54 protein-coding genes (2 of these 54 cut by a window edge) are annotated in these 56,404 nt (G+C 72.8%); 16 read left to right on the plus strand and 38 right to left on the minus strand.

Annotation, left to right across the window (positions count from 1 at the left end):
- The 5 genes from RB608_RS13870 to RB608_RS13890 form a co-directional block, all read left to right on the plus strand.
- Window positions 1-598, plus strand: the 3' end of a protein-coding gene (locus tag RB608_RS13870; RefSeq protein WP_308088552.1) for an MFS transporter. 836 nt of this gene lie to the left of the window's left edge; only the last 598 of its 1,434 coding nucleotides appear in the window; its start codon lies off the left edge, out of view; its stop codon occupies window positions 596-598.
- Window positions 598-1,086, plus strand: a complete 489-nt coding sequence (locus RB608_RS13875) for a hypothetical protein (protein WP_308088553.1) — start codon at window positions 598-600, stop codon at window positions 1,084-1,086. Before RB608_RS13870 ends, RB608_RS13875 begins: the two co-directional genes overlap by 1 nt.
- Window positions 1,083-1,694 carry a TetR/AcrR family transcriptional regulator gene (locus RB608_RS13880; protein WP_308088554.1) on the plus strand — a complete coding sequence of 204 codons (612 nt, stop codon included), beginning with the start codon at window positions 1,083-1,085 and terminating at the stop codon, window positions 1,692-1,694. The genes RB608_RS13875 and RB608_RS13880 overlap by 4 nt, the downstream gene beginning before the upstream one ends.
- Before the next feature lie 162 nt (window positions 1,695-1,856).
- Complete coding sequence (gene trpS, locus RB608_RS13885; RefSeq protein WP_308088555.1) at window positions 1,857-2,813, plus strand: tryptophan--tRNA ligase; 957 nt, start codon at window positions 1,857-1,859, stop codon at window positions 2,811-2,813.
- A 33-nt stretch (window positions 2,814-2,846) separates the two neighbouring features.
- Window positions 2,847-3,539 (plus strand): HAD family hydrolase, encoded by a 693-nt coding sequence (locus RB608_RS13890; protein WP_308088556.1) that lies wholly within the window; start codon window positions 2,847-2,849, stop codon window positions 3,537-3,539.
- Between the two features lie 111 nt (window positions 3,540-3,650).
- Here the strand turns inward: RB608_RS13890 and proC are convergent, their stop codons facing one another.
- From proC to RB608_RS13920, 6 genes are all read right to left on the minus strand, one after another.
- Window positions 3,651-4,469: a pyrroline-5-carboxylate reductase gene (proC, locus tag RB608_RS13895; RefSeq protein WP_308088557.1), complete on the minus strand. Its 819-nt coding sequence runs from the start codon at window positions 4,467-4,469 to the stop codon at window positions 3,651-3,653.
- Between the two features lie 141 nt (window positions 4,470-4,610).
- Window positions 4,611-5,345: an ABC transporter permease gene (locus RB608_RS13900; protein WP_308088558.1), complete on the minus strand. Its 735-nt coding sequence runs from the start codon at window positions 5,343-5,345 to the stop codon at window positions 4,611-4,613.
- Complete coding sequence (locus tag RB608_RS13905) at window positions 5,342-6,067, minus strand: ABC transporter ATP-binding protein (RefSeq protein WP_308088559.1); 726 nt, start codon at window positions 6,065-6,067, stop codon at window positions 5,342-5,344. Before RB608_RS13905 ends, RB608_RS13900 begins: the two co-directional genes overlap by 4 nt.
- Before the next feature lie 136 nt (window positions 6,068-6,203).
- Complete coding sequence (locus tag RB608_RS13910; protein WP_308088560.1) at window positions 6,204-6,791, minus strand: TetR family transcriptional regulator; 588 nt, start codon at window positions 6,789-6,791, stop codon at window positions 6,204-6,206.
- A complete protein-coding gene (locus tag RB608_RS13915) occupies window positions 6,788-7,615 on the minus strand; it encodes a sugar phosphate isomerase/epimerase family protein (protein WP_308088561.1) in 828 nt (275 codons plus the stop codon). The genes RB608_RS13910 and RB608_RS13915 overlap by 4 nt, the downstream gene beginning before the upstream one ends.
- Window positions 7,612-8,550: a Ppx/GppA phosphatase family protein gene (locus RB608_RS13920; protein ID WP_308088563.1), complete on the minus strand. Its 939-nt coding sequence runs from the start codon at window positions 8,548-8,550 to the stop codon at window positions 7,612-7,614. Before RB608_RS13920 ends, RB608_RS13915 begins: the two co-directional genes overlap by 4 nt.
- 57 nt (window positions 8,551-8,607) lie before the next feature.
- Here RB608_RS13920 and RB608_RS13925 point away from each other — a divergent pair, with 57 nt between their 5' ends.
- The 3 genes from RB608_RS13925 (at window position 8,608) to RB608_RS13935 (ending at window position 10,900) form a co-directional block, all read left to right on the plus strand.
- Window positions 8,608-9,369, plus strand: coding sequence for a hypothetical protein (locus RB608_RS13925; RefSeq protein WP_308088564.1), 762 nt, complete (start codon window positions 8,608-8,610; stop codon window positions 9,367-9,369).
- A gap of 182 nt (window positions 9,370-9,551) precedes the next feature.
- Window positions 9,552-10,190: a VOC family protein gene (locus tag RB608_RS13930; RefSeq protein WP_308088565.1), complete on the plus strand. Its 639-nt coding sequence runs from the start codon at window positions 9,552-9,554 to the stop codon at window positions 10,188-10,190.
- Between the two features lie 8 nt (window positions 10,191-10,198).
- Window positions 10,199-10,900, plus strand: a complete 702-nt coding sequence (locus RB608_RS13935) for a class I SAM-dependent methyltransferase (protein ID WP_308088566.1) — start codon at window positions 10,199-10,201, stop codon at window positions 10,898-10,900.
- A 110-nt stretch (window positions 10,901-11,010) separates the two neighbouring features.
- On the opposite strand, the gene RB608_RS13940 is transcribed toward RB608_RS13935, so the two are convergent.
- Window positions 11,011-12,045 carry a LacI family DNA-binding transcriptional regulator gene (locus RB608_RS13940; RefSeq protein ID WP_308088567.1) on the minus strand — a complete coding sequence of 345 codons (1,035 nt, stop codon included), beginning with the start codon at window positions 12,043-12,045 and terminating at the stop codon, window positions 11,011-11,013.
- Window positions 12,046-12,137: 92 nt separating this feature from the next.
- Here RB608_RS13940 and radA point away from each other — a divergent pair, with 92 nt between their 5' ends.
- The gene (radA, locus tag RB608_RS13945) at window positions 12,138-13,568 is read left to right on the plus strand and encodes a DNA repair protein RadA (protein WP_308088568.1); all 1,431 of its coding nucleotides are present in this window, start codon (window positions 12,138-12,140) and stop codon (window positions 13,566-13,568) included.
- 155 nt (window positions 13,569-13,723) lie between these two features.
- Window positions 13,724-14,797 carry a DNA integrity scanning diadenylate cyclase DisA gene (disA, locus tag RB608_RS13950; RefSeq protein ID WP_257426213.1) on the plus strand — a complete coding sequence of 358 codons (1,074 nt, stop codon included), beginning with the start codon at window positions 13,724-13,726 and terminating at the stop codon, window positions 14,795-14,797.
- A 30-nt stretch (window positions 14,798-14,827) separates the two neighbouring features.
- Here the strand turns inward: disA and RB608_RS13955 are convergent, their stop codons facing one another.
- From RB608_RS13955 to RB608_RS13965, 3 genes are read right to left on the minus strand one after another with little or no spacing between them, the layout of a single operon-like run.
- Window positions 14,828-15,262: a hypothetical protein gene (locus RB608_RS13955; RefSeq protein WP_308088569.1), complete on the minus strand. Its 435-nt coding sequence runs from the start codon at window positions 15,260-15,262 to the stop codon at window positions 14,828-14,830.
- A gap of 10 nt (window positions 15,263-15,272) precedes the next feature.
- The gene (locus RB608_RS13960) at window positions 15,273-15,665 is read right to left on the minus strand and encodes a hypothetical protein (RefSeq protein WP_308088570.1); all 393 of its coding nucleotides are present in this window, start codon (window positions 15,663-15,665) and stop codon (window positions 15,273-15,275) included.
- Between the two features lie 55 nt (window positions 15,666-15,720).
- Window positions 15,721-16,449 carry a hypothetical protein gene (locus RB608_RS13965; protein ID WP_308088573.1) on the minus strand — a complete coding sequence of 243 codons (729 nt, stop codon included), beginning with the start codon at window positions 16,447-16,449 and terminating at the stop codon, window positions 15,721-15,723.
- 168 nt (window positions 16,450-16,617) lie between these two features.
- On the opposite strand from RB608_RS13965, the gene RB608_RS13970 reads away from it, so the two are divergent.
- Entirely contained in the window at window positions 16,618-17,490 is an 873-nt protein-coding gene (locus tag RB608_RS13970) for an A/G-specific adenine glycosylase (protein WP_308088574.1), read from the plus strand.
- A gap of 129 nt (window positions 17,491-17,619) precedes the next feature.
- Here RB608_RS13970 and RB608_RS13975 read toward each other — a convergent pair whose 3' ends face one another.
- Window positions 17,620-20,199 (minus strand): ATP-dependent Clp protease ATP-binding subunit, encoded by a 2,580-nt coding sequence (locus tag RB608_RS13975; RefSeq protein WP_308088575.1) that lies wholly within the window; start codon window positions 20,197-20,199, stop codon window positions 17,620-17,622.
- Window positions 20,200-20,437: 238 nt separating this feature from the next.
- Here RB608_RS13975 and RB608_RS13980 point away from each other — a divergent pair, with 238 nt between their 5' ends.
- On the plus strand, window positions 20,438-21,979 hold the full coding sequence (locus RB608_RS13980) for a hypothetical protein (RefSeq protein ID WP_308088576.1): 1,542 nt from the start codon (window positions 20,438-20,440) through the stop codon (window positions 21,977-21,979).
- A gap of 25 nt (window positions 21,980-22,004) precedes the next feature.
- On the opposite strand, the gene RB608_RS13985 is transcribed toward RB608_RS13980, so the two are convergent.
- The 9 genes from RB608_RS13985 to RB608_RS14025 form a co-directional block, all read right to left on the minus strand.
- A complete protein-coding gene (locus RB608_RS13985; protein ID WP_308088577.1) occupies window positions 22,005-22,673 on the minus strand; it encodes a response regulator transcription factor in 669 nt (222 codons plus the stop codon).
- Entirely contained in the window at window positions 22,670-23,908 is a 1,239-nt protein-coding gene (locus RB608_RS13990) for a histidine kinase (protein WP_308088578.1), read from the minus strand. Before RB608_RS13990 ends, RB608_RS13985 begins: the two co-directional genes overlap by 4 nt.
- Window positions 23,909-24,053: 145 nt before the next feature.
- Window positions 24,054-24,389, minus strand: a complete 336-nt coding sequence (locus tag RB608_RS13995; RefSeq protein ID WP_308088579.1) for an Lsr2 family protein — start codon at window positions 24,387-24,389, stop codon at window positions 24,054-24,056.
- Window positions 24,390-24,480: 91 nt separating this feature from the next.
- Window positions 24,481-25,257 carry a type III pantothenate kinase gene (locus RB608_RS14000; protein WP_308088796.1) on the minus strand — a complete coding sequence of 259 codons (777 nt, stop codon included), beginning with the start codon at window positions 25,255-25,257 and terminating at the stop codon, window positions 24,481-24,483.
- A gap of 2 nt (window positions 25,258-25,259) precedes the next feature.
- Window positions 25,260-26,174 carry a carboxylating nicotinate-nucleotide diphosphorylase gene (nadC, locus tag RB608_RS14005; RefSeq protein WP_308088580.1) on the minus strand — a complete coding sequence of 305 codons (915 nt, stop codon included), beginning with the start codon at window positions 26,172-26,174 and terminating at the stop codon, window positions 25,260-25,262.
- Window positions 26,171-27,859 carry an L-aspartate oxidase gene (locus RB608_RS14010; protein WP_308088581.1) on the minus strand — a complete coding sequence of 563 codons (1,689 nt, stop codon included), beginning with the start codon at window positions 27,857-27,859 and terminating at the stop codon, window positions 26,171-26,173. Before RB608_RS14010 ends, nadC begins: the two co-directional genes overlap by 4 nt.
- A 26-nt stretch (window positions 27,860-27,885) precedes the next feature.
- Window positions 27,886-28,293, minus strand: a complete 408-nt coding sequence (panD, locus tag RB608_RS14015) for an aspartate 1-decarboxylase (RefSeq protein ID WP_392391004.1) — start codon at window positions 28,291-28,293, stop codon at window positions 27,886-27,888.
- A 29-nt stretch (window positions 28,294-28,322) separates the two neighbouring features.
- Window positions 28,323-29,219 carry a pantoate--beta-alanine ligase gene (gene panC / locus RB608_RS14020; RefSeq protein ID WP_308088583.1) on the minus strand — a complete coding sequence of 299 codons (897 nt, stop codon included), beginning with the start codon at window positions 29,217-29,219 and terminating at the stop codon, window positions 28,323-28,325.
- Window positions 29,216-30,127 (minus strand): DUF2520 domain-containing protein, encoded by a 912-nt coding sequence (locus RB608_RS14025; protein WP_308088584.1) that lies wholly within the window; start codon window positions 30,125-30,127, stop codon window positions 29,216-29,218. The genes panC and RB608_RS14025 overlap by 4 nt, the downstream gene beginning before the upstream one ends.
- A 197-nt stretch (window positions 30,128-30,324) precedes the next feature.
- Between RB608_RS14025 and RB608_RS14030 the strand changes: the two genes are divergently transcribed.
- Entirely contained in the window at window positions 30,325-31,428 is a 1,104-nt protein-coding gene (locus RB608_RS14030; RefSeq protein ID WP_308088585.1) for a hypothetical protein, read from the plus strand.
- 30 nt (window positions 31,429-31,458) lie between these two features.
- On the opposite strand, the gene RB608_RS14035 is transcribed toward RB608_RS14030, so the two are convergent.
- The 11 genes from RB608_RS14035 to folP form a co-directional block, all read right to left on the minus strand.
- Window positions 31,459-32,856: a bifunctional cytidylyltransferase/SDR family oxidoreductase gene (locus RB608_RS14035; RefSeq protein WP_308088586.1), complete on the minus strand. Its 1,398-nt coding sequence runs from the start codon at window positions 32,854-32,856 to the stop codon at window positions 31,459-31,461.
- 49 nt (window positions 32,857-32,905) lie between these two features.
- On the minus strand, window positions 32,906-34,090 hold the full coding sequence (locus tag RB608_RS14040) for a hypothetical protein (RefSeq protein WP_308088587.1): 1,185 nt from the start codon (window positions 34,088-34,090) through the stop codon (window positions 32,906-32,908).
- On the minus strand, window positions 34,087-35,325 hold the full coding sequence (locus tag RB608_RS14045; RefSeq protein ID WP_308088588.1) for a hypothetical protein: 1,239 nt from the start codon (window positions 35,323-35,325) through the stop codon (window positions 34,087-34,089). The genes RB608_RS14040 and RB608_RS14045 overlap by 4 nt, the downstream gene beginning before the upstream one ends.
- The gene (locus tag RB608_RS14050) at window positions 35,322-36,161 is read right to left on the minus strand and encodes a hypothetical protein (RefSeq protein WP_308088589.1); all 840 of its coding nucleotides are present in this window, start codon (window positions 36,159-36,161) and stop codon (window positions 35,322-35,324) included. Before RB608_RS14050 ends, RB608_RS14045 begins: the two co-directional genes overlap by 4 nt.
- Complete coding sequence (locus RB608_RS14055; RefSeq protein ID WP_308088590.1) at window positions 36,158-37,342, minus strand: hypothetical protein; 1,185 nt, start codon at window positions 37,340-37,342, stop codon at window positions 36,158-36,160. Before RB608_RS14055 ends, RB608_RS14050 begins: the two co-directional genes overlap by 4 nt.
- A gap of 196 nt (window positions 37,343-37,538) precedes the next feature.
- Window positions 37,539-41,159, minus strand: a complete 3,621-nt coding sequence (locus tag RB608_RS14060; protein ID WP_308088591.1) for a CDP-glycerol glycerophosphotransferase family protein — start codon at window positions 41,157-41,159, stop codon at window positions 37,539-37,541.
- A gap of 71 nt (window positions 41,160-41,230) precedes the next feature.
- Window positions 41,231-41,842, minus strand: coding sequence for a hypothetical protein (locus RB608_RS14065; RefSeq protein ID WP_308088592.1), 612 nt, complete (start codon window positions 41,840-41,842; stop codon window positions 41,231-41,233).
- Between the two features lie 157 nt (window positions 41,843-41,999).
- Entirely contained in the window at window positions 42,000-42,503 is a 504-nt protein-coding gene (locus RB608_RS14070; RefSeq protein WP_308088593.1) for a DUF3180 family protein, read from the minus strand.
- Between the two features lie 27 nt (window positions 42,504-42,530).
- Entirely contained in the window at window positions 42,531-43,100 is a 570-nt protein-coding gene (folK, locus tag RB608_RS14075; RefSeq protein WP_308088594.1) for a 2-amino-4-hydroxy-6-hydroxymethyldihydropteridine diphosphokinase, read from the minus strand.
- Window positions 43,097-43,504, minus strand: coding sequence for a dihydroneopterin aldolase (folB, locus tag RB608_RS14080; protein WP_308088595.1), 408 nt, complete (start codon window positions 43,502-43,504; stop codon window positions 43,097-43,099). Before folB ends, folK begins: the two co-directional genes overlap by 4 nt.
- Before the next feature lie 2 nt (window positions 43,505-43,506).
- The gene (gene folP, locus RB608_RS14085; protein WP_308088596.1) at window positions 43,507-44,379 is read right to left on the minus strand and encodes a dihydropteroate synthase; all 873 of its coding nucleotides are present in this window, start codon (window positions 44,377-44,379) and stop codon (window positions 43,507-43,509) included.
- Between the two features lie 33 nt (window positions 44,380-44,412).
- On the opposite strand from folP, the gene RB608_RS14090 reads away from it, so the two are divergent.
- A complete protein-coding gene (locus RB608_RS14090) occupies window positions 44,413-45,978 on the plus strand; it encodes a glycosyltransferase (protein WP_308088598.1) in 1,566 nt (521 codons plus the stop codon).
- Between the two features lie 204 nt (window positions 45,979-46,182).
- Here RB608_RS14090 and rfbA read toward each other — a convergent pair whose 3' ends face one another.
- Window positions 46,183-47,076: a glucose-1-phosphate thymidylyltransferase RfbA gene (rfbA, locus tag RB608_RS14095; protein WP_308088599.1), complete on the minus strand. Its 894-nt coding sequence runs from the start codon at window positions 47,074-47,076 to the stop codon at window positions 46,183-46,185.
- A gap of 79 nt (window positions 47,077-47,155) precedes the next feature.
- On the opposite strand from rfbA, the gene rfbB reads away from it, so the two are divergent.
- Window positions 47,156-48,151: a dTDP-glucose 4,6-dehydratase gene (gene rfbB / locus RB608_RS14100; RefSeq protein WP_308088601.1), complete on the plus strand. Its 996-nt coding sequence runs from the start codon at window positions 47,156-47,158 to the stop codon at window positions 48,149-48,151.
- Between the two features lie 2 nt (window positions 48,152-48,153).
- A complete protein-coding gene (locus RB608_RS14105; protein ID WP_308088603.1) occupies window positions 48,154-49,545 on the plus strand; it encodes a bifunctional dTDP-4-dehydrorhamnose 3,5-epimerase family protein/NAD(P)-dependent oxidoreductase in 1,392 nt (463 codons plus the stop codon).
- A gap of 242 nt (window positions 49,546-49,787) precedes the next feature.
- On the opposite strand, the gene folE is transcribed toward RB608_RS14105, so the two are convergent.
- The 6 genes from folE to dacB all read right to left on the minus strand — a co-directional run.
- Window positions 49,788-50,408 (minus strand): GTP cyclohydrolase I FolE, encoded by a 621-nt coding sequence (gene folE, locus RB608_RS14110; protein ID WP_392391001.1) that lies wholly within the window; start codon window positions 50,406-50,408, stop codon window positions 49,788-49,790.
- Between the two features lie 17 nt (window positions 50,409-50,425).
- Window positions 50,426-52,522, minus strand: a complete 2,097-nt coding sequence (gene ftsH, locus RB608_RS14115) for an ATP-dependent zinc metalloprotease FtsH (protein WP_308088604.1) — start codon at window positions 52,520-52,522, stop codon at window positions 50,426-50,428.
- A gap of 163 nt (window positions 52,523-52,685) precedes the next feature.
- On the minus strand, window positions 52,686-53,237 hold the full coding sequence (gene hpt, locus RB608_RS14120; protein ID WP_308088605.1) for a hypoxanthine phosphoribosyltransferase: 552 nt from the start codon (window positions 53,235-53,237) through the stop codon (window positions 52,686-52,688).
- 4 nt (window positions 53,238-53,241) lie between these two features.
- The gene (tilS, locus tag RB608_RS14125) at window positions 53,242-54,270 is read right to left on the minus strand and encodes a tRNA lysidine(34) synthetase TilS (RefSeq protein WP_308088606.1); all 1,029 of its coding nucleotides are present in this window, start codon (window positions 54,268-54,270) and stop codon (window positions 53,242-53,244) included.
- Window positions 54,270-55,319, minus strand: coding sequence for a zinc-dependent metalloprotease (locus RB608_RS14130; protein WP_308088607.1), 1,050 nt, complete (start codon window positions 55,317-55,319; stop codon window positions 54,270-54,272). The genes tilS and RB608_RS14130 overlap by 1 nt, the downstream gene beginning before the upstream one ends.
- A gap of 36 nt (window positions 55,320-55,355) precedes the next feature.
- Window positions 55,356-56,404 carry the 3' portion of a D-alanyl-D-alanine carboxypeptidase/D-alanyl-D-alanine-endopeptidase gene (dacB, locus tag RB608_RS14135; RefSeq protein ID WP_308088609.1) on the minus strand. 415 nt of this gene lie beyond the right edge of the window, so only the last 1,049 of its 1,464 coding nucleotides appear in the window; its start codon lies off the right edge, out of view; it ends in the stop codon at window positions 55,356-55,358.

Genomic DNA, 56,404 nt, shown 5'->3' on the forward strand with positions numbered 1-56,404 from the left:
CCCGGTCGCGAGCGGCACCTTCCTCATCGTCGCGGCGACCGCGCTGATGGTCGCCGGCTTCTTCCTCGGCACCTTCTACCTCCAGCACCACGCCGGCCGGGGTCCGCTCGCGACCGGCCTGCTCTTCCTCCCGATCGCCGTGGCCACGGTGGTCGGCGCCACGGCCGGCGGTCACCTGATCGGGCGGGTCGGCGCCCGAGCGCTCGCGGTGGTGGGCTTCGTGGTCGCGGCAGCCGGGTTCGCCGTACCGGCTCTGCTCGACGGGTCGCTCGCCGTGGTCCTCGGCACCACCGTGGCCGCGCTCGGTCTGGGTGCCCTGTTCGTGGCCGCGTCGGCCACCGCCCTCGGGCACGTCCAGGCTCACGAGTCGGGGATCGTCTCGGGGATCGTCAGCACGTTCCACGAGTTCGGCGCCTCGCTCGGTGCCGCGGTGATCTCGAGCGTCGCCGCGGCCAGCATCGCCGGCGCCACGAGCACCGGCTTCGTCCACGGGTTCACCGTGGCGGCCGGCGTCGCGGCGGTCGCCGCCGTCCTCTCCCTCGTGTCCGTCCCCGGGCGCTCCCCCGGCGCCACCCATCCCACCGGAGGTCTGCACTGATGAACACGGTCCCGAACACCCGCGTCACCCGCGTCACCACTCGCGTCAGCACCCGACAGGTCCGCAGGTTCGCTCTCCACTACGGCGAGATGGTCGCCGCGATGCTGATCGGCATGATGCTGCTCTGGCCGGTCTGGATGGTCGCGACCGGCGCCGCGGGCGACGGATCCTGGCTGCGCTCCGCGAGCGTCGAGACGCTCGTGATGGCGACCACGATGGCGCTGCCGATGGCCGGCTGGATGCGCTTCCGCGGCCACCGCTGGGTCCCGATCGCCGAGATGTGTGCCGTCATGTACGCCGGCTTCGCGGTCGCGCTGCCCCTCCACTGGACCGGCGTCCTCGATGCCGGCGGGCTGATGCTGGTCGGTCATGTGGCGATGTTCGCGCTGATGCTGGCCGCGATGGCCTGGCGCTGGGAGGAGTACGCCGGCTGCCACGCCCCGCGCCGCGCCGAGCCCGACCGGGCGTCCACGATGATGGTGTCGTGACCACCCGTCCCCTTCGTGCAGACGCGCGCCGCAACGTGGAGGCGATCCTCGACGCCGCCACCGCGACCCTGGCCCGGGACCCGGACGCCAGCATCAACGACATCGCGAAGGCCGCCGGCGTCGGCCGGGTGACCCTCTACGCGCACTTCGAGAACCGCGGCGGCCTGGTGGCGGCGGTCGTCGAACGGGCGATGCGGGAGGCGGAGGCGTCGCTGCGCGACGTCGACCTCTCCGGTGACCCCGCGGCCGCCCTGGTCCGGCTGATCGACGCGACCTGGCAGGTCACCCTCCGGTACGGCGCCCTGGTGGTCGCCGCCGAGAAGAGCATGCCGGTCACCGAGATGGCCGCGGCGCACAGCGAGCCGCGCGCGCGGGCCCAGCGGCTCATCGACCACGGCCGCGCGCTGGGCCGCTTCCGCACCGACCTCCCGGTGTCCTGGCAGGTGACGGCCATGCACGCCGTCACCCATGCGGCGGCGACGTCGGTGTACGCCGGCGAGCTGCCCGCCGACGAGGCCGCCCGTGCCATCGCGGCGACCATGCTGGGCCTGCTCACGCCGCCGGGCCAGGTGGTCCCCGACGTCGACGCACTGCGGGTCGGGCGATGATCTGCGACACTGTGCGGGTGTCGACCCCGATGACCTTCACCTGGTGGCCCGCCTGACGGCGGCCGCCCCTCGACACCTCTCCCACCACCGGCCGCCCACGGGCGGCCGTCGTGCTTCTCCGGCCGGTGCCGGCGCCCGTGGGCTTCATCCCCAGGAGCACCCATGTCCCGACGCCTCTCCCTCCTCACCCCGAGCGGTCGGCTGACCCTCGGCAACCTCCTCGGCGCGCTGCGCCCGATGCGCGCGGCCCAGGCCGAGGCCGACTGCTTCTACGGCATCTCCGACCTGCACGCCCTCACGACGCCCCGCTCTCCCGAGACGCTGCGCGGCGCGATCACCGAGCAGGCCACGCTGCTGCTGGCGGCGGGGCTCGACGGCAGCACGCTGTTCCGGCAGAGCCGGGTGCCGGCGCACGCCGAGCTCGCGTATCTGCTGGAGTGCGTCGCAACCACCGGCGAGCTCGGCCGGATGATCCAGTTCAAGGAGAAGTCGCGCCGCCAGGACTCGGTCCGCGCCTCGCTGTTCACCTACCCGGTGCTGATGGCCGCCGACATCCTGCTCTACCGCCCCACCCAGGTCCCGGTCGGCGACGACCAGCGCCAGCACCTCGAGCTCACCCGAGACCTCGCCCTGCGGTTCAACACGACCTACGGCGAGGTGTTCACACTCCCCGAGATCACCGTGCCGCCCGCCGGCGCGCGGGTGATGGACCTCGCCGAGCCGGACCGGAAGATGAGCAAGTCCGGACCCGACGGCGGGTCGATCGCGCTGCTCGACCCGCCGGACGTCGTACGCCGGAAGGTCGCCCGCGCCGTCACCGACTCCGAGACCGGGCCGGACGCCGTGCGCGCCGCCCGGGCCGCCAAGCCGGGCGTCACCAACCTGATCGAGATCCTGGCCGCCTGCGGCGGCTCGGCAGACGGGATCACGACCTACGGCGCCCTGAAGACGGCCGTGACCGACGCCGTCGTGGCGGAGCTGGAGCCGCTCCAGGAGCGCTACCGAGCCCTCGCCGCGGACCCCGTCCACGTCACGGAGGTGTACGCCCGCGGGGCCGAGCGGTGCCGCGAGGTCACCGCGCCCGTCCTGGCCGCCGCGCGGAGCGCGATGGGGCTGTGAGGCCTGTCGGCGGCCGCTGGCAGACTGCTCCACATGACGTTCCAGGCCCTGCTCCTCGACCTGGACGACACCCTGGTGGACCATCGTGGCGCGGCCGACCGGGGCCTCCGGGCGTGGCTGAGCGGGCTGGGCCTGGCCGACTCGCCGTCCGATCTCGAGGCGCATGTCGAGCGCTGGTTCGTGCTCGAGGCGCGCCACTACGAGCGGGCCCAGCGCGGCGAGGTGACCTACGTCGAGCACCGCCGGGCGCGGATCCGCGACTTCCTGCCGGGCTGGGACCTGTCCGACGACACCCTCGCCGACGACGTCTACGCCGGCTTCCTCGGCTACTACCGCGCCGCCTGGCGGGCCTTCGACGACGCCGCCGCCGCGATCGAGAGGTTCCGCCGCTCGGGGCTGCCGGTCGGCATCCTCACCAACGGCGAGCTGTCCGTCCAGACCGAGAAGCTGCGCCGCACCGGTCTGCTGCGCGCCGACGTCCCCGTCTTCGCGTCCTCCGCCCTGCCGGCGGCCAAGCCCGACCCGCGCTCCTACCTCGCCGCCTGCGCGGGCCTCGGCACCGACCCCGGCGCGACGCTCATGGTCGGCGACTCACTGCGCCACGACGTCGTCGGCGCGCAGCGCGCCGGCCTGCAGGCGCGACTGCTCGACCGCTACGGACGCCACGACGCCCGCCGCTCCGGCGCTCGGGTGCAGACCGTGCGCGGCCTGGCCGAGCTGGTCTGAGCGACCGGCTCTTGGCCGTTGAGTCGTCGGTTCTGACCCGTTGAGTCGTCGGTTCTGACCCGACGACTATCGGCAACTCGACGGGTCAGAAGTGACGACTCAACTCCTCGGTCAGCTCCCCAGCTCGCGGGAGCGGTCCCGGGCGGCCTCGAGCGCGGCGAGGAACGCGGCACGCACCCGGTGCACCTCGAGCTCGCGCAGGGCCGCGGCCGTCGTCCCGCCGGGCGAGGTGACCTGCTCGCGCAGCACCGCGGGGTGCTCGCCGGTCTCTCGGAGCATGGTCGCGGAGCCGACCAGGGTCTGGATGACGAGCTCCTGCGCGATGGTGCGCGGCAGGCCGAGGTGGACGCCCGCCTCGATCATCGACTCGACCACGAAGAAGACGTACGCCGGGCCGGAGCCGCTGATCGCCGTGACGGCGTCCTGCTGACCCTCGGGCACCCGCACGACCCGCCCGACCGACGCCATCAGCTCCTCGGCCTCGGCGAGGTGGCTCTCGTCGCAGTGGGTCCCCGGCGAGATCGCCGCCATGCCCTGGTCGACGAGCGCGGGCGTGTTGGGCATGACCCGGACGACGGCGACGCCGTCGGGTACGCGGGACTCGACGAAGCCGGTGGTGATGCCGGCGGCGAGGGACACGAGCAGCTGGCCGGGGCGCAGGGCCGGGGCCAGCTCGGCGAGGACGTCGGCCATGTCCTGCGGCTTGACCACGAGCAGCACGGTGTCGGCCGCGGCGGCGGCGGCGATGTCGTCGACCACGCGGACGGCGTACCGCTCCGCGAGCTCCACCGCGCGCTCCGCCCGCTTCTCGACCACCACCAGCGCCTCGGCGCTCCGGCCGGCCCGGATCAGACCGGACAGCAGGGTCTCCCCCATCACACCCGCACCGATGACAGCTGTCCGCTTCTCGCCCACGTCCTGCTCACTCACCTTCTGGAGACCAACGACGTGAGGAAGAGTCTCAGGTCGGCCGGGCGCTCCGCCAGTCGCCGCGTCAGGTGGGCCACACCCCTCGGTGCCGTCGGGCAGCTGCGGCCCGTCCGTCGCCGGAGCCCCGGCGACGGCGCCTTCTCAATCGGTACGACGTCGCAGGGTCGCGGCGCCGAGCGCGAGCGCCGCGAGGGCGAAGGCCACCACGATGCCCACGTCGCGCCAGACCTCGCCGGTCCGGGTGCTCGTGGCGAGGTGCTCCATCGCGTCGACCGCCCAGGTCAGCGGCAGCACGTTCGCCACCGTCTCGAGCACCTCCGGCAGCCGGTCCCGCGGGACGATCAGCCCGCAGAGCAGGATCTGCGGCACCACCACGGCGGGCAGGAACTGCACCGCCTGGAACTCGGTGCGGGCGAACGCCGACACGAACAGCCCGAGCGCCGTGCCGAGCACCGCGTCGGCGACGCCCACCACCACCAACAGCACGTCCGGGCCGCGCAGGTCGAGGTCGAGCAGCCCGATCGCGACACCCGCCGCCAGCGCTGCCTGGACCGCCGCCACCGCCCCGAACGCGAGCGCGTACCCGCACAGGAAGTCCAGCCGGCCCATCGGCATCGTGAACAGCCGCTCCAGAGTGCCTCCGGAGCGCTCCCGGAGCGTCGTGATGCTGGTGACGAGGAACATCACGAAGAACGGGAAGATCGCCAGCAGCGCCGGGCCGATCCGGTCGAAGACCAGCGGCGTGTCCTGGAAGATCCACCACAGCAGCGCCTGCAGCAGGCACGGCAGCACCAGCAGCATCGCGAGGGTGCGGTGGTCGCGGCGCAGCTGGGTCAGCACCCGGACCGCCACGGCCAGCGTCACCCGGGGCGTCATACCGCGTCCCCTCCGGCGACACCCTCCACGATCGCGAGGAAGGCGGACTCGATGTCGTCCGCGCCCTGCGACCCCTTGATCTCGGCGGGCGTGCCGTGAGCGATGATCCGGCCCTCCCGCATCAGCAGCAGCGCATCGCAGCGCTCCGCCTCGTCCATCACGTGACTCGACACCAGGACGGCGGTGCCGGCATCGGCGATCCGGTGGAAGAGCGCCCACAGGTCGCGCCGCAGCACCGGGTCGAGGCCGACCGTCGGCTCGTCGAGCACCAGCAGCGCGGGCGTGCCCAGCAGCGCTACGGCCAGCCCCACGCGCGAGCGCTGGCCGCCGCTGAGTCGTCCGGCCACCGCGTCGCGGTGACCGGTCAGGTCCACCGCCGCCAGACTCTCCTCGGCCGCGGCGGGCGGCAGGCCCAGCACCCGCGCGAAGAAGCGCAGGTTCTCGAGGACCGTCAGGTCGTCGTACGTGCTGGCGGACTGGGTCTGGTAGCCGACCCGGTCGCGCAGCGGCGCGCTGCCCGCCGGCTTCCCGAGCACGCTGACCGTGCCTGCGGCCACCCGCTGCACACCGACGATGCTGCGCAGCAGCGTGGACTTGCCGCACCCGGACGGGCCGAGCAGTCCGGTCACGCCGGCGCCGACCACGACGTCGAGGCCGTCGAGCACCGGCCGGCCGCCCCGGACGACCCGGAGCCCTTCGATCACCACGACCGAATTCATCATGTGTTGAATAATGCGCCTGGGCCGGCGGGTGCGCAACCCCCCGACCGGGCAAGCAACACGCCGTCCACGCGTCATTGGAACGCTCAGATCGCCGCGATCCTGCTGATGACCGCCGGGCAGTCGGGTGGACGGCGTGTTACAGCGGGCCGGCGAGGAAGCCGTCGAGCACCGGCGCGTACGCCGCCACCAGCGCGTCGGCGTCCATCGCGACGATCGCGTCGGCCCGGACGACATAGCGCAGCACGATGACGCCGATCACCTGACTCGCGACCAGCTGCATCCGCCGCTCCGGCGCGTCGACCCCCAGCGCCTCGCCCAGCGGCACCAGGACGACCGGCAGGAAGCCCCCGCGGAACAGCGCGTCGCCGCCGGGCTCCATCAGCCGGCGCACCATCGCCAGCAACGCGGGCCGCACCGCCGGGTCGTCCCAGACGCCGATCAGCGCGCGCAGCAACCGCTCGCCGGCACCCTCCACCGGGCCGACCACCTGCTCGGCCAGCACGGCGCGCGGGTCGACGGGGAGCTCCAGGGCGGCGACGAACAGGTCGTCCTTCGCGCCGAAGTAGTGGTGCACCAGCGCCGGGTCCACCCCTGCGTCGCCGGCGACCGCGCGGATCGTCGTACCCGTGAAGCCCGCCTCCGCGAACCGCGCCCGGGCCGCCTCCAGGATCGCGGCGCGCGTGTCGGGCCTGCCGCGGCGCCGGCCCCGGACCGGGGCGGTCATCCGCCGTCCCCGGCCGGCACCACCGGTACGACGGCGAGGTGCTCGACCGCGAACTCCAGCGACGCGCGCAGGTCGGCCTCCCGCTCCTCACGCGTCGTGCAGCGCCGGGTGTTGATCTCCAGCACGACCTCGCCGGCGAAGCCGCCGGCGGCGAGGTGATGCAAGAACGCGTCGGCGCCGATCGTGCCACGGCCCGGGACGAGGTGCTCGTCCTTGGCGGAGTCGGTGCCGTCGGTCAGGTGGACATGGCGCAGCCGCGGGCCGAGCCGCTCGGCCATCGCGACCGGGTCGGACTGGGCGATCGCCGCGTGGGACAGGTCGATCGTGGTGTTCGCGTAGGGCTCCTCGGAGGGATCCCAACCGGGCAGGTACATCTCCATCCGGCGCCGCGAGGCCCGCCACGGGTACATGTTCTCGACGGCGAACGCGATCCCCGAGGACTCCTCCAACGCGGCGATCCCGTTGACGAAGTCGCGGGCGTACTCCTTCTGCCACCGGAACGGCGGGTGCACCACGACGACCTCCGCACCGACGGCCCGCGCCATCGCGGCGGAGCGCTCGAGCTTGCCCCACGGCTCGACACCCCAGACCCGCTGGGTGAACAGCAGGCAGGGCGCGTGGATGGCGCTGATCGGGAGCTCGTGGTGCTCCGACAGTTGCCGGACGGCATCCACCTGCTGGGAGAGGGCGTCGATGCCGACCATCACCTCGACCGCCTCGTAGCCCACCGCGGCGGCGTACGCGAACGCGTGGGCCGTCGACTCCGGGTAGACCGAGCTCGTGGAGAGCCCGATCCGGGGACGGCCCGGAGCCCCGGTGGTCATGACGGGTCGTTGACGCTGAGCTTGTCGATCCGCTCGAGGATCACGCCCTCACGCAGGGCCCACGGGCAGATCTCCAGCTCGGAGAGGTCGAAGATGTCCATGCACGCCTCGGCCACCAGCGCGCCCGGCACGATCTGGTGCGCGCGGTCCGAGGAGACGCCCGGCAGCGCGGCCATCTCCTCGGGCGTCATCGCGACGAGCTTGGGGATCCACTGGCGCAGCTCGGCCAACGGCAGCGTCCGCGCCACCAGCGGCCCGTCGCCGGACGGCGCCGCGCCGCAGATCCGGGCCAGGGAGCGGAAGGTCTTCGAGGTGGCAGACGCGCGGTGGGTCGTGCCGGCGCGCAGCAGGTGGCCCGCGTCGCGGGCGATGTCGGCCCGGATCCGGCGCCGGATCTGGCGCAGCTGGTCCTCGTCGGGCTGCGCCGCGAACTCCGCCCGGGCCAGCCGGGCCGCGCCCAGCGGCAGCGACCACGCAACATCGGGCCGCTCGTCGGATCCCGCGGCGATCTCCAGCGAGCCGCCGCCGATGTCGAAGACCGCCAGCCGGCCGGCGGACCAGCCGAACCACCGTCGTACGGCGAGGAAGGTCAGCCGCGCCTCGTCCTCGCCCGGCAGCACCGCGATCCGGACGCCGGTCTGGGCCTCCACGTGGGCCAGCACCGCCTCGGAGTTGCCCGCGTCGCGGACCGCGGAGGTGGCGAACGGGAGCATCTCTTCGCAGCCCTTCTCCTCGGCCACGACGAGCGCCTGGGCCGTGAACGCCGTCAGGGCCGCGATGCCGGTGGGCGACACGTCGCCGTTCGCGTCGAGGTGCTCGGCGAGACGGAGCGGCTCCTTGTAGGAGTACGCCGGCAGCGGCGCCGCACCACCGTGGGCGTCGACCACCAGGAGGTGGCCGGTGTTCGAGCCGATGTCGAGCACACCCAGACGCATACGTCCACGGTACTAGCCGCCGCCCGCCCACCCGACGGCCTGAACTAGATTTGAGCAGTGCCCGAGGTCTCGCTCGACTTCCCCCGTGCGTGGGTGGAGTTCACCAATCCGGCCGACGAGTCCGAGGTCCTCAAGTGCGACCTCACCTGGCTCACGTCGTCCTTCACCTGCATCTTCGGCAGCGGCTGCGCCGGGATCTACGCCGACTCGCCCGACGTGGGCTGCTGCACGCTCGGCGCCCACTTCGCCGACAAGGACGACGAGAAGCGGGTCAAGGCCTTCGTCGAGCAGCTGACACCCGAGCACTGGCAGGCCCATCCCGGCCGCCCGGTCAAGCGCAAGGACTGGGTCGAGAAGGACGAGGACGGCGAGCGGAAGACCCGGATGCACGAGGTCGACGGCCAGCGATCGTGCGTGTTCTCCAACCGCCCCGGCTTCGCCGGCGGCGCCGGCTGCGCCCTGCACGGCCTGGCGCTCCAGCTCGGGCGCAACCCGCTGGAGACCAAGCCGGACGTGTGCTGGCAGCTCCCCATCCGGCGTACCTTCCGCGAGGTCGAGCGGATGGACGGGACGTCGTACGTCGAGGTGACCATCACCGAGTACGACCGCCGTGGCTGGGGCCCGGGCGGCCACGACCTCGACTGGTACTGCTCCGGCAACACCGAGGCCCACGTGGGCGTCGAGCCGGTCTACGTCACCAACGAGGCCGAGTTGGTGGCCCTCATGGGCCAGGAGGCGTACGACGAGCTGGTGCGCCACTGCGAGGCCCATCTGCGCTCCCGGTCGGCCCTGGCTCTGCACCCCGCCGATCCTCGCTGACGTTTCATCACGTGAGGTAGGCCAAGCGGAGCTTCTGCAGTGGAGCTCGGCCACAGAAGCGCGAATTCGCCTACCTCACGTGATGAAACCGCGCCCCCGGCACCCCACCACCCACGTCTCGACGTCAAGAGACAGCGACCCCGATTCGTCGGACCCGTCGGGGCATGCTCAGAATGTCTGGCATGCACCTGGATCATCTCTCCTATGCCGCCGGCCCCGACGGACTCGCGAGCACGGCAGCTCGCCTGGGTGCGGCGATCGGGAGGGAGTTCGTCGACGGCGGAGTCCACCCCCGCTTCGGCACCCGCAACATGATCCTGCCGCTCACCGACGGCACCTACCTCGAGGTCGTCGAGGCGCTCGACCACCCGGCGTCCGACAAGGCGCCCTTCGGCCAGGCCGTCAAGGCGCGCTCGGCCCTGGGCGGTGGCTGGCTCGGCTGGGCCGTGGCCGTCCCGGACATCGCGGTCGTCGAGGAGCGCCTGGGCCGCTCGGCCGTTCCCGGGTCGCGGCACCGCCCCGACGGCACCGAGCTGCGCTGGAAGCAGATCGGCATCAACGGCCTCATCGCCGACCCGCAGCTGCCGTTCTTCCTGCAGTGGGACATCCCGTCCGACCTGCACCCCTCGACGGGTGCCGACGGCACCGTGTCGCTGGCGGGCATCGAGATCGCGGGTGACCCGCAGCGGGTCAGCGAGTGGCTCGGCGAGACCGTCGAGGCGCCGCTGGAGGACGTCAAGGTCGAGTGGGTCGCCCCGCACGGCACGCCCGGCATCCTCGCCGCGCAGGTCCTCACGCCCGGCGGCGTCGTCCGCATCTGACCCTGCCGATGCAGCCCCGGGGCACGATCCCGAGCCCCAACATCTGGAACCACACGACGACCTACGAGCTCGAGAACCGCGCCGCCGACCCCGACGGCCGGCTCTGGGCCGCGATGGCGGGGCGCGCGGACTGGGACGACCGGGTCGTGCTCGACCTGGGCTGCGGCACCGGCTTCCACCTCCCGCGGTTCGCCGAGACGGCGGCGCGCGTCATCGGCGTCGAGCCCCACGCCGGCCTCGCCAAGCTCGCGGCGCGACGGCTGCGTGTCCGCGAGGTCACCCACGCCGAGGTGCTGCGCGGCACGGCCCAGGAGATCCCGCTGCCGGACGCGTCCGTCGACGTCGTACATGCCCGATGGGCCTACTTCTTCGGCCGCGGCAGCGAGCCCGGCCTGGCGGAGCTGGACCGCGTCGTACGCCGGGGCGGCGTCGCGTTGGTCATCGACAACGACGGCTCACGGTCCACCTTCGGCGGCTGGTTCCGCCGCGGCTACCCCCACCTCGATCCGCCCGAGGAGACCGAGCGGTTCTGGAGCATGCGCGGCTGGACGCTGGACCGGGTGGACATGGGCTGGCGGTTCACGTCCCGCGCGGACCTGGAGGCCGTCGTACGCATCGAGTTCGCCCGCGAGGTCGCCGACGAGCTCCTCCGCGGGCACCACGGGCTCGAGGTCGACTATGCGGTCAATCTCTGGTCGAAGACCTTCTGAGTCGTTCTGGCCGAGCGTGTCGCCCGATCGAGGACACCGCACGGACCTCGCTGCGCTCGACCCGCGGGCGCCCTCGATGCGCTACGCGCGGGACGCCACACTGCCGGCCGTCAACGCGTGCTCGACGACCTGACCTCGAGGCTGGGCTGGAGCAGCACGCCGTTGACGGCCGCATGGCCGGGGGCCAGCAGGGTCCGCAGCGCCGCGACGAGATGGACCGCGACCTCCTCCAGCGGCTGCCGCACCGACGACAGGCCCATCACCTGCGCGACCTGTGAGTCGTCGAAGCCCACGACCGCGACATCGCGTCCCGGCTCCAGGCCGCGATCGGACAGGGCCCCGAGCACTCCGACCGCGAGCGTGTCGGACGCGCAGACGAAGGCCGTCGGCGAGCTCGACTCGAGCAGCGACGCCGCGGCGCGACCGCCGGCGAGCACGCTGTCCTCGACGGCGGCCTCGAGGCCCGCCGTCGGCAGTTCCAGGGCGGCCATGGCGCGGTGCCAGCCCGCCCGCCGGTCCTCGCCGATCCGCGAGCCCGGCTGCCAGCCCAGCCACGCGATCCGCTCGTGGCCCTGGCCGCGCAGATGCTCGGTGGCCGCCGCGACGCCGGCGGCGCCGTCGACGTCCACCCACGGGTGGCTCGCCGCCGGGTCGTCCCACGGCCGCCCGAACGCCACGAACGGCGCCCGCCGCCGGGCCAGCCCGATCGTCTGCGGGTTGCCGAGATAGGTGTCGGTCACGACGAACGCGTCGACGGCCGTCGAGCGGAGCAGGTCGTCGTAGCCGCCGAGCGGGTCGGGCCGCTCCCCCTCCGCCACACGGCCGCCCGAGAACAGCAGCACGTGGTAGCCGGCCTCGCGCGACGCCTCGACGAGCGCATGCACGAACCGGTCCATCGCCATGTTCGCGGTGAATTCCTGGGGCGGGCCCAGGCGCAGGCCGACCAGGTGCGAGGAGCGGGTCCGCAGGTGCCGGGCCGCCTGGTTGGGCGTGTAGTCGAGATGCTCGATGGCCTCCTGGACCCGGGCCAGGGTGTCGGGCCGCAGCAGGTCCGGGTTGTTGACCGCGTTGGACACCGTCTGCCGGGAGACACCCGCCCGTTCGGCGACGTCGGCGAGGGTGGCCGGCGGCCGGGGGACGTCCATCGCCCGATTCTCCCATGTCGGGCTCCACCGTCATTTCCACGGTCGCCGCGCGCCGGGAGCCTTGTGTCGGCCCGCTGGCCTACTGTCGTGCCATGGCTGGTTCGAAAACACGTTCGACCTATCGGTGCGGCGAGTGCGGCTGGTCGACCGCGCGCTGGGTCGGCCGCTGCGGCGAGTGTCAGGCCTGGGGCTCGGTGTCCGAGGTGGCGGTCACAAGCGCCGGGCCGTCGCGGCGCACCAGCGCCGCGCCGGTGACCCAGGCCGCGGTGCCCATCGGGCAGGTGTCGGCCGAGCGCGCCGTCCATCACCGCTCGGGCGTGCCCGAGCTCGACCGGGTCCTCGGCGGCGGCCTGGTGCCCGGCGCCGCCGTGCTGCTCGCCGGCGAGCCCGGTGTCGGCAAGTCGACCCTGCTGCTCGAGGTGGCCGCCCGCACCGCCGCCGCCCACCAGCGCACGCTCTACGTCACCGGCGAGGAGTCGGCCGCCCAGGTCCGGCTGCGCGCCGACCGCACCGGTGGCATCCACGACCAGCTCTACCTCGCCGCCGAGACCGACCTGGGCGCCGTCCTCACCCACATCGAGCAGGTCCGCCCGACCACCGTCGTCATCGACTCCGTGCAGACCATCAGCGCCTCCGGCGTCGACGGCGTGCCCGGCGGGGTCACCCAGGTCAAGGAGGTCGCGCAGGCGCTGGTGCGGATGGCCAAGAGCCGCGACATCACCGTGGTGATGATCGGCCACGTCACCAAGGACGGCACGATCGCCGGGCCCCGGGTGCTGGAGCACCTCGTCGACGTCGTGCTCCACTTCGAGGGCGAGCGCAACTCCCGGTTCCGGATGCTGCGGGCGGTCAAGAACCGGTTCGGCCCGGTCGACGAGGTCGGCTGCTTCGACCTCGGTCCCGACGGCATCCGCACCGTCGAGGACCCGACCGGGATCTTCGTCGAGCGTCACCACGGCCGGGTCCCGGGCACCTGTGTGGCGGTCTCCATGGAGGGCCGGCGCCCGCTGCTGGCCGAGGTGCAGGGACTGGTCACCCTCTCCCCCGCCGAGCGTCCGCGCCGCACGACGTCGGGCATCGACGGCTCCCGGCTCGCGATGGTCCTCGCCGTTCTCCAGCAGCACTGCGGCATCCGGCTCCACCAGCACGACGTGTTCGCCTCCACCGTCGGCGGCGCCCGGCTCAGCGACCCCGGGGCCGATCTGGCGCTGGCCGTCGCCCTCGCCTCGGCCCACTTCGTCAGCGCCCCACCGGCCGGCGTGGTCGCTCTCGGCGAGATCGGGCTGTCCGGCGAGCTGCGCCGGGTCCGCGACCTTCCTCAGCGACTCGCCGAGGCGGCCCGGCTGGGCTTCGCGTTGGCCGTGGTCCCCGCCGACCCGGGCACCGCGCAGGGCGTGCGACGCACGGGGAGCGAGCGGACCGTCGACGGGATGCGGGTGATCGAGGTGCCCGACGTCGGCACCGCCCTGCGGGCGCTGCACCTCGACCAGCGGACCAAGCACGCGCTGGAGGTGGTCGAGTAGGACGCTCCTTCAGTAGACGGCGCCTGCTGACGGAGCCTCCACAACAGGTCACATCTCGACGGGATCGCCCGCCGGCGAATATCCAGGCATGAGGCACGTCCCACGCGGATAGGCTTCACCCCGTCCGGACAGCACACGAGCAGGGAGCACCACCAGTGGTCACGTCGGCCGATCTCCGACTCCGTGAGGCGCTCGCGTCCATCGCCCCCGGTACGCCGCTGCGCGACGGTCTCGAACGGATCCTGCGCGGACGGACCGGTGCGCTCATCGTGCTCGGCCGCGACCGGCTGGTCGACAGCCTGTGCACCGGCGGCTTCGAGCTCGACGTCCCGTTCACCGCCACGGGCCTGCGCGAGCTGGCCAAGATGGACGGCGCGATCATCGTCGACGGCACCGTCAACCGGATCGTCCGTGCCGCCGTGCACCTGATGCCCGACCAGTCGATCCCGTCGGAGGAGACCGGCACCCGCCACCGCACCGCCGACCGGGTCGCAAAGCAGACCGGCCATCCGGTGATCTCGGTGTCCCAGTCGATGCAGATCATCGCGGCGTACGTCGGCGAGACCCGCCATGTCCTCGAGGACTCCGGCCAGATCCTGTCCCGCGCGAACCAGGCGCTCGCGACCCTGGAGCGCTACAAGCTGCGTCTCGACGAGGTGTCCAGCACGCTGTCGGCGCTGGAGATCGAGGACCTGGTCACCGTCCGCGACGTCGCGGTCGTCGCCCAGCGCCTGGAGATGGTGAGCCGGATCGCCCGCGAGATCGAGGACTACGTCCTCGAGCTCGGCACCGACGGCCGGCTACTCGCCCTTCAGCTCGAGGAGCTGGTGACCGGCGTCGACACCGAGCGCGCGCTGGTCATCCGCGACTACGTACCGTCCCGGCGCCGCAGCCGCGAGCCCGGCGACCTCCTGGCGAAGCTGGAGCAGCTCTCCTCCACCGACCTGGTCGACCCGTCCGCGGTGGCCAAGGTGCTCGGCATCGGCACCGGCGAGCACCTCGACGGCGCTGTCGCGCCGCGCGGCTACCGCCTGCTGACCAAGGTCCCCCGACTGCCGGCCACCGTCGTGGAAGGCCTGGTCGACCACTTCGGCACCCTGCAGAAGCTGCTCTCGGCCGGCATCGACGACCTTCAGGCGGTCGAGGGCGTCGGCGAGCTCCGGGCTCGGAGCGTCCGCGAGGGGCTCAGCCGCCTGGCCGAGTCGACCATCCTCGAGCGCTACGTGTAGTCACAGCGGCCCGGATGTCGCTCCGGCCCGTCACTGCACGGCGCACCACTCGCCGTCGTGGAACTCCGCCTGCATTCCCAGCGCCGTGTCGCCCACGGTCTCGCGCAGCTCCGCGAAGCCCCGGCCCTCGCCGGCGACGCTGACCGGGCCGAGCTCCCAGTTCCCGCCCTCGACGGCGGACACGACACCGTGCAGCGTCGAGGCGCCGTCGCAGCTGAGCTGGTCCGCGGAGGCGCTGTCCGGCTCCGCGAGGGCCACGAGGTACCTCCCGGCGAAGGTGGTCAGCGTCTCCGCGTCGGGGCTGGCGCTGGCCGTCTCGGCGGGCGGTCGGTCGGCCTCGTCGGCCGAGCTCCCGCACGCGACGAGCAGCCCGGCCGCCAGCCCGGCCGTCAGTCCGGTCCCGACCAGGCGGACCCGGAACCGTCCTCGCACCCGCGGTCGTGCCCGTCCCGTCGTGGGCGCCACCGCTGGCGCCTCACTCGACATCGGCACAGGCCTGGTTCGCGAAGGTGAAGAAGGCCAGGATGTCGGCCGCGGCGTCCTCGTCGATCCCGTAGACCTCCGCAAGGCCGGTCGCGTCGGCCGCGACCTGGTCCAGCTCCCGCAGCTGGTCCTCGTCGACGTCGCCGAGCTGCTCGACGAACACCTCGAAACCGGACCGCGCGTCGTCGCCGATGTCGTCGGGGGTGCCGACCTCGTCGAGCGCCGCGGCACGGTCCCGCGCGGCGTCGACGCTGTTCCCGGAGTCTCCTGCCCAGACCGCGCAGAAGTCCTCCGTGCTCGCGTCACCTGGTGAGCCGCCGCATCCGGTGAGCGTGATGGCGAGCAGCGACGCGGCTCCGGTCCCGAGAATCCGTGAAAAGGTCACGGGGCGCTCATCCCCGGTCGCCCGGGCCCCAAACAGGCAGGGAGAGCGGCGCGCGTCAGTTGGTCGGCGTCTTCGGCTTCTCGGCCTTCTTGGTGTGCTTGGCCTTCGGCGTGACCTGGATCGTCTCCGGGGCGGGGGCGCCGAGCGCGAAGTCGGCGTGCGCCGGCTCGCCGCCGAGCGCCGCAGCGGCGACCGTGAAGGTGCCCGGCTTCACCCAGCCCGCGCGGCGGGTGCAGCCGTCCGTGGACTCCCGCGCCTCGGCCCAGATCACCTGGACCGTCGTGGTCACCGCCTGCCGGACGACCACCGGCTGGTCGGCGAGCGCCTGCGGGCACTGCCGGGTGGTCCACACGTCGCCACTGTCGCGGGCGACCTTGACCACAACCGTGCTGGCGTTAACCTGCCAGGTGCAGGCCGGAGACTCGCGGGTCTGCAGGGTGAGGGTGACCGGGACGTCGCGGCCCGCCACCGCACCCTCGGCCACGGACGGCGTGACGACGACGTCCGCCGGGTCGCACTCCCCCTGGGGCTCGGCGAGCGCCGGCGTGACCGGCTCCGTGGGCGCGGTCGCTCCTGACCCGTCGGCGCCGGCGCCCTGCTCACCGGTCGAGTCGGTCGAGTCGGTCGGCTCCACACCTACCTGCCCATCGGCCCGCCCACCGACCTGCTCGGCGGCCGGCTGGTCGCCGGAGCGGGCGTCGCTGCCGGCGGTGAGCAGCCGGGCGGTCACGAAGACGAGGGCGAACGCGATGCCGAGCACGAACACCCGCCGCCGCCAGTACACCCCGGACGGGAGTGACTGGCGAGCCGTCGCACCGCGAGTGGGACTCGGGCGGCGGGGCCCAGACCTGGACGGCATGACACGACCGTAGTCAGCCGTGCCCCGCGATCCACGCTGACCCGCCGAGGCCCATGCCGGCCGCTGTGAGCGACAGGTCACCATAGACCCACTATGACGACGAGCACCCTGGTCGAGCCGATCCTGCGCTGGTACGACGAGCACGCCCGCGACCTGCCCTGGCGTCGTCCCGAGGCGACACCGTGGTCGGTGCTGGTCAGCGAGTTCATGCTGCAGCAGACGCCCGTGGCGCGGGTGCTGCCGGTCCACGAGGCCTGGCTGACCCGCTGGCCGACGCCGGCGGCGCTGGCGGCGGAGGCGTCCGGCGAAGCGGTCCGGGCCTGGGGCCGGCTGGGATACCCGCGCCGCGCGCTGCGGCTGCACGCGGCGGCCACCGCCATCACCGAGCAGTACGGCGGCGAGGTCCCGGCGGCCTACGACGATCTGCTGGCCCTACCGGGCATCGGCGACTACACGGCGGCCGCAGTCGCGGCGTTCGCGTACGGGCAGCGCCAGGTCGTCCTCGACACCAACGTGCGCCGGGTGCTGGCCCGGACCGTGTCCGGCACCGAGTTCCCGCCCCGCTCGGTCACCCGCGCCGAGCGCGACCTCGGCGCCGGCCTGCTTCCGGCGGACCCGGCGACCGCCGCGACCTGGTCGGTCGCGGTGATGGAGCTCGGCGCCCTCGTCTGCACCGCGGACCGGCCGCGCTGCGGCGGCTGCCCGGTCGCGGAGCGGTGCGCCTGGCAACGGGCCGGCGCTCCGGCGTACGACGGTCCGCCACGTCCCGTGCAGACCTACGCCGGCACCGACCGCCAGTGCCGCGGCCGGCTCCTCGCGGTGCTCCGCGACGCCCCTGGCGCGGTGGAGAAGCGCCGACTCGACGCCGTCTGGGACCAAGAGGAGCAGCGTGAGCGGGCGCTGGCCTCCCTGGTCACCGACGGGCTGGTCGCGGTGCACCCCGACGGTCGCTACGCGCTCCCCTGAATCCGCATCGACCCGTCGCAGTTTGAATCCCAAACGACGCCGACCCGGCGCAGATTGAACTGAGTGGAGTTCAATCTGCGCCGGGTCGGTGCGAATTTCCGTTCAATCTGCGACGGGTCGCGGCGGGCCTCAGTCGTTGCCGGCGGCGGGCAGATCGCCCTCCGCGGTGTCGCCCCCGTCGACGACCGTCTCGGCGGAGATCGTCTCGGCGACGGTCTCGAGCGGCGGCAGGTCGGGCAGCTCGCCGACCTTCTGCCCCTCGAAGGTGAAGGTCGCGTTCGGGCCCTCCCCGTCGACGTCCACGAGCACGATCTGGCCGGGGCCGACCTCGCCGAACAGCATCTTCTCGGCGAGTACGTCCTCGATCTCGCGCTGGATCGTGCGGCGCAGCGGGCGAGCGCCCAGGACGGGGTCGAACCCGCGCTCGGCGAGCAGGTTCTTCGCCTTCTGGGTGAGCTCGAGCCGCATGTCGCGGTCCTTCATCCGGACCTCCACCGCGGCGATCATGTTGTCGACCATCGCGACGATCTGGTCCTGCGACAGCGGCGGGAAGACGATGATCTCGTCGACCCGGTTGAGGAACTCCGGACGGAAGTGCTGCTTGAGCTCGTCGGAGACCTTGGCCTTCATCCGGTCGTAGGAGCCGGCCGCATCCCCCGAGTTGAAGCCCAGGCCGACCGACTTGCCGATGTCACGCGAGCCGAGGTTGGTGGTCATGATGATGACGGTGTTCTTGAAGTCCACGACCCGGCCCTGCGAGTCGGTCAGGCGACCTTCCTCGAGGATCTGCAACAGGCTGTTGAAGATGTCGGGGTGGGCCTTCTCGACCTCGTCGAAGAGCACCACGGAGAACGGCTTGCGGCGCACCTTCTCGGTGAGCTGGCCACCCTCCTCGTAGCCGACGTAGCCCGGAGGCGAGCCGAAGAGCCGCGAGACGGTGTGCTTCTCGCCGAACTCCGACATGTCGAGCTGGATCAGCGCGTCCTCGTCGCCGAAGAGGAACTCGGCGAGCGTCTTGGACAGCCACGTCTTTCCGACACCGGAGGGGCCGGCGAAGATGAAGGAGCCGCCCGGCCGCTTGGGGTCCTTCAGGCCGGCACGGGTACGACGGATCGCCCGGCTGAGCGCCTTGACGGCCTCCTCCTGCCCGATGACCCGCTTGTGGAGCTCGTCCTCCATCTTGAGCAGCCGGGTGGACTCCTCCTCGGAGAGCTTGACGATCGGGATGCCGGTCGCCACGGCGAGCACCTCGGCGATCAGCTCCTCGTCGACCTCGGCGACCTCGTCCATGTCGCCGGCACGCCACTGCTTCTCACGCTCGGACTTGGCCAGGATCAGCTGCTTCTCCTCGTCGCGCAGGCGCGCGGCCGCCTCGAAGTCCTGGCCGTCGATGGCCGCCTCCTTGCGCTGGCGCACGTCGGCGATCTTGTCGTCGTACTCCCGCAGGTCGGCGGGCGCCGTCATCCGGCGGATCCGCAGCCGCGACCCGGCCTCGTCGATCAGGTCGATCGCCTTGTCGGGCAGGAAGCGGTCGGAGATGTAGCGGTCGGCCAGCGTCGCCGCGGAGACCAGCGCCTCATCGGTGATGGTCACCCGGTGGTGCGCCTCGTAGCGGTCACGGATGCCCTTCAGCATCTCGATCGTGTCGGCGATCGACGGCTCGGGCACCTGGATCGGCTGGAACCGGCGCTCGAGGGCGGCGTCCTTCTCGAGGTACTTGCGGTACTCGTCGAGGGTGGTCGCACCGATCGTCTGCAGCTCGCCGCGGGCCAGCATCGGCTTGAGGATCGAGGCCGCGTCGATCGCGCCCTCGGCCGCGCCGGCACCGACGAGGGTGTGGATCTCGTCGATGAACAGCACGATGTCGCCGCGGGTGCGGATCTCCTTGAGCACCTTCTTGAGGCGCTCCTCGAAGTCACCGCGGTAGCGGGAGCCGGCGACGAGCGCACCCAGGTCGAGGGTGTAGATCTGCTTGTCCTTGAGCGTCTCGGGGACGTTGCCCTTGACGATGTCCTGGGCCAGGCCCTCGACGATCGAGGTCTTGCCGACGCCGGGCTCGCCGATCAGTACCGGGTTGTTCTTGGTCCGGCGCGAGAGCACCTGCATGACGCGCTCGATCTGCGCGGCGCGGCCGATGATCGGGTCGAGCTTGCCCTCGCGGGCGTCCTGGGTCAGGTTGCGGCCGAACTGGTCGAGCACCAGGGAGGACGACGGCGTGTCGCCGCTGCCGGAGCTGCCGGTGCTGGCGGCCGCGGCCGTGCCCTCCTTGCCCTGGAAGCCGGAGAGCAGCTGGATGACCTGCTGACGGACCCGGTTGAGGTCGGCGCCGAGCTTCTGGAGCACCTGGGCGGCGACGCCCTCGCCCTCCCGGATCAGGCCGAGCAGGATGTGCTCGGTCCCGATGTAGGAGTGGCCGAGCTGCAGCGCCTCGCGCAGGGACAGCTCGAGGACCTTCTTGGCGCGCGGGGTGAAGGGGATGTGGCCCGAGGGCGCCTGCTGACCCTGGCCGATGATCTCCTCGACCTGGGCGCGCACGGCCTCCAGCGAGATGTCCAGCGACTCGAGCGCCTTGGCGGCGACACCCTCACCCTCGTGGATGAGGCCGAGCAGGATGTGCTCGGTCCCGATGTAATTGTGGGAGAGCATGCGGGCCTCTTCCTGGGCCAGCACGACCACCCGGCGGGCACGGTCTGTGAACCGCTCGAACATTGCACGCTCCTCACACGTCAAAACGGGGTCGTTCTTCAGAGTTACAACCCCGGCTCACACCCTACGCGTTCCGGCCCAGGGACCCAGATCCGTCCGCTGTCAGCGAACGCCGCCCTGCGGCGTCCGGCGACGGTACGTCGGGGCTCGGTGGGCCGACCCGGCCCGAGTGATTGTTTGGCGGGCCTGAGGCCGGGCACGTGTCTGCCCATCACGGGGGTATCCGGCAGGAGGAATGAGCGTGGCCACCTATTCGAGTCAGGCGATCACCGACTACAAGAAGACGATCGCCCACAACGCCATCAAGATGATGTTCGAGGAGAAGGGCGTCGGCTGGGAGGGCGACGCCGCCACAGGCTTCAACCAGGGATCGATGATCCCCTATCCCGCCCTCTCCGGGAACACGTTGCCCCCGGTCAGCGGCCCGACCGGCACCGTGCAGTTCTTCGTCCCCGGGGTCTCGATGAACGCCCACGGGCAGTGGGACCGCGAGGACGGCGCAGCACTCACCTCGAGCAGCTTCCCGCCGGGCACCACGCTGGTGCGCGAGGAGGAGATCAACAACCTGCCCGGCTACATCTGCCAGGTCGACCCGTGGACCTCGTGCTACCAGCCGTGGCTGGAGCGCATCGAGTCGATCCTCGAGGGCTGGGACACCCTCCCCGACCACGGCCGCTTCGCCGAGGACGCCGCCAAGGCGGGCGCGGCCCTCCAGGAGCTGACGCCCACGACCGGCTTCGACAAGCCGACCGCCGACGAGTGGCGTCCGTCGTTCACCGACCCGAGCCGGACGACGGCGTTCGACCTCTTCTCCGAGTACGTCGGGGCCGATGTCGACTCGAACATGGTCTACGCCTTCCGCAGCAAGTACGGCCCGGTCCGCGTCGGCACGGTCATGCAGAACCAGGGCCAGATCGCCCTCGGCCTCACCCTCATCCTCGGCGGCGAGGCCGAGATGTGGAAGTCCGCCGGCGTCGACATCATGGCGCTGTGCGAGGCGGCCAAGAACGCCTTCCACTACGACCCGCCGGACTTCAACTTCAACATCGACCTCAAGATCGTCAAGGCGTTCCTCGATCTCGCCGGCATCTTCGTCCCGCCGCCCGCGAAGCCCTTCGTGACCGGCGCCTCCGGCGTCGTCGGCTTCCTCCAGGCGGTGATCCCGGAGAACAAGGCGAAGCCCGACCCGCCGAAGCCGCTCTCGGCCGGCACCGCCGAGCAGGTCGCCAAGAACTTCGAGGAGGCGATCCTGACCCTGCGCCGGGCCACCTTCGCCCAGGAGGAGGAGCTGTACCACTGCGCGCGCCGGCTCAACGAGGACATCAACAGCGTCAAGCTCGACTACCTCCACATCCACCCCGGCGCCGGACTCGACGCGGGCATCACCACGGCCGAGCAGATCCGGGTGCACACCGGCGCCCTCAAGGACGTCGGCATCAACCAGGTGCCGGTGATCGCCAGCATCTTCGCCAAGGCGGCCGACGACACGTACGGCATCGCGCCGGCCGACATCTGGAAGCGCGGCTGGCCGCTGGGCTACGGACTGAGCGGCCCGCAGGAGGGGTTCGCCGAGATCCTGGCCGAGTTCGACAAGGTCGCCACCGGCTCCGCGCGCGAGTTGGTCGACGCGGGCAAGGAGCTCGCGATCGCGGCCGGCTGGATCGAGGGCGTCGATCAGGACAGCCAGGCGGACTTCACCGGTCTCGACGACGAACTCGAACGCGGCAAGACCGACTGGGCCCCGCCGCCGCCGGAGCCGGTGCTGCCTCCCGGTCTGCGCTGAGCCCGCGAGCCCGGGGAGTGCCGGCTCAACCGCGCGGCACCAGCCCGTGCTCGTAGGCGTAGACCACCGCCTGGATCCGGTCGCGCAGGCCGAGCTTGCGCAGCACCTCGGCGACGTGGGACTTCACCGTCTCCGGCGCGATGTGCAGCTCGGCCGCGATCTCGGAGTTCGACCGTCCGGTGGCGAGCTCCAGCAGCACCTCCCGCTCCCGTGGACTGAGGTCGCGGGCCACCGCCGGCTCGGGTCTCGCTCCGGGGACGTCGGCGAAGCGGTCGGCCACCAGCTGGCGGCTGACCGCGGGCGCGAGCAGGACCGCGCCCTCGGCGACCATCCGGACCGCGTCGACGAGCCGCTCGGCGGTGGCGTCCTTGAGCAGGAAGCCGCTCGCGCCGGCCCGCACGGCGTCGTACACGTAGGCGTCGAGGTCGAAGGTGGTCAGGATCAGGACCCGGGTCGGGTGGTCGGCGGTGATCAGCCGGGTGGCCTCGATGCCGTCCATCTCCGGCATCCGTACGTCGACCAGGGCGACGTCGGGCTGCGTCCGGGTGACCAGCGTCACCAGCTCCCGACCGTCGCCGGCGGTGCCGACGACCTCGACGTCCGGCTGGGCGTCGAGCAACGCGGCGAAGCCGGAGCAGATGACAGGCTGGTCGTCGGCCACCACCACCCGGATCGGCACGTCTGCCGTGGTCATGCGGCTCCTCCGGTCGGGATCGTGGCCTCCACCTCGAACACCTGCCCGGCCGCCTGGATCCGGAGCCGGCCACCGAGTGCGTCCACCCGCTCCCGCATCCCGACCAGACCGCGTCCGGAGCCGAGCCGGGTCGCCGGCTGCGTCACCGGGTTGGACACGCGCACCTCGATCAGGTGCGACGTCGCCGTCACCTCGATGTCGACCGGGGCACCCGGCGCATGCTTGCGCGCATTGGTGAGCGCCTCCTGGACGACGCGGTAGGCGGCGTACCCGGCCGCGGCGCCGGCCGGCGCCTGCAGGTCGCCGGCGAGCCGGACCTCCTGCCCCGACCTCCGGGTGCGCTCGACCAGGGCGGCGATGTCGGCGAGGGTCGGCTGCGGCGCCCGCTCGGCGTCGCCGGCCCGGCCCAGGATGCCCAGGACGCCGCGCAGCTCGTCGAGCGCGAGCCGCGCCTCCGCGGCGACCTCGGCGAGGACCCGGCGCCCGGCCGGGTCGAGGTCCGGCTCGGTGTACGGGGCGGTCTCCGCACGCACGGCGATCAGCGACACGTGGTGGGCCACGACGTCGTGGAGGTCGCGGGCCAGCCGGGCCCGCTCGGCGACCACCGCGCCCTGCTCGGTCACCGCGCCCTCGTGGGCGACCAGACGGGCCCGCTGCGCCTCCCTCAGCGCGCTGGAGCGGAACCAGAGCACGAACGCGAGCAGCAGCACGAACGCGACCGTGTAGACGATCCCGATCTGGAGCGGCTCGGTGTACCGCAGCTCGATCGACGCTCGGAACGGGGCGGCCATGTCACCTCCACCGCGCAGCCAGACCAGGATCGCCGCATAGGCGATGCCGACGGCCAGCAGGGCAAGTCGCGGACGACGCCAGGCGGACGTGAGGCCCACCGCGGCCAGGTTCGCCACGACGCCGAAGTGCAGGGGCGCCCGGCTCGGGTCCAGCAGGGTGACGAGCAGTGGTGCGCAGGCGAGACCGATCGCGAAGACCGGCCACCGGAAGGCGAGCCAGCACGCCGGAACCTGCACCACGGCCAGGCCGAGGCCGATGAAGCTCAGGGCCGCCACGCTGATCACGCCGTACGCGCCATAGCCGATCCCCCAGTCCTCCAGGAACCACGGCGTCCACCGCGCGGTCACGAAGCAGATCCCGACGACCACACTCGCGGCGACGGCGGCCACGAGATAGGACGCCGGGACCGGTCGATCGTGGGACTTCAGCAGGGCGGAGAACATGTCGACCATCCTGGGGTGGCCGCGTCGGGCGTCACCACCCTCGACAGAGCGGAACCGGGGGTCCCCCGTGCGGGGGACCCCCGGTCGCGTCGCCCGGCGGAGCGGACCGTCGGCCCGGCTCTGCGGAACAGATCAGTGGGAGGGATCAGTGGGCGTTGTCGTAGGCCTCGCGGACGTCGGACGGGATCCGGCCGCGCTCGGGGACGGTGAACCCGTTCCCGCGCGCCCATTCGCGGACCTCCTTGGCCGGCACGCCGCCCGACGGAGCAGCGGCGGCCCGGCCACGCTTGGCCGCGCCGCCCCCGCGGCCGGCCTTGCGGGCGTGGCCGACGTACGGCGCCAGGGCGTCGCGCAGCGCGGCGGCGTTCTTGTCGTGGAGATCGATCTCGTAGTGGGCGCCGTCCAGGCCGAAGCTGATCGTCTGGGTGGCCTCACTGCCGTCGATGTCGTCGACGAGAACGATGTTGACCTTCTGTGCCATGTGTGGGACTCCTCGAAAGGTAGCAATGCAAGGTATCCGCGTCCGTGCCGACGCGATATTCAATCCTTGCACAAACGAGGGCGAAAATGAATCAGCGCTGATTGCGGAGGAATACCTTTTCCAGTCCGCGCAGGGTCAGCCAGGGGGCGCGGTGGGTGAAGCAGCGGCACTCGTCGACCACGAGCGGGGCGAGATAGCCCGTCGAGATCACCGTGACGTCCCCCGCGGCGCTGCCGAGCGCGGCGATCAGTCGCTCGACCATGCCCTCGACCTGACTGGCCACGCCGAACACCATGCCGGACTGGAGTGCCTCGACCGTGTTCTTGCCGATCACCCCCCGCGGGCGCACCAGCTCGACCATCCGCAGCTGCGCGCCGCCTCGGCTGAGGGCGTCGAGAGAGATCTCGATGCCAGGGGTGATGGCGCCGCCGACATAGCGGCCCTGCTCGTCGACCACGTCGTAGGTGGTGGCGGTGCCGCCGAAATCCACGACGATGGCTGGGCATTCGAAATCAGCGGCCGCCGCGAGCGCATTGACGATGCGGTCGGCACCGACCTCGCGCGGATTGTCGACGAGAATGGGGACGCCGGTGCGAATGCCGGGCTCGACGATGACGCACGGAATGTCGGGGAAATGCGCGGGCAGCATCTCACGCCACGCGTTGAGCACCGCCGGCACCGTCGAGCAGACCGCGATTCCGGTGACCTCCTCCTCGCGGGTGCCGAGCAGCCCCCGCAGCAACACGCCCCATTCGTCGGCAGTGCGGTGCTCCGCGGTCGACACCCGCCAGTCCGCGTGGACGGCACCGTCGGACACGAGACCGAGCACGGTGTGGGCGTTGCCGATGTCGGCCGCGAGCAGGGGCATGGTCACGCCGTCCGGAAGTCCAGGCCCAGGTCGAAGACGACGACCGAGTGGGTCAGGGCACCGACGGAGATGAAGTCGACGCCGGTCTCGGCGACCTCGCGGGCCCGTTCGAGCGTGAGCCCACCGGAGGCCTCCAGGGTCGCCCGCGCCCCGTCGTCGGCGTTGATCCGGACCGCCTCTGCCATGTCGGCGGTGCTCATGTTGTCGAGCAGCACCTCGGTGCAGCCGGCCGCGAGGACGGCGCGCAGCTCGTCGAGGTCCATCACCTCGACCTCGACGCGGAGCCCGGGGTGCTTCGCGACGACGGCCTCGTAGGCCGCGACGACGCCGCCCGCGGCGACCGCGTGGTTGTCCTTGACCATCGCCCGGTCGACCAGGCTGAACCGGTGGTTGACGCCGCCGCCGCAGCGCACGGCGTACTTCTGCAGGGCGCGCCAGCCGGGCAGGGTCTTGCGGGTGTCGAGCACCCGCGCGCGGGTGCCCTCGAGCGCGTCGACCCAGCGCGAGGTCGCGGTGGCGACGCCGGAGAGGTGCGAGGCGAAGTTGAGGGCCGTCCGCTCGGCGGTCAGCACACCGCGAACCGGGCCGGAGACGGTGAGGACGACGTCGCCGGGCCGCACGCGGGTGCCGTCGGGCACCCGGCCGGTGATCTTGACGGAGTCGCCGAGGGCGTAGACGAACGCCAGCTCGGCGATCGCCAGTCCCGCGACGACGCCCGGCTCGCGCGCGGCGAAGTCGGCGACCGCCTCGCCCATGTCGGGCATCGCGTCGCTGGTGACGTCGTCGACGCCGCCGGGGAGGTCCTCCTCGAAGGCAAGTGCGATGTGGTCGTAGACGGCGCGCGGGTCGAGGCCGGCATCGGCGATCTCGTCGACGAGCCCGGCGGGCAGGTCGTCGTACGGCGTGCGGGCGATCACGAGAGTCCTCCGTCGGTGGCCGGGGCGGGGGCGAACGTGACCGTGGTGACGCCGTCGTCCATGGTCACGTCGAAGTGCCCGGCCCAGTGGGCGTCGTCGCGCTCGGGGAAGTCCTCGCGCCAGTGCGAGCCGCGGGTCTCCTGGCGCAGCGCGGCCGCGTCGGCGAGGGCGGCGCTGATGGTGAGCAGGTTGGTCGCCTCCCAAGAGGCCTGGTCAACGGTCTCGGCGGCGTGCCCGGCGAGCTTGTCGAGGACGACGCCGGCCTCGGCCAGGCCGGGCGCCGAGCGCAGCACGCCCACGCGCGAGCTCATCGTCTCCTGGAGCTCGCGGCGGATGTCGCCCGCGACCAGGCCGGCGGTACGACGGTCCGCGGCCGGCTCGCGCCACGGCGTCAGCTCGCCGGGGAGCACCTCGGCGATCCGCCGCGAGAACACCAGGCCCTCGAGCAGGGAGTTGGAGGCGAGCCGGTTGGCACCGTGGACGCCCGAGCAGGCCACCTCGCCGGTGGCGTAGAGGCCGGGCACGTCGGTGCGGCCGAGCAGGTCGGTGCGCACACCGCCGGAGGCGTAGTGGCAGGCGGGCGCGACCGGGATCAGCTGGGTGACCGGGTCGATGCCGTGGGACCGGGCGGTGGCCAGGATCGTCGGGAACCGGCGCTCCCAGAACTCCGCGCCGAGGTGACGGGCGTCGAGCCACAGGTGGGGGCGGCCGGTCTCGAGCATCCGCTTCATGATCGTCTTGGCGACGACGTCGCGCGGAGCGAGGTCGGCGAGCTCGTGGACGCCCTGCATGATCCGGTCGCCCTCGTCGTCGACGAGGAAGGCGCCCTCGCCGCGGACCGCCTCGGAGATGAGCGGCTGCTGGCCCCGGGAGTCGGGGCCGAGGTACATGACCGTCGGGTGGAACTGCACGAACTCCAGATCGCGCAGGGTGGCTCCGGCGCGCAGCGCGAGCGCCATGCCGTCGCCCGTGGTGACGGCGGGGTTGGTGGTCTGGGAGAACACCTGCCCCAGGCCGCCGCTGGCCAGCACGACGGCGCGGCAGTGGACGGCGCCGACCCCGTCGCGCTCGCCCTCGCCGATCACGTGCAGGGTCAGGCCGGCGACCGCCGGCGGGCCCGTCGTACCGGAGTCGTCGACGTCGCCGGGGCCGAGCAGCAGATCGACGGCCAGCGCGTGCTGGATCACCTCGATGTCGGGGGCCGCCTCGATCGCGGCGATGAGCGCCCGCTGGATCTCCGCGCCGGTGGCGTCGCCGCCGGCGTGCGCGATCCGGTCGCGGTGGTGGCCGCCCTCGCGGGTCAGCGACAGCTCGCCGTCGTCGGTGTGGTCGAAGTTGGTGCCGAGGGCGATCAGCTCGCGCACCGCCTCGGGTCCCTCGTTGACGAGCACCCGCACGGCCGCCCCGTCGCAGGCGCCCGCGCCGGCGACGAGCGTGTCCGCCTCGTGCTGCTCGGGGGTGTCACCGGGTCCGAGCGCGGCGGCGATGCCGCCCTGGGCCCACTGGGTCGAGCCGGCGTTGAGCACGTCCTTGGTGACGACCAGGATCTTGTCGACCCGGCCGCGCAGCCGCAGGGCCGCGGTCAGCCCGGCGATGCCGGAGCCGACGATGACGACGTCGGCGCGCGTGGTCCAACCCGGGCTCGGCGCGGTGAGGCGCCCGGGGAGGCGCAGCTGTTCTGGCATTCCAGCAGGTTACTGACTCGACGGGGTCAGTGCGTCGCGGTGACGTCTCCGCGGGACAGGCTCGGGTCGCCGAAGGTCTCGGCGGGGTCGAATCCGGTCGCCATGACCTTGTTGTCGGCGTCGACGAAGACCACGTGCGGCTGGTACTCCTTGGCCTCCTCGGTGCTCATCTGGCCGTAGCCGATGAGGATGACCAGGTCACCGGGGTGGACCAGCCGGGCGGCGGCACCGTTGATGCCGATCACGCCGCTGCCCCGCTCGCCGGCGATCGTGTACGTCTCCAGACGTGCGCCGTTGGTGATGTCGACGATGTGGACCAGCTCGCCGGCCAGCAGGTCGGCCGCCTCGAGCAGGTCCTCGTCGACCGTGACCGAGCCGACGTAGTGCAGGTCGGCCTGCGTGACCGTCGCGCGGTGGATCTTGCTCTTCATCATGGTGCGCAGCACAGGAGTCTCCCTCTGGTTCAGAACTGCAGGGGCATGTTGTCGATGAGCCGGGTGGTGCCGACCCGGGCCGCGACGAGGATCCGGCCCTCGGCGCCGGGCTCGGGGTAGTCGGGCAGCTCGCCGAGGCCGGTCGTGGTCAGGGCGAGGTAGTCGAGCTCGACGCCCGGCTCCGCCTTGATGACGCTCATCGCGGCCCATCTCGCCGCCGGGACGCCGTACGACGCCCGCTCCTGCGCGGCCCGCAGCGCCCGGCTCAGGGTGGCTGCCTGCTGCCGCTGCTCGGCGTCGAGGTAGCGGTTGCGGCTGGACCGGGCCAGGCCGTCGGGCTCGCGGTCGGTGGCGGCGCCGACGACGTCGATGCCGAGGCACAGGTCGGAGGCCATCCGGCGGATCAGCGCGAGCTGCTGGTAGTCCTTCTCCCCGAACACCGCCACGTCGGGACGGACCAGGCCGAACAGCTTGGCCACGACGGTGAGCACCCCGCGGAAGTGGCCGGGGCGGCTGGCGCCCTCGAGCAGGTCGGCGAGCGGGCCGGGCTGCACCGTCACCGCCTCGGAGGCGACCCCCTCGTGCGGGACGCCGTCGGGGTACATCTCGGCGACGACCGGCGCGAACAGCACGTCGACGCCTTCCGCCGCGGCCAGCGCGAGGTCGTCGTCGAAGGTGCGCGGGTAGCGGTCCAGGTCCTCGCCAGGGCCGAACTGCAGGGGGTTGACGAAGATGGAGATCACGACGGTGCCGTCGGCGCCCGCGCGCTCGCGGGCGATCCGCATCAAGGTGGCGTGGCCCTCGTGCAGGGCGCCCATCGTCGGGACGAGGACGACGGTGCCGCGGCCCGCGAGCAGGCCGCCGAGCTCGGCCCGGCTGCGTGCGACGGCAGGCGCGGTCAGGGTCCCCGTCGCGGGGTGGGTCATGCGGACTCCACCCGCGGGGTGGGCAGGACCCGGCGGTCGCCGTACGCGCTGAGGACGCTGGCGATGGCCTGGGCACGGATCGGCAGCAGCCGGCCGTCGGTGACCGCACGGTCGAGGGTGGCCCACGCCATCGCGACGTACGACGGCACGGTGTCGGGCGCGTTGGCGGAGATGTCCTTGAGGTGCGCCGCGACGGTCTGGACGTCGCCGCGGACGATCGGGCCGGTCAGCGCGGCGTCGCCGTGGGCGAGCGCGTTGTCGAGGGCCGCGTCGAGCAGCGGGCGCAGGGTGCCGGCCGGGTCGTCGACGCCGGCGGCGCTGAGCAGGCCCATCGCCTCGCTGACGAGGGTCACCAGGTGGTTGGCGCCGTGGGCGAGGCCCGCGTGGTAGAGCGTGCGCATCTCCTCGGGCACCCAGGTCGGGCGGCCGCCGAGGTCGGCGACGAGGGACTCGGCGAGCTCGCGCTCCCCCTGGCCGGCGGTGAGGCCGAAGACGCAGCCGTGGAGCCGCTCCAGGTCGACCGAGGTCCCCGTGAAGGTCATCGCCGGGTGCAGGGCGATCACCCGCGCGCCGACCGCGGCGGCCGGGGCCAGCACGGCGAGACCGTGGCGGCCGGAGGTGTGCGCGACGACCTGACCGGCGTGGAGGGCGCCGCTGTCGGCGAGCACCTTCACCACGTTGGGGAGCATGTCGTCGGGGACGGTGAGCAGCAGCAGGTCGGCCCCGCGCGCGACCTCGCTCGGCTTGCGCAGCGCGACGCCGGGCAGCAGCTCGGCGGCACGGCGACGCGAGGCGTCGGACTCGCCCGCGGCGGCGGCGATGGTGTGACCGGCGGCGCGGAGACCCGCGGCCAGCACGGCGCCGACCCGGCCGGCGCCGACCACACCCACACGGAAGACGTGGGACATCGTGAACCTTTCGTTCCCGTCCCGCCGACCACTCCCTCCGCCCGGGAGGGAGCCGGTGTGGGTACCGGACGTTGTGCTCAGTGTTGTCGTCCCGGGGTTCCGGGACACCTCAACGGTACGCCTGCCCGGGGAGCCCCGGAACGGGTCGGTCCGGTGGCCTGCATCACACGCGGCGAGCGCACCCTAGGCTCGGTGACATGTCGCCGCCGTCCACCCTGCCCGCCGGTGCCCGGCTGCTGCACGTGGGCCCGCACAAGACCGGAACCACGGCCCTCCAGAGCGCCTTCCACCAGGCCCGGGCGGACCTGGGCCGGCAGGGCGTCCGGTACGTCTCGCGGAGCCGGCACGACGCCAAGGCGGCGCGCCATGTCACCGGGCGGCCGGTCCCCGGTCGCGATCCGGCCCGGGCCGAGCAGGCGTGGCACGCGGTCGTCGGCGAGCTGACCGCGGCCGGCGATGAGCGCCGGGTCTTCAGCAGCGAGTTCCTCTCCGACGCGTCGGACGCCCAGATCGCCCGGATCGTCGAGGAGGTCGGTGCCGACGACCTCTGGATCGCGGTCACCCTCCGGCCCCTGGCGCGGATCCTGTCGTCGCAGTACCAGCAGAGCCTGCAGCGGCAGAGCGCCTACGGGTACGACGCCTGGCTGCGCGTGGTGCTCACCGACGTGACCGCGCCGGAGCCGCGGGAGTTCTGGACCCGCCACCGGCACGACGAGCTGGTCCGCCGCTGGGCGGAGCGGGTCGGGCCGGACCGGGTGGTGGTGGTCGTCCTGGACCCCAGCGACCACGACTTCCTGCCGCACACCTTCGAGCGGCTGCTCGGGCTGCGCCCGGAGACCCTGGCCGGTCAGGACGCGAAGGAGAACCGCTCGCTGACGGCGGACGAGGCGGAGCTGCTGCGTCGCTTCAACGCGGACTACACCGCTCTCGGCCTCGGCCCCGAGCACTACGTACGGCTGTTCCGCCACCTCAAGGACCATCTCAAGGCCCGCCGGCCCGCGGCCGACGAGGCGGCGCTGGTCACCCCCGACTGGGCGGTCCGCCAGGCCAACGACATCGGTCGCGAGATGGTGGAGCGCATCCGGGCTCTCGGCGTACCGGTCCACGGCGACCTCGACGCGATCGCGTCGACGCCGGTCGCGGACGTCGCCGCCACTCCGGAGCCGCCGGCGGCGGTGGATGCCGGGGTGGCGGCGTGGTTCGGGGCCGGGCTCGCGCTGGCGGCGGACCGGCTGGCCACGGCACCGCCGCGGGAGCCCGCCCCGGAGCCGGCCCGCAGGCGGCTCGGCCGCCGCTGGTGAGACCTGACCCGATGGCCGGTCAGCACGCTCTCAGGCGAAGGGATCGTCCTTGCGGACGTCGTAGACGTGGCCGGACTGGTCGGAGATGAGCACGTCGACCGACGTGTGCGCCACGGTCTGGGAGTCGAGCAGGGTGCCCGGGGGCTCCTCCCCGAACGCCTTGGTGCGCATCGGGGTGGCCGTGCGCTCGGGATTGATGCAGTTGACCCGGACCCCGGCGTCGGCCCACTCGTCCGCGAGCGCCTGGGTGAGGTTGACGGTGGCGGCCTTCGCCGACGAGTAGAGGCTGTAGCCGCCGCGCCCGCGGGTGTAGGAGCTCGACGTGAACAGCAGGAGCGAGCCGCCGCTGGCCGCGAGATGCGGGTAGAACTCCTGGGCGATGAAGATCGGGCCGAGGTAGTTGATCTCGGTCGCGGCGTAGACCGTCTCCTCCGTGGTCTCGACGAGCTCACCGCGGTGCAGCACCCCGGCGGTGTTGACGACGAAGTCGATGGTGCCGGTCTTCGCGATCGCCTCCTTCGCCGCGGCCGCGATGTCGGCGCGCTTGCCGACGTCGGTGCCGGTGCTCGACCGGCTGAAGCTGAGCACCGTGGCGCCGTAGGACTGGGCGAGCTCGGCGATGTCGGCGCCGATGCCGTAGCTGCCGCCGAACACGACCATCGTCCTGCCCTCGAGCGCGGCGCGGTAGCCGGCGTCGTCCCTCGCCCGGGGCAGGTCGATGCCGGTGAGCTGGAAGAGCTTGTCGGCGATGAAGACGTCGATCGGCTCGGTGACCTTCATGTTCCGGTCGTCGCCGTGCACCACGATGATGGGCTCGTCGGGAAGGTACTTGAGCACGACGCTGCAGTCGTCGGTCGCGGTGAAGTCCGGGTCCTCCGCCGCGATGTCGTAGGCGCGGGCCAGCACGTCGAGGCGGAAGGCCTGGGGCGTCTGGCCACGACGCAGGGAGGCGCGCGGCGGGATGCTGCGGATGGTGTCGTCGGCGTCGACCTCGATGATCGTGTCGGCCGACGGGATCGCGACGTCGACGGCCGGGTAGGAGTCGAGCGCGGTGAAGCACTCGCCGATGATCCGCGGGGTCACCAGCGGCCGGACGGCGTCGTGGAGCAGGATCCGGGTCTGCGCGGCGTCGCCCGTGGCGATCAGGTGGTCGATCGCGCGCCGGGTGGTGTCGTTGCGGGTCTCGCCGCCCTCGAGGATGGCCGTGACCTTGGGGTACCCGCCCTTGCGGGTGATGTCGCGGACCGCGTCGGTGTGGCCGGGCGTCATCATCACGACGACCTCGTCGACGTCGGCGTGCTCGTGCAGGGCGGCCAGGGTGTGCTCGAGGAGCGTCTTCCCGGCGACCTTGATGAGCTGCTTCGGGATGTCGAGCCCGACCCTGCTCCCGACACCGCCGGCGAGCAGGACGGCGACATTCCTCGTCATGGGCGCAGTCTCCCACGCAGGGGACTCAGCGGCCCACTCAGCGGCCCACTCAACGACCCCGTCGACGCAGGGCCCGCCGACGCAGCTCGCGCAGGAGGTCCCGGCCACTCACGGCCGCCAAGCCACCGGCGCCGGACTCAGCGCCGGACTCAGCGCCGGACTCGGGGTCGGGCGACGGGGCGGGGGCGGGAAGGGTCAGGCCGACCCGGAAGTAGGCGTCCATCATCCGGCCGGCGGACCCGACGTCGACGACCTCGGGCACCTCGACCTCGACCGGGTGGGTGGCGGGGTCGCTGAACAGGTGGCGGACGTCGCCCAGCACCCGGGCACCGGAGGACGCGAGGGCCTCGACCCAGTCGGCGACGTACTCGTCGGCTCGCTCGGCCGCCCAGCGCGGCACCCGGACCGTCTGGTGCCGCGGGGCGGCCTCGACCACGGGACGCAGCTTGATCCGGCGGGTGTCGCCGGCGGTCGCCATCCAGGCGTCGAGGTCGCCGCCGTGGCCGCGGTAGGCGGCGGCCAGGTGCCGCAGCATCTCGGCCTCGGGCAGCGGCAGGGACAGGTTGCGCGAGGGCGACGGCTCGAGCAGCTCGGGGACGCCGAGCAGGTCCTCGAAGGCGCGCAGCAGCCAGGTGTGGTCGGACGGGTCGAGGACGACGAAGACCAGGTTCTCCTCGCCGAACACCGCGCCCCAGTCCTGCAGGACCCGGCGCGGGTTGAGCCGGCGCAGCGCCTGGCCGGGTACGAACCCGGCGCCGACGCCGCCCAGTGGCTCCTCGGCGAATCGCGCGCGCAGCCAGTCGTCGAGGGGCAGCGGGTCCGCGCGCCGCAGGCCCTGCTGCCAGCGCGAGGCGAGCTGGGGGGCGAGGGCGCGGATCGTCGTCACGACGTACGCCGGGCCCAGCTCCTCGCGCAGCCCGCGGATCCGCTCCGGTGCGGCCAGCGACAGGGACTCGCTCGACCAGAAGGTGCGCCGGGCGGTGGACGTGCGGAACTCACCGGCGAGCTGCTGCCACCGCTCGTGCTCGGCCGCCCAGTAGGAGCGGACGTTGCCGGCGGCGGTGATCGCGACCTTCCGCTCGTGGGCGCGGCGCGAGACGTTGTGGGCGCCGTGCTCCTCGAGCCGCGCCCGGGCCGCCCACAGGGAGTGCTGGAGCGCGGTGGTGCCGGTCTTCGGCATCCCGATGTGGAGCAGCTTCGCGCCGTCCGGCAGCACGGGCCCACCCGAGGTCACGACGCGCCCCCGAGACGACGGCGCGCCCTGCGGCCGAGCTCGCGGGCCGCGCTCGCGCGGACGCCGTCGCGGGCCCGCTCGACATCCCACTCCTCGGCCACCGCACGGTGGCGCGACCAGACGGCACGCTCGACGGGACCGGCCAGGTCACGGTGCTCGGGCCGGGCGTGGACGCCGGTGAGCTTGCTGATGACGCCGACCGCCAGCGCGGCCGCGGCGCCGGGGTCGATCGCGGCCACCGGCGTGTTCTCGCCGTCGGCCGGAGCGAGCGCGCGATCGGAGAGCAGGCCCAGGTCGCCGACGACCCGGGCGCCCGAGGCGCCGATCCGCGCGGCCATGCCGGCGCCGACCTCGAGCGCACGGTCGATCGCCCAGCCGGGCGTGAGCAGTCGCTCGGCGGCCGGGTCGGCGGGTGCGGCCTGCAGCCCCCGCGCGGCGCCGAACCGGACGAACCGGCCGTGGTCGGCGCTCGACCAGGGGGGTCGGGAGGTCCGGTCGACGAGGGTCTGCATCAGGGTCGCCTCGGGATGGGTGAGCGACCGGTTGGTCTTGTCGACCGGCGGGCGGAGCAGTCCCGCGGGGAGGCCGAGGAGGCCCTCGAACGCGGCCGGCAGACCGCGGTGGTCACGGTCGTCGACGACGACGACGGTGACCCGGTCGCCACCCACCAGGCCGACCCAGCGCTCGACCAGGCGGTCGTGGCGGTGCCGCTGCCAGAACGACGGGGTCACGCCCTCGGCACCGGCCGGGCCGTCGGGAGCACCCACGGCGGCGGGATCGAGGATCGCGCGCAGCCAGTCGTCGTACGGCGGCACGGGGACGTTCTGGCCGTACTGCTGCCACTGCGAGCCGAGCAGCCGCACGATCGGGCGCACCGTGATCACCACGTGGGCCAGCGGGCCGAGGGTGTCGAGCACGGTACGCGCGCCCTCGTCGGTGGCCTCGCAGTAGACCTCGCTGCTGAGCACGCCGATCCGCGGTCGCTCGGCGTGCAGCTGCGCGACCAGGTCGAACCAGCGCTGCCGGAAGGCGCCGAGGTCCTTGCCGGGGTCGACCCGGCCGAGGGCGACCGCCATCGACGCGTTCATCTCGTGCGCCAGCTCGCCGGGGTAGGCGACGCCGTGCTCGGCGAGCGCGGGGCGCGCCTCCCACAGCGCGCCCTGCATGGCGGTCGTGCCGGTCTTGTAGGGACCGATGTGGACCAGGGTGGTGCCGTCGGGCAGGGGCGGGATCATCGCCGTCCTCCCAACTTCGCGAGGAGGGCGCGCGCCGGCAGCTCCCCCACGGGTACGACGACCGGCCGGTCCGGCGCGAGGTCGACCGGACGCTCGAGCACCGCGAGCATCACCTCGAGCGCCGCGTCGGCGGCCACGTCGATCGGCACCAGCCCGCGCTCGGCGGGCACCGGCCAGAGGAGGGCGTCGCGTGGTCCGCTGATCGTGACCCCGTCGGCCTCCAGCGCGGCGAGCGCGGATCGGGAGGCGTCGCGCAGCGCGCGGGCGTCCGCGGGGCCGACGTCGGGGTCGGTGTCGAGGGCCCGGCTGATGCAGGCGGTCGCGTCGGCGGCACTGTCGGTGGCCGTCTGCCAGGCCGGCGGCAACAGCACCTCGACCTGCGCGACCAGGGCGTCGGCGTACGCGCGGGCGGTGTCCTGGCCGCCGGGGACGCTCGGCGGGGGGACCGGGTCGGCATCGGTGTGCCGGGCCGCGGCGACGACGTCGAAGGGGGGCCAGCGGCGGCCGGCCGCGAGGGCCAGCAGCTGCTCGAAGCAGGTCACCTCGTCGAGGGAGACCGCCAGATGCACGGGCGCCGCGGCGGCGGCGTTGATCGCGCGGACCTGACCCACCCAGGCCGCGAGGGCGTCGGGCGTGGGCTCGGCCAGCAGCTCGGCCACGGACCCGACGACGAGCAGGGTCCGGTCATCGGGCAGCTCGGCGACGTCGACGACGGTCACGTCCGGCCGCTCGTCCTCGTCGCGGGTGACCCGGTCGTCCTCGAGGGAGGCCCACCAGGTCGGGACGGCGAAGGCGTTCATGCCGCCCGCGGCGTCAGGGACGTGCAGCAGGCTCATCGTCGGATCACCCGTCGGCGGGCCCGCCGCCCGAGCTCTCCCAGCAGCTGCCGGCCGCCGTACGTCGTCAGGTCGGGCTCCGCCGGTGTCGCCGCCGTCGTGGCGGCATGAGTGCGGGAGGCGTGCTCGAGCGCCGCGGTGAAGACGACGTCCATCAGCCGGCCGGCGCTCGCCACGTCGACGGCCGTCGGCACCGCGACCTCCTCGGCGTGGTCAGCGGGGTCGACGAGCAGGTCGGCGAGGTCGCCGACCACGGTCACCCCCGACGCCTCGACGACAGCGTTCCAGGCGGCGGCGTACTCGTTGGCGCGCTCGGCCACCCAGCGCGGGGCGCGGATCGGGTGCGGAGCGAGGGTGTTGGTGTAGTCGCGCAGCGGGATCCTGGCCAGGACGCCGATCGCCTCCATCCACGTGGCGTGATCGCCGTCGTGGTCGGTGTAGGCGCGGTTGAACTGCCGCAGCATCTCGGCCTCGGGATAGGGCAGTGACGCATTGCCCTCCGGCACCGCCTCCAGCACCTCGGGGACGCCCATCAGGCGCTCGAAGACGCGGAAGGTCCGCGCCCGGTCTCTCGCGTCGGGGACGACGAGGACGATCTTGTCCTCGCCGAAGACGGGCCCCCACTCCTCGACGATCCGGCGCAGGCTAAAGCGGTGCAGCATCGGGGCGAACCGGACGTAGTCGACGCTCACGTCGCCCTCGACCGACACCGCCTCGAACTGGCTGGTCGCCCACTCCTCCAGGGACTGCACGCCGCGCCGGCGCAGCCACTGCTGCCACTGGGACACCATGAGCGGGGCGAGGGGGCGCAGGGTGACGACGACATGCGTGTCGGCGCCGAGCTGGTCCGCGAGATAGGCGACCCGCTCGCCCTTCGCGTGGCTCAGCGACTCGCTCGACCAGAAGGTGCAGCGCGCGGCGGAGGTGCGGAACTCGCGCGCCAGCTCCTGCCAGCGCTGCTCCCAGCTGCCCTGCCAGAACTCGGCCAGGCCGTCGGCCGCGACCTGGCCGACCCGCATCTCGTGCCGGCCCTTGCCGACGTTGTGCGCGCCCAGCTCCTCGAGCCTCGGCCGGGCGCGGTCGAGCGCGCCCTGGAGGGCCGTCGTACCGGTCTTGGGGAGGCCGATGTGGATGAACCGCGAGCCGTCCGGCAGGGCGTCGGGCAGGGCCACAGAGCGCATCGCGCGGACAACTCCTTCGATCGGGCGGAAGGTCTGATCCTAGCCAGGCGGGGGCCGGCCCGGTTTCATCACGGTATGTAGCCGAACCGGCCCTTCTGTAGTTGGGCTCCGCTACAGAAGTGCTGCCCGGCCTACATACCGTGATGAACCGGCCTCCCCCCTCCGGAGCGAGCAGACGGAGCGGCGGCGCCCGCGATCAGGGGCCCTCGAAGAAGGCGGCCGCGACCCGCTCCGCGGCGTGGCCGTCCATGAAGCGGTTGAACCGCTGGTGGAAGGTCTCCATCGCGTCGGCGTACCTGCGCTGGAGACCGTCGAGGTCGCGGAGCAGGTCGACGACCTGGTCGGCGGTGTCGACGTGCGGACCGGGCGCGGTGGGCACGTAGTCGTAGAGGAAGCCGCGCACCCCGCCGACGTAGGTGTCGAGATCGGGGACCAGGAAGACCATCGGCCGCCGGGTCAGGGCGAAGTCGAAGCGCAGCGACGAGTAGTCGAGGACCGCGGCGTCGGCGGCGAGGATCAGGTCGTTGATCTCGGGGTACTCGGTGACGTCGAGGAACCGGGTCGCCCCGGCCCGGTCCGCACCGTCGCCGGCGGGGTTGTGGAACCGGTGGCCGCGCAGCAGCAGGACGTAGTCGGGTCCGAGGTCACGCGCGGCGGCGCCGATGTCGAGGTGGTGGACGGCGTCGGCCGCGCGCCAGTTGGTGGCCTGGTCGTCGCGCCAGGTGGGGGCGTAGAGGACGGCCTTCTGGTGCGGCGCGATGCCGAGCCGGCGCCGGGCGTCGGCCCGGGCGGCCTCGGCGCGTTCGCCGACGAGGCCGTCGTCGCGGGGGTAGCCCTCGCTGTGGATCGGGCCGTCGTAGGCGTACTCGCGGCGGTAGTACTGGTCCATGTCCGGCTCGGGGGTGAGGATCAGGTCCCACTGCCTCGACGTGCGATCCAGCTCGAGCTCGATGCGCCGCGGTGGGTAGTGCTTGGCGTCCCACATCCGGATGCCCATCGACTTCGACGGGTAGCCGTGGAAGGTCTGCAGCAGCCGCTGCCCCGCCCGCTTGCGGAACCAGCGCTCGGGGTCGATGTTCATGCACAGGCTGCCCGCCGCCGCCAGGACGCGGTACCACTCGCGGGTCGTCATCACGACCGGGACGCCGCCCTCGGGCACCCATGACGCGGCCGACGCCACGCCCCAGTAGAGCGTCAGGTCGGGACGGGTACGGCGCAGGTGCTGGTGCAGCGCGAGCTGGCTGTCGGTGGCGGAGGCGCCGACGTAGGACTGGAAGTAGACGGCGTCGGGCTCGAGCGGGATGTCGGCGTCGGCGTACCACTCCTGGAGCTGGGTCTGGCCGAAGGGGACGCGCTCCTCGACCGGCACCTGCGGGAGCAGCTCGATGCCGGCGACACGGCCCTCCTGCACGACGCGGGCGGAGTAGCCGGGCTGGTCGGAGCTGACCATGAAGTGGTGCAGCCGGTCGATGCCGCGCTCGCCGAGGAGGGCGCGGGTGGTGGTGCCGCCCTGGCTGACACCGAGCCAGAGCCAGGCGGGGGCGAGCGGGCGGGTGCCGAGACCCCAGCGGTCGGTGGTCAGCGGGACGCTCGCCCGGATCTCGCCGGGAGCCTCGCCGGCCCGCAGGTCGGCGGAGAGGACCTCGGTGCCGCCGACCTGGGTGAGCAGCACCAGGCGGGTGTCACCGGCGTCGGGCGCGGGGCGGCCGAGCCAGTGCCCGGTCACGTCGAGCCGGACGCCCTCGACGACGAGGTCGTCGACGACCAGGGTCCCGGCGGTCTCGTAGAGCTCGGTGTCGCCCGAGGCGGTGCGGGAGCCGACGACCTCGCCGCCGCCCACGCCGAGCCACTGGGGTGCGGCGGCGGGCCAGCCGAGGGCCAGCTCGCGGCCGTCGGCGGTGAGCGCGTGGACCTGCCAACGGCGCTGTCCGGTCCAGGCCGCGGGGAGCTGGAGACGGAACGTGAGGGCGCCGTCGGGCCCGGCCGTGGTCGTGGCGCGGACCTGCTGGGTGCCCTGGGTCGCGCGCAGGCCGGTGATCGGCGTGCCACCTCCGCCGGGCGGCTGGTCGAGGACGCCGGAGACGCTGCGGCCCTCGACGTCCAGCGTACGCAGCCGCGGGCCCCGGTCGGGGCGGATCCGCAGGCCGACGACGTCGGAGCGCGGGTTGAACGCGACCACGGAGCCGGCGACCGGGCGCGGCGCGAGGTGGTCGCGGCCGATGAAGCCGGCCGAGGCCTGCTCGTCGATGAGCGGCACGGCGCCCGAGCGGCGTACGCCGTCGACGTCGATGTCGATCTCGACGACCCAGGTGACGACACCGTCGGGGCTCGGGGAGCTGGCAGCGACCACGTCGGCGACCGGGACGACGGCGTCGAAGGCGCCCCAGGAGAAGTCCTGGTGGCGACGCAGCGCCTGGTTGGCGCGGGCGTCGCGGAACTGCCGGATCTCCAGCGGGATCCGCCGCCCGGATGCACGCTCGACGAGGGCGCAGTCGACCGCCGGACTCGCGGTCATGTGGACGAAGTCGACGGCCGCGAAGATCGTCAGTTCCAGCGTCCCGGCGTCCACCCAGCGGGCCTCGCGCAGCATCGCCCGGAACCGGGTCTCGTCGGCGGTCATCTCGAACAGCTCCGCCGGGATGCCGAGCTCGGCGTCGTCGTGGTGCGGCAGCAGCGCCCAGACCTTGCCGTCGCGGACCTCCGTGGGCCGGTTGCCGCGCGTGAAGAGACGGGCGCCGAGGAAGTCCTCCAGCGCCTTGCGGTGGTCGTGCCGGAGCAGCCAGAGCTTCACCCGCGCCTCGGCGTTGAGGCGGGCCCAGACGTGCTCGTCGGCGGCGTCGAGCAGCATCGCGACGTGGTCGCGCAGGGTCTGCCACTGGTGCTCGTCGGCCCGCTCGACGTCCGCGATGAGCGGCTGCACCGCGGTGTCGAGCACGCCCCACAGGAACCAGTCGCGAACCTCGGGGAGGCCGAGCGCCTCGACCCGGTGCCAGGTGTGGTCGTTGCGGTCGATCCAGGCCGCCAGTCCGCTGAGCACGTCGGGGACGGTGCCGACCTGGACGCCGTCGCGACGGTCGGTCGGGATGTAGGTGAAGTCGGCGAGCAGGTCGAAGGCGGGTGCCTTCTCCAACAGGCCGAGCGCCACGTCGGCGCCGTCGGGGAACTCGTCGGTGAAGCGCAGGCCGGCACTCGCCCAGAAGGAGCCCGCCACGAGCTTGTTGCCCAGGCCCAGGTCGGTGACGGCGACCGGGGTGGCGGCGAGGGTGGTGCCCCGGACGGGAGTGTGGTGCGCAGCGTCGTACGCCGAGTCGGGGATCCAGCCGGCGATGTCGGGCTCGCGCATCGCGCCCACGACCACGGGCGAGCCGGAGCGGTGGTGCGCCTCGACCAGCCGCTCGATGCCGGTGTGGACGAAGTCGTCGCCGGCGTTGGTCACGATGACGACCAGCTCGCCGGACGCGGCGGCCACCCCGGTGTTGCGGGCGGCGGCAAGGGAGTCCGCCACCCGGAGCCGGGTCTTGATCCGCCAGTCCGCGGCAGCGTGCTCGCGCACGGTCGCGGTGACCCGGTCGTGTCGCCCGAAGCGCACCACGAGGATCTCGAGATTGCGGTAGGTCTGGACCTTCAGCGAGTCCAGGCAGGTGCCGATCCGGGTGGTGTCGTCGTCGCTGACCGGGAGCACGACGGTGACCAGCGGGCCGGAGAACTCAGCCCGGAAGCGCCGGGTGGCCCGGCCGACGGGGCCGCGCAGCCTCCCGGGTCCTGCCTTGGCGATCCGGATCAGGCCCTGCTGGGCGCGGGCGCGGTCGAGTGCCACGGGCAGCAGCGTCCTTCCGGGTCGACGGGGCGGTCGCCCGATGCTACCCAGCGTGCCCGGGACGGGCGGGGTCAGGCGGGGCGGCGGGCCCGGGCGCGGGCCTGCGCCTCGAGGGCGTGGATCTGGGCGGTGAGGACGTCGAGCTCTGCCTCGAGCTCCGCGACCCGGACGACGGCCTGGCCGGCCCGGTCCTCGGCGTCGGCAAGGCTCTTGGTGAGCCGCTCGGCGTTGCGCTGGGCGTCCTCGGCCCGGTCGCCGGCCTCGGCCAGCTCACGCCGGGCGTCGGCCAGCTCGGCGGCGGCATCGCCGAGACGCTTCTCGAGGCGGGTGATGGTGGCGTCGCGCTTGGCGACCTTGCCGGTCATGTCGGCGGCGAACTCGACGTTCTCCGCGGTGCGGACCTCGGTCAGCTCGGCGTAGGCGCGCGCCTGGGCGGCGCGGTCGCGGGCGGCCTCCTGACGGGAGTCCAGGAGCTCGGCGTGGGTGATCTTGGTGGCGACAGCGCCCAGCAGGACGGCGGCGGCCGCGGAGATCGTGACCAGGACCCAGGAGCCGGTCACGGCCGTGCCAGCGACGGCGAGCGCCGCGAGCACGAGGAGCAGGACGGCGACCACGATGCGGGTCGACCGCTGACGACGACGGCTGCCGGACAGGACGGGGCCCGACATCACAGAGGAGGGCATGCTCAGCACGGTAGGCCTCCGGAAGGCTCCGACGCGGCAGACACGCTTGTCACACGCGTCCCAACCGTCACAGGGTGCGCATCGCACCCGGCACCTGGGTCGGGGGCGGGGTCGTTGCACGACCCATGTGCCGGGTGCGACGTCGCCAACCCACCGCTCACTGAGCGTCGTGGACCCGGCACGCCCGCTCGAGCAGCAGTCCCGCGACCACCGCGAGGAGGGCGCAGCCGGCGGCGACGAGTGAGCGCACCAAGCGCTCGTCGGCCAGCTCGGCCGGGTCGCCGATCCAGGAGAGCGCGTAGCCGACGTATCCGCCGGCGACGAGGGCTGCGACGAGGGCGCTGGCCCGGCCGAGCATCAGCCGGTTGACGGCCTGGTGCGCCTCGAGCCGCTCGCGGCGCACGTGCACGGCGCGGTGGGTCACCCAGGCGACGTAGCCCAGGATCGCCGCCAGCAGCAGGAGGGCGAGCGGCTGGGCCGCCGAGACCAGCGGGGGTACGACGCCGAGCCGGTCGCACAGCGGGTGGAGGGCCCAGCCCCCCACGAGTCCGATCGCCACCCACCCCAGCACGGTGGGCAGTCCCGTCGGCCGCAGGCCGTCCGGGGACGGACCCGTGGGCGGTTCGGGCTCCTCGGGCCTCGGGATCGGGTCCCGGCTCACGCGCGGATCACTCGGGGGTCACTCGGGTCACTCGGTGGCGAGCACCAGGTCGTCGCGGCGGGTGAGGCCGTCGGCGCCGATCGTGGCCAGCAGGTCGGCGACGGGACCGCGGTCGAGCAGGACGGCGTCCTGCTCGAGGTCGAGCCACGGCTGCAGCACGAACGCCCGCTCGTGGGCGCGCGGGTGCGGCAGCCGCAGTTCCTCGGTGTCGCTGCGGCGGTCGCCGACGACGATCAGGTCGACGTCGAGGGTGCGGGGGGCGTTCTTGACCTCGCCGCGCTCGCGGTCGAAGGCGTCCTCGATGGCCAGGGCGCGGTCGAGGAGCCGGTGCGCCGACAGGGTCGTGTCGGCCAGGACCACGGCGTTGAGGAAGTTGTGCGCGTCGGGTGGGCAGTCGACCGGGACGCTCTCGTAGACCGGGGACACGCCGGTGACCCAGACCTCCGGAGTGTCGGCGAGGGCGCCGAGCGCCCCCTGCAGGGTCGCGAAGCGCTCGCCCAGGTTGGAGCCGAGGGCGATCACCATCCGACGGATCGGTCGCATCTCTCCGGTCAGCGTGTCCGCATCGATGATGTTCGGATTGGGGGTCTCGGTCATGCTGGGCCCTCTGCCTTCCCGGTTCGGTCTCCCGCGCCCGCCGCGTCACGGCGCCGGGTGATGGTGAGCTGTACGTCGGCGAACGTCGCCTGGATCGGCGCATCCGGCTTGTGGACGGTCACACGCACCCATTCAACACGAGGGTCCAACAGGCAGGTGTCCGCGATCCGTTGCGCGAGGGTCTCGATCAGGTCGACCGGGTCCCTCGTCACGACGGCCACGACCTGGTCCACGAGGCTTCCGTAGTCCACGGTGTCGCGCAAATCGTCCGACGCCGCCGCGGGGGCGGTGTCGACGCCGAGCGTCAGGTCGATCTTGAAGACCTGACCGTCGCGCCGCTCGTGGTCGAAGACGCCGTGGTGGGCGAAGCACTCGATGCCGAGGATGCTCAGCTCGTCACTCATCGTCAGTCCCTCTCCGGGGCCACGACCCGATTCGCGCCCGGGCCCCACTGTGCCGCAACCGCGATCGCGTCGCGGTGGGCACGCACATCGTGGACCCGCAGGCACCACACCGGTGCCCCGCCCAGTCCCGCGGCGAGCAGGCCGCTCAGCGCGAGGCTGGCGGCATCCCGCTCCCCCACCGGCCGCGGCCGGCCGTCGGGGTCCTCGAGCAGACGCCCGAGGAAGGTCTTGCGACTTCCGCCGACCAGCAGCGGGTACCCGAGGTCCGCCAGCGCGTCGAGGCGGCGCAGCAGCTCCCAGTTGTGGTGCGGCAGCTTGGCGAACCCGAGCCCGGGATCGAGCACGATCTGGTCGTCGCCGACGCCCGCCGCCCGGATCGCGACGACCCGCTCGGCCAGCTCGGCACGCACGGCGGCGACGACACCGCCCTGCTCGTCGTACGCGGTGAACTCCTGCATCCGGTCGCTGTGCGCCCGCCAGTGCATCGCGATGTAGGTGGCCCCGGTCCGGGCGACCACGTCGAGGATGCCCGGGTCGGCCAGGCCGCCGGAGACGTCGTTGACGATCCGGGCGCCGGCGGCGACCGCCCGCGCCGCGACCTCGGCGCGCATCGTGTCGACGGAGACCGTCGCGCCGTCGGCGGCGAGCGCCTCGATGACGGGTACGACGCGGTCGAGCTCCTCCTCGAGCACGGGCCGGGTCGCCCCCGGGCGCGTGGACTCGCCGCCGACGTCGAGGATGTCGGCCCCCTGCGCCAGCAGCGCGCGAGCGTGCGCGATGGCACGCTCCGGGTCGTCGTACCGGCCGCCGTCGGAGAAGGAGTCGGGTGTGACATTGACGACCCCCATCATTAGCGGGGTCGACGGAGCTGTCATGGCGGCAACCCTAGACTCCCTAGACTCGGCGCCATGGCCGAGGCTCCCGCGGTGTCCGTCGTGATCCCGACCTACCGCTCCGGCCCGGGCCTGGACCGGGCGATCGCGTCGCTGGATGCGCAGATGCTGCCCCAGTCGGAGCTCGAGGTGCTGCTGCTCGACGACGGCTCCCCCGACGACACCGCCGAGCGGATCGAGCGGATCGCCGCCGGACGAGCCAACTACCGCGCGTTCGGGCTGGAGGCGTCGGGCTGGCCGAGCCGGCCGCGCAACGTCGGCGTGCGCGAGGCGCGCGGGCGCTATGTGCTCTTCATGGACCACGACGACGAGCTGTACCCCGACGCACTGCGTGCCGCGGTCGCGCTGGGCGATGCGGCGGGCGCCGACGTGGTCAACGGCAAGGAGGTCCGCACCCAGGTCGCCCGGTGGGGGCTGACGCACTACACCCACGACACCGGCGACGCCCGCGCCGAGCCCCTGCGCGGCCTGCTCCCGATGACCCCGCACAAGCTGTACCGGCGGGGGTTCCTGCTCGCCCACGACATCCGCTTCCCCGAGGCCCCGCGCCACCTGTGGGAGGACATCTTCTTCCAGGTCGACCTGATCGAGCACGAGCCCGTCGTGGCCCTGCTCAGCTCGACGCCGTTCTACCACTGGCGGCACACCGGGGAGAACAGCTCCACGACGTCGGAGGGCGAGCGCGACTACCGGGGCACACCCGACTACTGGCCGTACCTCGAGAAGCTGCTCCGCCGGATCACGGACGTCGCCGACCCCGAGCTCCGGTCTGCCCTCCTCGCCCACACAGCCCAGGTCCGCCTCGTGCCCGAGATCGGACACCGGCCGACCGGGCGGACGGACGCCGAGATCGCCCGGGACCGCGCGGAGATCGCCCGTCTCGTCGAGGAGTTCGTGCCCGTCGAGGTCGACCCGCACCTGTCGGCGCGCAGCCGCACCGCCCTCACCCTCTTCCGTGCCGGACACGCCGAGGCCGCGGCCGACTTCCTGCGCGACGGGATCGGCCGCCGCCCGGAGTTCCGAGTCACGACGGTCGAGGATGCCGGCGACGGAGGCGTGGCGGTGAGCGGCACGGTGACCTGGAGCCGGGTGCCGGGGCAGCCCTTCGCCCGTCGTACGCCGAGCGGGGAGATCGTGCGCGACCTGCCCGAGCCGCTGGCCGGCCTGCTGGCCGAGCACGGCCTGACGCCGAGCGCCGACGTCTCGGCCGCCTTCGTCGATGTGGCCATCAGGCACGCGCCGACGCGGGTCAACTGGCTGCTGCCGTCGACCTCGCAGGTCGAGCTCGTCGAGCAGGAGGACGGGACGCTGGAGCCGGCGGGCCGGTTCACCGCGACCGTCGACCCCCGCACCGCGGCGATGGGCAGCCCCCTGCCGCCGGGCGCGCACCTGGTGCTCGGCATGTGCGAGCTGGACGGGAGCACCGGCATCAAGCGGGCGTTCAGCGACCTGCGCGCCGGCACGCGGGTCGGGCCGCTCGTCCTGGACTACTCGGCACAGGACGGTCTGCTGCTGCGCGTCCCCGACCCGCCGGCACCGCCCGCCCGCAAGGGCCTGCTCGGCCGCCTGCGACGGGCCTAGGGAAGTGCTGATCAGCGGTTCCCTGGGTGCCGGGTCGGCCATCGCGGGAACGACGGCGACGGAGCGTAGCGAGCGACCGGAGCGGAGGAGGCGAGCCTTTCCGCGAGCCGACGGCTTGCCGCCAGGCGTACGCGATCGACGACGGAACCCGACTGCGCGCGCGGCAGCGCGGCGCGACGAAGGAGCGACGCGCTCGCGCTCATGTCACAGCAGGTGGTCGGGTCCGGCGTCCGCCGCCTCGTTGAGCAGGTCGAGCAGGTAGCGGCCGTACCCGCTCTTGAGCAACGGCTGGGCGAGCTCCTCGAGCCGGGCGTCGTCGATGATGCCGAGCCGCCAGGCGATCTCCTCCGGCGCGCCGACCTTGGTGCCCTGCCGGGCCTCGAGGGCGCGCACGAAGTTGCTCGCGTCGTTGAGGTCGTCGAACGTGCCGGTGTCGAGCCACGCGGAGCCGCGGGGCAGCACCTCGACCTGGAGCCGGCCCTCGTCGAGGTACATCCGGTTGAGGTCGGTGATCTCCAACTCGCCGCGGGCCGACGGCTTCAGCGACCGGGCCTTCTCCACGACGTCGGAGCCGTAGAAGTAGAGGCCGGGGACGGCGTAGTGGCTGCGGGGCTTCTCGGGCTTCTCCTCCAAGGAGAGCGCCTTGCCCCCGGCGTCGAACTCGACGACGCCGTACGCCGTCGGGTCGGCTACGCGGTAGCCGAAGACCGCGGCGCCGTCGAGGCCCGCGAAGCGACGCAGGCGAGTGCCGAGACCGGCGCCGTAGAAGATGTTGTCGCCGAGCACGAGCCCGGCACCGCCGCCGGCGAGGTGCTCCTCTCCGATGAGGAACGCCTGGGCGAGGCCGTCGGGCGAGGGCTGGACGGCGTAGGTGATGTCGATGCCGAACTGGCTGCCGTCGCCGAGCAGGCGCCGGAACTGGTCGGCCTCGTGGGGGGTCGTGATGACCAGCACCTCACGGATGCCGGAGAGCATCAGCGTCGAGAGCGGGTAGTAGATCATCGGCTTGTCGTAGATCGGCATCAGCTGCTTGCTGATGGCGTGGGTGATCGGGTGGAGCCGACTCCCCGTGCCTCCCGCCAGGATGATCCCGCGCATATCGTCTCCCGCTCCTCGGCGCCTCGGCAGCGCCGTCTCGATGTCTCGACGGGGCATTCTCCAACATAGGCTGTCCGACGTGCGCATCCTCGTGACCGGCGGAGCCGGGTTCATCGGCTCCAATTTCGTCCACCACCTCGTCCGTCACACCGACGCCACGGTGACGGTCCTCGACAAGCTCACGTACGCCGCCAGCCGCGAGTCGCTGGCCGGGCTGCCCGAGGACCGGGTCCAGCTGGTCGTCGGTGACATCGTCGACGCCACCCTCGTCGAGCCGCTGGTCAACCAGCACGACGCGGTCGTCCACTACGCCGCCGAGTCGCACAACGACAACTCGCTCAACGACCCGTCGCCGTTCATCCAGACCAACCTGATCGGCACGTTCACGCTGCTGGAGGCGGTCCGCAAGGCCGGTGTCCGGTTCCACCACGTCTCCACCGACGAGGTGTACGGCGATCTCGAGCTGGACGATCCGAAGCGGTTCACCGAGGACACGCCCTACACCCCGTCGTCGCCGTACTCCGCCTCGAAGGCGGGCTCCGACCACCTCGTGCGGGCGTGGGTGCGCAGCTTCGGCGTGCAGGCGACGATCTCGAACTGCTCCAACAACTACGGCCCGTGGCAGCACATCGAGAAGTTCATCCCGCGCCAGATCACCGAGGTGGCCGACGGCCGCCGACCGAAGCTGTACGGCTCGGGCGAGAACGTGCGCGACTGGATCCACACCGAGGACCACTCCTCCGCGGTGCTCCGGATCCTCGAGCAGGGCCGGATCGGCGAGACCTACCTGATCGGCGCCGACGGCGAGAAGTCGAACCTCGAGGTGGTCCGGATGATCCTGACCCTGATGGGCCGCGACGCCGACGACTTCGAGCACGTCACCGACCGCGCCGGCCACGACCTGCGCTACGCCATCGACTCCGGCAAGCTGCGCACCGAGCTCGGCTGGACCCCGCAGTACGCCGACTTCGAGGCGGGCCTGGCACAGACCGTCTCCTGGTACCAGGAGAACGAGGCCTGGTGGCGGCCGAAGAAGGACGCCACCGAGGCGGCGTACGCAGCCAAGGGACAGTAGTCGTGAGCGATCTCAGCATCGAGACGACGCCGATCCCCGGCCTGCTCGTGGTCCACCTGCCGGTCCACGGTGACGACCGCGGCTGGTTCAAGGAGAACTGGCAGCGCGAGAAGATGGTCGCGCTCGGTCTGCCGGACTTCGGGCCGGTGCAGAACAACATGAGCTTCAATGCGCTGCGGGGCGCGACCCGCGGCATCCACACCGAACCGTGGGACAAGTTCGTCTCCGTCGCCACCGGCAAGGTGTTCGCCGCCTGGGTCGACATGCGCGAGGGCGACTCGTTCGGGGCGACGTACTGGACCGAGGTCGACGAGAGCGTCGCGATCTTCGTGCCGCGCGGGGTCGGGAACTCCTACCAGGCGCTGACCGACGGCACCGTGTACTCCTACCTGGTCAACGACCACTACGTCGCCGGGCGGGTCTATCCGGCGCTCAACCTCGCCGACGCCACCGCCGCGATCCCGTGGCCGATCCCGCTCGACAGCGCCGAGGTCGAGGTCTCGGCCAAGGATCGCGCCAACCCGGCCCTCGCGGACGTGACGCCGATGGCGCCGAAGAAGACGCTGATCACCGGCTGCCGCGGCCAGCTCGGACGCGCCCTCGCGCCGCTCTACCCCGGCGCGACGCTGGTGGACCTCGACGAACTGGACCTCACCGACGCCGCCGCCCTGGCCGCTTGGCCCTGGGAGGAGTACGACCTCGTCCTCAACGCGGCGGCCTACACCGCGGTCGACAAGGCGGAGAGCCCCGAGGGACGGCCCGACGCCTGGGCCGCCAACGCGAGCGCTCCCGCCGCGCTGGCCCGGATCGCGACCGAGCACGGCATCACCGTCGTCCACTACTCCACCGACTACGTCTTCGACGGCTCACCGGTCGAGGGCGGGCACCGCGAGGACGAGCCGTTCGCGCCGCTCGGTGTCTACGGGCAGACCAAGGCCGCGGGCGACCTCGCGGTGGCGGGCACCCCCCGCCACTACGTGCTGCGGACCTCGTGGGTGATCGGCGACGGCAACAACTTCGTGCGCACCATGGCCCGCCTGGCCGCCGACGGCGTCGATCCGGCGGTCGTCTCCGACCAGATCGGCCGGCTGACGTTCACCACCGAGCTGGCGCGGGCTTCGCGGCACCTGGTGGACACCGGCGCCCCCTACGGCACGTACAACGTCACCAACGGCGGCGCCCCGCGCTCCTGGGCCGACTACGCCCGCCGGGTCTTCGAGCTCACCGGCCACGACCCCGCCCGGGTCAGCACGGTGACGACCGAGGAGTACGCCGTGGGCAAGGACCTCTCCCCCCGGCCGCTGCACAGCACCCTCGCCCTCGACAAGCTCGCCGCCACCGGCTTCGTCAGCACCGACGCGGACGAGGCGCTGGCGGCGTACCTGCGGGGCTGACCCCGCGCTTGTAACTAAGGGTTACAGCACGCAAAGCGGTGCAACAACACCCAGGTAGTAGCCACAGCGCCCGGGTAGTCGCAGCCGGGGGGTGAGCGACATCGTCGTTCGCAGCATCCCGCGCGTCGAGTACGACGGCGGGTGTCCCAGCCACCGCCAAAACATCTACCCGGGCTTTGTGGCCACTACCAGGGTGCTCTGGTCGCGAAAATCGTGCGGTAACACTTAGTTACAAGTGCGGGTCAGCCCCGCGGGCTGTGGATGAGCGCCATCGCCTCGGCGCGGGTGGCGGCGTCCTTGAGCATCGTGCCGCGCACCGCGGAGGTGATGGTGCGGGCGCCGGCCTTGCGGACGCCGCGCATCGTCATGCACAGATGCTCGGCCTCGATCACGACGATCACGCCGCGGGCGTCGAGCAGCTCCATCATCGAGTCGGCGACCTGGGTGGTCAGCCGCTCCTGGACCTGCGGGCGCTTGGCGTAGAGGTCGACCAGCCGGGCCAGCTTGGACAGTCCGGTGATCTTGCCGGAGGCCGCCGGGATGTAGCCCACGTGGGCCACGCCGGTGAACGGCACCAGGTGGTGCTCGCACATCGACCAGAGCTCGATGTCACGGACCAGGACCATCTCGTCGTGGCCGAGGTCGAAGGTGGTCGTGAGGACATCCTCGGGCGCCATCCGCAGGCCGGCGGTGAGCTCGGCGTACGCACGGGCGACCCGCGCCGGGGTGTCGCGCAGACCCTCGCGCTCGGGGTCCTCGCCGATGGCGGCGAGGAGCTCCCGGACGGCTGCCTCCGCCCGCGCCTGGTCGAACGGCGGCACGTCCTGCGGCCCGCGGTCGGGCACGCTGATCGGATCGGTCACCTCGGGTCCCGCGGCTCTCAGGTCCCCGCGGGCGGGGCCGGCGGCGTCGGGCCGCTCGGGGGTACGACGGGCCCGCCGCCGTACACGTCGCCACCCGGTCCCGGCGGCGTGAGGATCTGACCACCGTCGGCACCCTCGCCGGTCGGCTCGGGCGCCGAGCCGTTCTGCGCGGCGCGGCGGCGGATCTCCTCGGGGATCTCCACGGGCGGGATGTCGGAGGGGACGCGGTTGGGCGAGCCCGTCCACGCCGGCCGAGCGGGTCGCAACCGGAGGGCCGTGAAGACCTCCGCGACCTGCTCCTTGTCGAGGGTCTCCTTGTCGAGCAGCGCGAGCACGAGGGCGTCGAGCACGTCGCGGTTCTCGACCAGGATGTCGAACGCCTCCTGGTGCGCCGTGGCGAGGAAGTTCTTGGTCTCCTCGTCGATGATCGCGGCGACGTCCTCGGAGTAGTTGCGCTGATGGCCCATGTCACGGCCCAGGAAGGGCTCGGAGTTGGAGTCGCCCAGCTTGATCGCGCCGAGCCGCTCGGTCATGCCGTACTGGGTGACCATCGCGCGGGCCAGGCTGGTGGCCTTCTCGATGTCGTTGCCGGCCCCGGTGGTGGGGTCGTGGAAGATCAGCTCCTCCGCGGCCCGGCCGCCCAGCATGTAGGCGAGCTTGTCGAGCATCTCCGCGCGGGTCTGGGAGTACTTGTCTTCGTCGGGCAGCACCATCGTGTAGCCCAGGGCCCGGCCGCGCGGCAGGATCGTGATCTTGTGGACCGGGTCGGTGCCCGGGAGCGCCGCCGCGACGAGGGCGTGGCCGCCCTCGTGGTAGGCGGTGATCAGCTTCTCCTTCTCCGACATCAGGCGGGAGTTGCGCTGTGGGCCCGCCACCACGCGGTCGATCGCCTCGTCGAGCATCTCGGCGGTGATGACCTTCGCGTTGTTGCGCGCGGTGAGCAGCGCGGCCTCGTTGAGCACGTTGGCGAGGTCGGCACCCGAGAAGCCCGGCGTACGACGCGCGACCGACATCAGCTCGACGTCGGGGCCCAGCGGCTTGCCCCGCGAGTGGACCTCGAGGATCCGCTTGCGGCCGGCCAGGTCGGGCGCGTCGACCTGGATCTGGCGGTCGAAGCGGCCCGGGCGCAGCAGCGCCGGGTCGAGTACGTCGGGACGGTTGGTCGCGGCGATGAGGATGACCCCGCCCCGGACGTCGAAGCCGTCCATCTCGACGAGCAGCTGGTTGAGCGTCTGCTCGCGCTCGTCGTGACCGCCGCCCATGCCGGCGCCGCGGTGCCGGCCGACGGCGTCGATCTCGTCGATGAAGACGATCGCGGGGGCGTTCTCCTTGGCCTGCTCGAACAGGTCACGGACGCGGGAGGCACCGACGCCGACGAACATCTCGACGAAGTCGGAGCCGGAGATCGAGTAGAACGGGACGCCCGCCTCGCCGGCGACAGCACGCGCGAGGAGGGTCTTGCCGGTGCCGGGCGGGCCGTAGAGCAGCACGCCCTTGGGGATCTTGGCGCCGACGGCCTGGAACTTGGCGGGCTCCTGGAGGAACTCCTTGATCTCCCCGAGCTCCTCGATCGCCTCGTCGCAGCCGGCGACGTCGGCGAAGGTGGTCTTCGGCATGTCCTTGCTGATCATCTTGGCCTTGGACTTGCCGAACTGCATGACGCCCCGGCCACCGCCCTGGACGTTGTTCATCAAGAAGATGAACAGCAGGATGATCAGCGCGAAGGGCAGCAGCGTGGCCAGGATCGAGCCGAGCAGGCTGGGCTTCGGGTTCTTCGAGTTGGCCTTGTCGATGGTGCCCTTGTCGACCTGTTCGTCGACCTGGGCGAGCAGGGTCTCCTGCTGGCCGTTGATGTAGTAGGCCATCACCTTGTCGCCGGACTCGCGGGTGCCCTTGGCGAGGGTGGCCTCGATGGCCTGGTCACCATCGATGAAGGTGATCTCCTCGACCTGCCCCTTCTCGATGTACGTCGACATCTGCGAGGTGGGGACCTCGTCGTACCCGCCGCCGGGGGCGAGGAACTCGAGAGCGAGGACGACGGCGAGGACCGCCACCACGATCCAGAGCCAAGGCCCCCTGAAAACGCGCTTCACAGACTTACTCGCTCCCCACATTCACGACAGGATCAGACGACGGTACACGCCGCCGACCGGTCCCATTCTGACTGGTCCCTGGTTGGGCAGCGCCGGGAAGCCCCGATCAGGCCGGCAGCGCGGCGAGAGCGGACCTCCGGGAACTTGTCTGCTTTCGCGTCGGCGAAGACGCGCTCGGCCCATTTCAGGAGTAGACGGCGGGCGCGAGGGTGCCGATGTCGCGCAGGTTGCGGTAGCGCTCGCGGTAGTCGAGGCCGTAGCCGACGACGAACTCGTTGGGGATGTCCCAGCCGACGTACTTGGCCTTCACCGGCATCTGCAGTGCCTCCGGCTTGCGCAGCAGCGTGGCGATCTCGACACTCGCCGGGCCGCGGGAGCCCAGGTTGGACGTCAGCCACGAGAGGGTCAGCCCGGTGTCGATGATCTCGTCGACGATGAGCACGTGGCGGCCGGTGATGTCGGCGTCGAGGTCCTTGAGGATCCGCACGACGCCGGACGACTTGGTGCCGGAGCCGTACGACGACACCGCCATCCAGTCCATCTCGACGTGCTTGCCGAGGGCCCGGGCGAGGTCGGCCATGATCATGACCGCGCCGCGCAGGACACCGACCAGGACGAGATCCTTGCCCTCGTAGTCGCGCTCGATCTCGGCCGCAAGCTCCTTGACCCGATCCTGGATCTGCGCCTCGGTGAAGAGCACCTCGACCAGGTCGTCCGCGACGTCGCTTGCGTGCATGGCGTCAGCCTGCCACAGCCGTCGGCCGGAACCGGAGGTGGGCGCGGTCCCGGTACGCCGTGACATGTCCCGGCAGCTGGACCTCCCCGCGGATCTCCCCGGCGACCAGGTCGGCGAGCGCCATGACGTGGACGTGGAACAGCTCGGCGTCGAGGGCTCCGGCGTCGAGCGCGGCCAGCCGGAGCACCCGGGTCGCGATCGCCCGGGGCTGGGACTCGAGCTCGGCGAGGGGAACCTCCCCGCGCAACGTCATACGTTCTGTGGGCTCCAGCCCACAGAACGTATGACGTTGCGCGCGGATCCGGTCATAGAGCGCGGCGGCGAGCGCGTCGAGGGCCTCGACATCGGCGCGGACCTGGTCGGCGGTCCGGGCCAGCGTGGCCGCGATCCCCGGCCCGAGCTCGTCCTCCAGCATGGGCAGCACCCGCTGCCGGACCCGGACCCGGGCGAATCCGGGATCGCTGTTGTGGGGGTCGTCCCAGAACTCGATGCCGTCGGCGAGGCAGGCGGCGACGGTGTCGGCACGATCCACGTCGAGGAGCGGACGGGCGCAGTGGTCGAAGACGCGGCGCATACCGGCCAGGCTGCGCCCACCGGACCCGCGGGCGAGCCCGAGCAGCACCGTCTCGGCCTGGTCATCGCGGGTGTGTCCGAGGAGGACGACGGCCGCGCCGGTGTGCTCGCGCAACTGCTCCAGTACGGCGTACCGGGCGCGGCGGGCGGCCGCCTCGAGGCCCAGGCCGGCGGGTTCGACCTGGACCCGGACGGTCGCCGTCTCGTCGGCCCCCAGCGCCACCATCTGGGCGACCACGTGGCTCGCATGGTCGGCCGAGCCCTCCTGGAGGCCGTGGTCGACGGTCGCGCCGATCACCCGCAGTCCGCCCTTGTGACCCTCGAAGACCGTGGCGGCCAGCAGCGCCAGCGAGTCGGCGCCGCCGGAGCAAGCCACCAGGGCGGTGTCGCCGGGTCCGAGACCGGCCAGCGTCCGTCGTACCCCCTGCCGGACGGCGGCGATCGCGGGGTGGAGGCCCATCAGTCCAGGACGCGCTTGACCCAGCCGTCGGGGTCGCTCAGCTCGGCCTTGCTGGGGAGGTTCTCCGGGCCGGCCCAGACGGCGTTGAACTCGTCCATGCCGACCTTGTCGACGACCGAGCGGACGAAGTGGGCGCCGTCGCGGTACTGGGCCATCTTGGCCTCGAGCCCGAGCAGGCGGCGCAGCAGCCGGTCGAGGGTGCCGACGCCCTGGCGACGCTTGGTGAACTTGCGGCGGATGTGGGCGACGCTGGGGATCACGGACGGGCCCACGTCGTCCATCACGACGTCCGCGTGGCCCTCCAGCAGCGACATCATCCCGGTGACCCGGTCGATGACGGCCAGCTGCTCGGGCGTGCTGAACATCTCGACGATGCTGCCGCCGTTGCGGCCGGTCTTGATCGCCTCGACGACGCGCTCCAGGCCGTCGTCGAGGAGGCTCGAGGGCTCGACGGTGTCGCTGATCGCCCGGATCTCGGAGAACAGGTGCTCACGCATCCACGGCACGGCGGTGAACTGGACCCGGTGGGTCTCCTCGTGCAGGCAGACCCACAGCCGGAAGTCGTGGGGATCGACGTCGAGCTCGCGCTCGACGTGCACGATATTGGGGGCGACCAGCAGCAGTCGGCCGTACGGCTCGTGGAACGGGTCGAACTGCCCGAGCACCTTGCCCGCCAGGAAGCCCAACAGCCCCCCGACCTCGGCGCCGGTGACCTTCGCGCCGACCTTGAGCCCGATCCCGCTCGGCGGCTTGCTCGCGGCGAGCTTCTCGATCATCGGCCGGGTCGCCACGGCGAAGCCCTCCGCGTTGGCCTGCACCCAGCCGGGCCGGTCGACGACCAGGATCGGCGCCGTGCCCTCCGGCGCGTCGAGGCCGGTGAACTCGCGCACCAGCCCCGTCGAGCGGTGCGCACCAGCCCGCAGCTCGGCGACGGCCTCGTCGGCCTCGGCGCGACTCACCACCGGGCCGTCCCCCGCCAGCCGGGAGCCCAACGAGACGGCGAGACCCCAGTCGATCATCGGCGGCAGCGGCGCGGCGGGTGCGGTCATGCTCGGAAGCCTAGGCGGTGGCGCGCAACGCCGGGCTCAGCACAGGCAGGCGCCGAGCCCGGCGGCGGCGTTGTCCATGGCGACCCGCGCGGGGAGTCCCTTGACCTTCTTGACCTTGTCGGCCATCAGCGCGAAGGCCATCAGGTGACCGTCGGCGTCGACGGCGATCCCCGCGAGCGACGTGACGCCGGTGAGGGTGCCGGTCTTGGCCCGGACCCGGCCGCGGCCGGCGGCGGGGCCGGTGTCCATCCGGTCGGTGAGCGACCCGGTGTAGCCGGCGACCGGCAGTGCGGTCAGGAGCGGGCGCAGCTGCGGGTGGTCGGCCGACGCGGCGAGCCGCAGCACGTCGACGAGTACGCCGGGCGCGAGCCGGTTGTCGCGCGAGAGGCCGCTGCCGTCGTACAGGACCGAGCCACGCAGGTCGATGCCGTTGACGGCGAGGGCCCGCTCGACGGCGCGCCGTCCGCCGTCGAAGGATCCGTCGCCCTGGTCGGCGAGTCCGGCGTGGCGGAGCAGGACCTCGGCCACCGCGTTGTCGCTGACCTCGATCAGCCGCTGCACGATCTGGGCGACGGTCGGGCTGGTCACCCGGCCGACCTCGGTGGCGGCGGCGGAGGCGGGGCCGCGGGTGGGCGCGCCGGCGACGGTGATGCCGCGCCGGGCGAGCTCCTTCGCGAAGGTCGCGGCGGCCTCGAGCGCGGGGTCGGCGACAGCGCCCCCACCGGGGGACGGCCGGCCCTCGTCGACCCAGAGCGCGCTCACCGGGTTGATCTCGTCGGGGATGTAGTCGGGCCGCCAGCTCGGGTGCACCGCCGGCCCGGAGAACAGGCTGTCGTCGTACCCGAGCTCGACGGTGGTGCTGCCGGACTGCTTCAGAGCGCGGGCGGTGCGCCGGGCGAGGGTCCGGACATCGGCGCGCCCGGGCTCGTACGTCGCACCGCTCGCCGGCTCGCCGGGCGCTCGGGCCAGCAGCGGGTCGCCGCCGCCGACGAGGACCAGCCGGGGTGTGGTGCCGGAGGTGTCGAGGAGCGTCGTGGTCGCGAAGGTGCGCTCCGGGCCGAGGAGGAACAGGGCGGCCGCGGAGG

Origin of the sequence: Nocardioides sp. LHD-245 (assembly GCF_030929495.1) — a bacterium.
Taxonomy (GTDB): Bacteria; Actinomycetota; Actinomycetes; order Propionibacteriales; family Nocardioidaceae; genus Nocardioides.

Coding starts and splice junctions, on each gene's coding strand:
- RB608_RS13875 (WP_308088553.1), top strand. CDS start 598: ATGAACACGGTCCCGAACACCCGCGTCACCCGCGTCACCACTCGCGTC.
- trpS (WP_308088555.1), top strand. CDS start 1,857: ATGTCCCGACGCCTCTCCCTCCTCACCCCGAGCGGTCGGCTGACCCTC.
- RB608_RS13890 (WP_308088556.1), top strand. CDS start 2,847: ATGACGTTCCAGGCCCTGCTCCTCGACCTGGACGACACCCTGGTGGAC.
- RB608_RS13900 (WP_308088558.1), bottom strand. CDS start 5,345: ATGACGCCCCGGGTGACGCTGGCCGTGGCGGTCCGGGTGCTGACCCAG.
- RB608_RS13905 (WP_308088559.1), bottom strand. CDS start 6,067: ATGATGAATTCGGTCGTGGTGATCGAAGGGCTCCGGGTCGTCCGGGGC.
- RB608_RS13910 (WP_308088560.1), bottom strand. CDS start 6,791: ATGACCGCCCCGGTCCGGGGCCGGCGCCGCGGCAGGCCCGACACGCGC.
- RB608_RS13915 (WP_308088561.1), bottom strand. CDS start 7,615: ATGACCACCGGGGCTCCGGGCCGTCCCCGGATCGGGCTCTCCACGAGC.
- RB608_RS13920 (WP_308088563.1), bottom strand. CDS start 8,550: ATGCGTCTGGGTGTGCTCGACATCGGCTCGAACACCGGCCACCTCCTG.
- RB608_RS13930 (WP_308088565.1), top strand. CDS start 9,552: ATGCACCTGGATCATCTCTCCTATGCCGCCGGCCCCGACGGACTCGCG.
- RB608_RS13935 (WP_308088566.1), top strand. CDS start 10,199: ATGCAGCCCCGGGGCACGATCCCGAGCCCCAACATCTGGAACCACACG.
- RB608_RS13940 (WP_308088567.1), bottom strand. CDS start 12,045: ATGGACGTCCCCCGGCCGCCGGCCACCCTCGCCGACGTCGCCGAACGG.
- radA (WP_308088568.1), top strand. CDS start 12,138: ATGGCTGGTTCGAAAACACGTTCGACCTATCGGTGCGGCGAGTGCGGC.
- RB608_RS13970 (WP_308088574.1), top strand. CDS start 16,618: ATGACGACGAGCACCCTGGTCGAGCCGATCCTGCGCTGGTACGACGAG.
- RB608_RS13975 (WP_308088575.1), bottom strand. CDS start 20,199: ATGTTCGAGCGGTTCACAGACCGTGCCCGCCGGGTGGTCGTGCTGGCC.
- RB608_RS13985 (WP_308088577.1), bottom strand. CDS start 22,673: ATGACCACGGCAGACGTGCCGATCCGGGTGGTGGTGGCCGACGACCAG.
- RB608_RS13990 (WP_308088578.1), bottom strand. CDS start 23,908: ATGTTCTCCGCCCTGCTGAAGTCCCACGATCGACCGGTCCCGGCGTCC.
- RB608_RS13995 (WP_308088579.1), bottom strand. CDS start 24,389: ATGGCACAGAAGGTCAACATCGTTCTCGTCGACGACATCGACGGCAGT.
- RB608_RS14000 (WP_308088796.1), bottom strand. CDS start 25,257: ATGCCCCTGCTCGCGGCCGACATCGGCAACGCCCACACCGTGCTCGGT.
- RB608_RS14010 (WP_308088581.1), bottom strand. CDS start 27,859: ATGCCAGAACAGCTGCGCCTCCCCGGGCGCCTCACCGCGCCGAGCCCG.
- panD (WP_392391004.1), bottom strand. CDS start 28,293: ATGATGAAGAGCAAGATCCACCGCGCGACGGTCACGCAGGCCGACCTG.
- panC (WP_308088583.1), bottom strand. CDS start 29,219: ATGACCCACCCCGCGACGGGGACCCTGACCGCGCCTGCCGTCGCACGC.
- RB608_RS14025 (WP_308088584.1), bottom strand. CDS start 30,127: ATGTCCCACGTCTTCCGTGTGGGTGTGGTCGGCGCCGGCCGGGTCGGC.
- RB608_RS14030 (WP_308088585.1), top strand. CDS start 30,325: ATGTCGCCGCCGTCCACCCTGCCCGCCGGTGCCCGGCTGCTGCACGTG.
- RB608_RS14035 (WP_308088586.1), bottom strand. CDS start 32,856: ATGACGAGGAATGTCGCCGTCCTGCTCGCCGGCGGTGTCGGGAGCAGG.
- RB608_RS14045 (WP_308088588.1), bottom strand. CDS start 35,325: ATGATCCCGCCCCTGCCCGACGGCACCACCCTGGTCCACATCGGTCCC.
- RB608_RS14050 (WP_308088589.1), bottom strand. CDS start 36,161: ATGAGCCTGCTGCACGTCCCTGACGCCGCGGGCGGCATGAACGCCTTC.
- RB608_RS14055 (WP_308088590.1), bottom strand. CDS start 37,342: ATGCGCTCTGTGGCCCTGCCCGACGCCCTGCCGGACGGCTCGCGGTTC.
- RB608_RS14065 (WP_308088592.1), bottom strand. CDS start 41,842: ATGCCCTCCTCTGTGATGTCGGGCCCCGTCCTGTCCGGCAGCCGTCGT.
- folK (WP_308088594.1), bottom strand. CDS start 43,100: ATGACCGAGACCCCCAATCCGAACATCATCGATGCGGACACGCTGACC.
- folB (WP_308088595.1), bottom strand. CDS start 43,504: ATGAGTGACGAGCTGAGCATCCTCGGCATCGAGTGCTTCGCCCACCAC.
- folP (WP_308088596.1), bottom strand. CDS start 44,379: ATGACAGCTCCGTCGACCCCGCTAATGATGGGGGTCGTCAATGTCACA.
- RB608_RS14090 (WP_308088598.1), top strand. CDS start 44,413: ATGGCCGAGGCTCCCGCGGTGTCCGTCGTGATCCCGACCTACCGCTCC.
- rfbA (WP_308088599.1), bottom strand. CDS start 47,076: ATGCGCGGGATCATCCTGGCGGGAGGCACGGGGAGTCGGCTCCACCCG.
- ftsH (WP_308088604.1), bottom strand. CDS start 52,522: ATGTGGGGAGCGAGTAAGTCTGTGAAGCGCGTTTTCAGGGGGCCTTGG.
- hpt (WP_308088605.1), bottom strand. CDS start 53,237: ATGCACGCAAGCGACGTCGCGGACGACCTGGTCGAGGTGCTCTTCACC.
- tilS (WP_308088606.1), bottom strand. CDS start 54,270: ATGGGCCTCCACCCCGCGATCGCCGCCGTCCGGCAGGGGGTACGACGG.
- RB608_RS14130 (WP_308088607.1), bottom strand. CDS start 55,319: ATGACCGCACCCGCCGCGCCGCTGCCGCCGATGATCGACTGGGGTCTC.